Source organism: bacterium, from assembly GCA_028820935.1.
GTDB lineage: Bacteria > Actinomycetota > Acidimicrobiia > Spongiisociales > Spongiisociaceae > Spongiisocius.
The window spans coordinates 114,395-172,065 of record JAPPHZ010000009.1; the positions used below are offsets into that span (position 1 = coordinate 114,395).

54 protein-coding genes (2 of these 54 running past the window's edge) are annotated in these 57,671 nt (G+C 65.8%); 24 read left to right on the forward strand and 30 right to left on the reverse strand.

The genetic code is table 11. The features are described from left to right. From OXM57_01340 to OXM57_01370, 7 genes are all read left to right on the forward strand, one after another. Window positions 1–65: the 3' portion of an ABC transporter ATP-binding protein gene (locus tag OXM57_01340; protein ID MDE0351324.1), read on the forward strand. The gene continues 931 nt to the left of window position 1, outside the view; only the last 65 of its 996 coding nucleotides appear in the window; its start codon lies off the left edge, out of view; the stop codon is at window positions 63–65. Window positions 66–67: 2 nt separating this feature from the next. After that, entirely contained in the window at window positions 68–1,093 is a 1,026-nt protein-coding gene (locus OXM57_01345) for an ABC transporter ATP-binding protein (GenBank protein ID MDE0351325.1), read from the forward strand. Between the two features lie 79 nt (window positions 1,094–1,172). Further along, complete coding sequence (locus tag OXM57_01350; protein MDE0351326.1) at window positions 1,173–2,033, forward strand: xanthine dehydrogenase family protein subunit M; 861 nt, start codon at window positions 1,173–1,175, stop codon at window positions 2,031–2,033. Next, window positions 2,030–2,497: a (2Fe-2S)-binding protein gene (locus OXM57_01355; GenBank protein MDE0351327.1), complete on the forward strand. Its 468-nt coding sequence runs from the start codon at window positions 2,030–2,032 to the stop codon at window positions 2,495–2,497. The genes OXM57_01350 and OXM57_01355 overlap by 4 nt, the downstream gene beginning before the upstream one ends. Next, on the forward strand, window positions 2,494–4,809 hold the full coding sequence (locus tag OXM57_01360; GenBank protein ID MDE0351328.1) for a xanthine dehydrogenase family protein molybdopterin-binding subunit: 2,316 nt from the start codon (window positions 2,494–2,496) through the stop codon (window positions 4,807–4,809). The genes OXM57_01355 and OXM57_01360 overlap by 4 nt, the downstream gene beginning before the upstream one ends. 97 nt (window positions 4,810–4,906) lie before the next feature. After that, window positions 4,907–6,262 carry an aspartate aminotransferase family protein gene (locus OXM57_01365; protein MDE0351329.1) on the forward strand — a complete coding sequence of 452 codons (1,356 nt, stop codon included), beginning with the start codon at window positions 4,907–4,909 and terminating at the stop codon, window positions 6,260–6,262. A gap of 312 nt (window positions 6,263–6,574) precedes the next feature. Further along, on the forward strand, window positions 6,575–7,147 hold the full coding sequence (locus tag OXM57_01370) for an FxLYD domain-containing protein (GenBank protein MDE0351330.1): 573 nt from the start codon (window positions 6,575–6,577) through the stop codon (window positions 7,145–7,147). 64 nt (window positions 7,148–7,211) lie between these two features. Here the strand turns inward: OXM57_01370 and OXM57_01375 are convergent, their stop codons facing one another. Both OXM57_01375 and OXM57_01380 read right to left on the reverse strand, forming a co-directional pair. Further along, entirely contained in the window at window positions 7,212–8,540 is a 1,329-nt protein-coding gene (locus tag OXM57_01375; protein MDE0351331.1) for a fuconate dehydratase, read from the reverse strand. A gap of 14 nt (window positions 8,541–8,554) precedes the next feature. Beyond that, the gene (locus tag OXM57_01380; GenBank protein ID MDE0351332.1) at window positions 8,555–9,394 is read right to left on the reverse strand and encodes an SDR family oxidoreductase; all 840 of its coding nucleotides are present in this window, start codon (window positions 9,392–9,394) and stop codon (window positions 8,555–8,557) included. Window positions 9,395–9,614: 220 nt separating this feature from the next. Here OXM57_01380 and OXM57_01385 point away from each other — a divergent pair, with 220 nt between their 5' ends. The 3 genes from OXM57_01385 (at window position 9,615) to OXM57_01395 (ending at window position 13,830) form a co-directional block, all read left to right on the forward strand. Next, window positions 9,615–10,502: a 2-hydroxy-3-oxopropionate reductase gene (locus tag OXM57_01385; protein MDE0351333.1), complete on the forward strand. Its 888-nt coding sequence runs from the start codon at window positions 9,615–9,617 to the stop codon at window positions 10,500–10,502. A 277-nt stretch (window positions 10,503–10,779) separates the two neighbouring features. Further along, window positions 10,780–11,484, forward strand: coding sequence for a hypothetical protein (locus tag OXM57_01390; protein MDE0351334.1), 705 nt, complete (start codon window positions 10,780–10,782; stop codon window positions 11,482–11,484). Window positions 11,485–11,487: 3 nt separating this feature from the next. Beyond that, window positions 11,488–13,830 carry a pyruvate dehydrogenase gene (locus OXM57_01395; GenBank protein MDE0351335.1) on the forward strand — a complete coding sequence of 781 codons (2,343 nt, stop codon included), beginning with the start codon at window positions 11,488–11,490 and terminating at the stop codon, window positions 13,828–13,830. Between the two features lie 127 nt (window positions 13,831–13,957). Here OXM57_01395 and OXM57_01400 read toward each other — a convergent pair whose 3' ends face one another. Both OXM57_01400 and glnT read right to left on the reverse strand, forming a co-directional pair. Next, on the reverse strand, window positions 13,958–14,434 hold the full coding sequence (locus OXM57_01400; GenBank protein ID MDE0351336.1) for a pyridoxamine 5'-phosphate oxidase family protein: 477 nt from the start codon (window positions 14,432–14,434) through the stop codon (window positions 13,958–13,960). Window positions 14,435–14,522: 88 nt separating this feature from the next. Next, window positions 14,523–15,881 carry a type III glutamate--ammonia ligase gene (gene glnT / locus OXM57_01405; GenBank protein MDE0351337.1) on the reverse strand — a complete coding sequence of 453 codons (1,359 nt, stop codon included), beginning with the start codon at window positions 15,879–15,881 and terminating at the stop codon, window positions 14,523–14,525. A gap of 139 nt (window positions 15,882–16,020) precedes the next feature. Between glnT and OXM57_01410 the strand changes: the two genes are divergently transcribed. Genes OXM57_01410 through OXM57_01420 form a run of 3 tightly spaced genes read left to right on the forward strand, consistent with a single transcriptional unit; the run spans window position 16,021 to window position 18,955 of the window. Then, entirely contained in the window at window positions 16,021–16,920 is a 900-nt protein-coding gene (locus OXM57_01410) for a glutamine amidotransferase family protein (GenBank protein ID MDE0351338.1), read from the forward strand. After that, complete coding sequence (locus OXM57_01415; protein ID MDE0351339.1) at window positions 16,917–17,624, forward strand: glutamate synthase; 708 nt, start codon at window positions 16,917–16,919, stop codon at window positions 17,622–17,624. The genes OXM57_01410 and OXM57_01415 overlap by 4 nt, the downstream gene beginning before the upstream one ends. Next, window positions 17,621–18,955 (forward strand): FMN-binding glutamate synthase family protein, encoded by a 1,335-nt coding sequence (locus tag OXM57_01420; GenBank protein MDE0351340.1) that lies wholly within the window; start codon window positions 17,621–17,623, stop codon window positions 18,953–18,955. The genes OXM57_01415 and OXM57_01420 overlap by 4 nt, the downstream gene beginning before the upstream one ends. Before the next feature lie 178 nt (window positions 18,956–19,133). On the opposite strand, the gene OXM57_01425 is transcribed toward OXM57_01420, so the two are convergent. The 7 genes from OXM57_01425 to OXM57_01455 all read right to left on the reverse strand — a co-directional run bounded on the left by OXM57_01425 (window position 19,134) and on the right by OXM57_01455 (window position 26,985). After that, a complete protein-coding gene (locus OXM57_01425; GenBank protein MDE0351341.1) occupies window positions 19,134–19,928 on the reverse strand; it encodes an S-layer homology domain-containing protein in 795 nt (264 codons plus the stop codon). A gap of 630 nt (window positions 19,929–20,558) precedes the next feature. Then, complete coding sequence (locus OXM57_01430) at window positions 20,559–21,158, reverse strand: hypothetical protein (protein ID MDE0351342.1); 600 nt, start codon at window positions 21,156–21,158, stop codon at window positions 20,559–20,561. After that, a complete protein-coding gene (locus OXM57_01435) occupies window positions 21,151–23,997 on the reverse strand; it encodes a 2Fe-2S iron-sulfur cluster-binding protein (GenBank protein MDE0351343.1) in 2,847 nt (948 codons plus the stop codon). Before OXM57_01435 ends, OXM57_01430 begins: the two co-directional genes overlap by 8 nt. Continuing rightward, a complete protein-coding gene (locus tag OXM57_01440) occupies window positions 23,994–24,266 on the reverse strand; it encodes a sarcosine oxidase subunit delta (protein MDE0351344.1) in 273 nt (90 codons plus the stop codon). Before OXM57_01440 ends, OXM57_01435 begins: the two co-directional genes overlap by 4 nt. A gap of 17 nt (window positions 24,267–24,283) precedes the next feature. Continuing rightward, window positions 24,284–25,573 (reverse strand): FAD-dependent oxidoreductase, encoded by a 1,290-nt coding sequence (locus OXM57_01445; protein MDE0351345.1) that lies wholly within the window; start codon window positions 25,571–25,573, stop codon window positions 24,284–24,286. An 82-nt stretch (window positions 25,574–25,655) separates the two neighbouring features. Beyond that, on the reverse strand, window positions 25,656–26,012 hold the full coding sequence (locus tag OXM57_01450) for a metalloregulator ArsR/SmtB family transcription factor (protein MDE0351346.1): 357 nt from the start codon (window positions 26,010–26,012) through the stop codon (window positions 25,656–25,658). 19 nt (window positions 26,013–26,031) lie between these two features. Next, entirely contained in the window at window positions 26,032–26,985 is a 954-nt protein-coding gene (locus tag OXM57_01455) for a permease (GenBank protein MDE0351347.1), read from the reverse strand. Window positions 26,986–27,226: 241 nt separating this feature from the next. Here OXM57_01455 and OXM57_01460 point away from each other — a divergent pair, with 241 nt between their 5' ends. Continuing rightward, window positions 27,227–27,619, forward strand: a complete 393-nt coding sequence (locus tag OXM57_01460) for a DUF3224 domain-containing protein (GenBank protein ID MDE0351348.1) — start codon at window positions 27,227–27,229, stop codon at window positions 27,617–27,619. Between the two features lie 211 nt (window positions 27,620–27,830). Further along, complete coding sequence (locus OXM57_01465) at window positions 27,831–28,706, forward strand: amidohydrolase family protein (protein ID MDE0351349.1); 876 nt, start codon at window positions 27,831–27,833, stop codon at window positions 28,704–28,706. Window positions 28,707–28,740: 34 nt separating this feature from the next. On the opposite strand, the gene OXM57_01470 is transcribed toward OXM57_01465, so the two are convergent. The 3 genes from OXM57_01470 to OXM57_01480 form a co-directional block, all read right to left on the reverse strand. Beyond that, entirely contained in the window at window positions 28,741–29,880 is a 1,140-nt protein-coding gene (locus OXM57_01470; protein ID MDE0351350.1) for a mandelate racemase/muconate lactonizing enzyme family protein, read from the reverse strand. Between the two features lie 119 nt (window positions 29,881–29,999). Next, window positions 30,000–30,812, reverse strand: coding sequence for an SDR family NAD(P)-dependent oxidoreductase (locus tag OXM57_01475; GenBank protein ID MDE0351351.1), 813 nt, complete (start codon window positions 30,810–30,812; stop codon window positions 30,000–30,002). Window positions 30,813–30,821: 9 nt separating this feature from the next. Then, entirely contained in the window at window positions 30,822–31,619 is a 798-nt protein-coding gene (locus OXM57_01480; protein ID MDE0351352.1) for an SDR family NAD(P)-dependent oxidoreductase, read from the reverse strand. Window positions 31,620–31,959: 340 nt separating this feature from the next. Between OXM57_01480 and OXM57_01485 the strand changes: the two genes are divergently transcribed. The 4 genes from OXM57_01485 (at window position 31,960) to OXM57_01500 (ending at window position 35,650) form a co-directional block, all read left to right on the forward strand. Beyond that, entirely contained in the window at window positions 31,960–32,880 is a 921-nt protein-coding gene (locus OXM57_01485; protein ID MDE0351353.1) for a sugar ABC transporter permease, read from the forward strand. After that, entirely contained in the window at window positions 32,877–33,725 is an 849-nt protein-coding gene (locus OXM57_01490) for a carbohydrate ABC transporter permease (GenBank protein MDE0351354.1), read from the forward strand. Before OXM57_01485 ends, OXM57_01490 begins: the two co-directional genes overlap by 4 nt. An 85-nt stretch (window positions 33,726–33,810) precedes the next feature. Beyond that, window positions 33,811–35,226: an extracellular solute-binding protein gene (locus OXM57_01495; GenBank protein ID MDE0351355.1), complete on the forward strand. Its 1,416-nt coding sequence runs from the start codon at window positions 33,811–33,813 to the stop codon at window positions 35,224–35,226. Between the two features lie 163 nt (window positions 35,227–35,389). Next, complete coding sequence (locus OXM57_01500; protein ID MDE0351356.1) at window positions 35,390–35,650, forward strand: hypothetical protein; 261 nt, start codon at window positions 35,390–35,392, stop codon at window positions 35,648–35,650. 241 nt (window positions 35,651–35,891) lie between these two features. Here OXM57_01500 and OXM57_01505 read toward each other — a convergent pair whose 3' ends face one another. The 4 genes from OXM57_01505 to OXM57_01520 are packed head-to-tail and all read right to left on the reverse strand — an operon-like array spanning window position 35,892 to window position 39,050. Continuing rightward, window positions 35,892–36,659 carry an SDR family NAD(P)-dependent oxidoreductase gene (locus tag OXM57_01505; protein ID MDE0351357.1) on the reverse strand — a complete coding sequence of 256 codons (768 nt, stop codon included), beginning with the start codon at window positions 36,657–36,659 and terminating at the stop codon, window positions 35,892–35,894. 16 nt (window positions 36,660–36,675) lie between these two features. Continuing rightward, complete coding sequence (locus OXM57_01510; GenBank protein MDE0351358.1) at window positions 36,676–37,812, reverse strand: mandelate racemase/muconate lactonizing enzyme family protein; 1,137 nt, start codon at window positions 37,810–37,812, stop codon at window positions 36,676–36,678. Between the two features lie 39 nt (window positions 37,813–37,851). After that, complete coding sequence (locus OXM57_01515; GenBank protein MDE0351359.1) at window positions 37,852–38,316, reverse strand: VOC family protein; 465 nt, start codon at window positions 38,314–38,316, stop codon at window positions 37,852–37,854. Further along, window positions 38,310–39,050, reverse strand: coding sequence for an SDR family NAD(P)-dependent oxidoreductase (locus OXM57_01520; GenBank protein MDE0351360.1), 741 nt, complete (start codon window positions 39,048–39,050; stop codon window positions 38,310–38,312). The genes OXM57_01515 and OXM57_01520 overlap by 7 nt, the downstream gene beginning before the upstream one ends. 78 nt (window positions 39,051–39,128) lie before the next feature. On the opposite strand from OXM57_01520, the gene OXM57_01525 reads away from it, so the two are divergent. Together OXM57_01525 and OXM57_01530 are read left to right on the forward strand one after the other, a co-directional pair. After that, window positions 39,129–40,223, forward strand: a complete 1,095-nt coding sequence (locus OXM57_01525) for a creatininase family protein (protein ID MDE0351361.1) — start codon at window positions 39,129–39,131, stop codon at window positions 40,221–40,223. A gap of 1 nt (window position 40,224) precedes the next feature. Continuing rightward, window positions 40,225–40,953 (forward strand): 4'-phosphopantetheinyl transferase superfamily protein, encoded by a 729-nt coding sequence (locus OXM57_01530; protein ID MDE0351362.1) that lies wholly within the window; start codon window positions 40,225–40,227, stop codon window positions 40,951–40,953. A 259-nt stretch (window positions 40,954–41,212) separates the two neighbouring features. On the opposite strand, the gene OXM57_01535 is transcribed toward OXM57_01530, so the two are convergent. Continuing rightward, the gene (locus OXM57_01535; protein MDE0351363.1) at window positions 41,213–42,841 is read right to left on the reverse strand and encodes a hypothetical protein; all 1,629 of its coding nucleotides are present in this window, start codon (window positions 42,839–42,841) and stop codon (window positions 41,213–41,215) included. 435 nt (window positions 42,842–43,276) lie between these two features. Between OXM57_01535 and OXM57_01540 the strand changes: the two genes are divergently transcribed. After that, complete coding sequence (locus tag OXM57_01540; protein MDE0351364.1) at window positions 43,277–44,437, forward strand: MFS transporter; 1,161 nt, start codon at window positions 43,277–43,279, stop codon at window positions 44,435–44,437. Window positions 44,438–44,604: 167 nt separating this feature from the next. Here OXM57_01540 and OXM57_01545 read toward each other — a convergent pair whose 3' ends face one another. The 8 genes from OXM57_01545 to OXM57_01580 form a co-directional block, all read right to left on the reverse strand. Beyond that, entirely contained in the window at window positions 44,605–45,312 is a 708-nt protein-coding gene (locus tag OXM57_01545) for an SDR family NAD(P)-dependent oxidoreductase (GenBank protein MDE0351365.1), read from the reverse strand. Next, on the reverse strand, window positions 45,309–46,379 hold the full coding sequence (locus OXM57_01550; GenBank protein ID MDE0351366.1) for a Gfo/Idh/MocA family oxidoreductase: 1,071 nt from the start codon (window positions 46,377–46,379) through the stop codon (window positions 45,309–45,311). The genes OXM57_01545 and OXM57_01550 overlap by 4 nt, the downstream gene beginning before the upstream one ends. 8 nt (window positions 46,380–46,387) lie before the next feature. Continuing rightward, a complete protein-coding gene (locus tag OXM57_01555; protein MDE0351367.1) occupies window positions 46,388–47,470 on the reverse strand; it encodes an aryldialkylphosphatase in 1,083 nt (360 codons plus the stop codon). Between the two features lie 124 nt (window positions 47,471–47,594). Next, window positions 47,595–48,470, reverse strand: a complete 876-nt coding sequence (locus OXM57_01560) for an NAD(P)-dependent oxidoreductase (protein MDE0351368.1) — start codon at window positions 48,468–48,470, stop codon at window positions 47,595–47,597. A gap of 46 nt (window positions 48,471–48,516) precedes the next feature. Next, entirely contained in the window at window positions 48,517–49,002 is a 486-nt protein-coding gene (locus OXM57_01565; protein ID MDE0351369.1) for a GNAT family N-acetyltransferase, read from the reverse strand. A 149-nt stretch (window positions 49,003–49,151) separates the two neighbouring features. Continuing rightward, window positions 49,152–50,702, reverse strand: coding sequence for a sugar ABC transporter ATP-binding protein (locus tag OXM57_01570; protein MDE0351370.1), 1,551 nt, complete (start codon window positions 50,700–50,702; stop codon window positions 49,152–49,154). Beyond that, window positions 50,699–51,715: an ABC transporter permease gene (locus OXM57_01575; GenBank protein ID MDE0351371.1), complete on the reverse strand. Its 1,017-nt coding sequence runs from the start codon at window positions 51,713–51,715 to the stop codon at window positions 50,699–50,701. The genes OXM57_01570 and OXM57_01575 overlap by 4 nt, the downstream gene beginning before the upstream one ends. Before the next feature lie 80 nt (window positions 51,716–51,795). Further along, window positions 51,796–53,880 (reverse strand): substrate-binding domain-containing protein, encoded by a 2,085-nt coding sequence (locus OXM57_01580; protein ID MDE0351372.1) that lies wholly within the window; start codon window positions 53,878–53,880, stop codon window positions 51,796–51,798. A 359-nt stretch (window positions 53,881–54,239) separates the two neighbouring features. Here OXM57_01580 and OXM57_01585 point away from each other — a divergent pair, with 359 nt between their 5' ends. After that, window positions 54,240–55,124, forward strand: a complete 885-nt coding sequence (locus tag OXM57_01585; protein ID MDE0351373.1) for an amidohydrolase family protein — start codon at window positions 54,240–54,242, stop codon at window positions 55,122–55,124. A gap of 144 nt (window positions 55,125–55,268) precedes the next feature. After that, window positions 55,269–55,964, forward strand: a complete 696-nt coding sequence (locus OXM57_01590) for an SDR family NAD(P)-dependent oxidoreductase (protein ID MDE0351374.1) — start codon at window positions 55,269–55,271, stop codon at window positions 55,962–55,964. Window positions 55,965–56,047: 83 nt separating this feature from the next. On the opposite strand, the gene OXM57_01595 is transcribed toward OXM57_01590, so the two are convergent. The 3 genes from OXM57_01595 to OXM57_01605 form a co-directional block, all read right to left on the reverse strand. Beyond that, window positions 56,048–56,266: a hypothetical protein gene (locus OXM57_01595; protein ID MDE0351375.1), complete on the reverse strand. Its 219-nt coding sequence runs from the start codon at window positions 56,264–56,266 to the stop codon at window positions 56,048–56,050. 111 nt (window positions 56,267–56,377) lie between these two features. Next, on the reverse strand, window positions 56,378–57,370 hold the full coding sequence (locus OXM57_01600; protein MDE0351376.1) for a thiamine pyrophosphate-dependent dehydrogenase E1 component subunit alpha: 993 nt from the start codon (window positions 57,368–57,370) through the stop codon (window positions 56,378–56,380). Then, on the reverse strand, window positions 57,367–57,671 hold the 3' portion of the coding sequence (locus OXM57_01605) for an alpha-ketoacid dehydrogenase subunit beta (GenBank protein MDE0351377.1). The gene runs 697 nt beyond the window's last position; 305 of the gene's 1,002 nt are visible here — the last part of the coding sequence; the start codon falls outside the window, past its right edge — the gene reads right to left on this strand; it ends in the stop codon at window positions 57,367–57,369. Before OXM57_01605 ends, OXM57_01600 begins: the two co-directional genes overlap by 4 nt.

Here is a 57,671-nt window from a genome sequence, read left to right on the forward strand (position 1 = left end):
GCCCGTTCGTGACGTGGCGCGATCGCCAGGCCGGGGCACCGGACCGGGGAGACGCGCTGCCGTGACCATGACGCGTCCACCGGAGGACCCGAGCCGGGACGTTCTGCTCCAGGTCGAAGGCCTCACCAAGGGCTACCCGGTGCGCCGTACCTTGGTCGAGCGGATGAGGAGAGCCCCGGTCCGGCGTCTCGTCGCCGTGGAGGATGTCTCCTTCCGGGTGCGCCGCCAGGAGGTGATGGGCATAGTCGGCGAGTCGGGAAGCGGCAAGACCACCCTCGGCCGATGCCTGATCCGCCTGGTCGACCCCGATGACGGAAGCGTCAGGTTCGACGGCATCGACGTGCGGTCCATCGAGGGAACCGAACTGCGCCGGCTGCGCCGCCGGGTGCAGATGGTCTTCCAGGATCCATTCACGTCGCTGAATCCCCGCCTCACGGTGGGAGCGTCGATCCTCGAAGCCGGCAAGGTGCATGGCCTCGTCGACGCCGGCCAGGACGATGCGTTCGTGGCCGGGCATCTCGAGAGCGTCGGGCTCTCGGCCACGCTCGCCGACCGGCGTCCCAGGCAACTGAGCGGCGGGCAGCGGCAGCGGGTCGCCATCGCCCGGGCTCTGGCGGTCGGCCCGGACATGCTGGTCGCGGACGAGCCGGTGAGCGCACTCGACGTCTCCATCCAGGCCCAGATCATCAACCTCTTCCGGGATCTGCAGGCCCGCCTGGGGCTCACGATGATCTTCATCGCCCACCAGCTCTCCGTCGTCTCCCAGGTGGCCGACACGGTGGCGGTCATGTACATGGGGCGGATCGTGGAGCGGGGACCGATCGAGAAGGTGTTCGGGCGGCCCGAGCACCCCTACACGCAGGCTCTCCTGGCTTCGCGTCCCGACCCGGATCCGCGCCACAAGGCCGAACCACCGCTGCGTGGAGACGTCCCGTCACCCCTTGACATGCCCCCCGGGTGCAAGTTCTCCACCAGGTGTCCCTTCGTCCAGGACATGTGCCGCGAGGCCGAACCCGCTCTCGAGCACACCGGGTCGCGGCACCTGGTAGCTTGCTACGTGAAGCCCCCGGCCCGGGAGGGCGGTTACGCATGAACTCGCATCTTCGCCAGACGGGGAGCGCTCTCTCGGACCGCGCCGGCGCAGTATTCGGTTCGCCGTTCGGGAGCGGTTGATGCGGCCGGCCGACTTCGAATTCCGCTCAGCCGGCACCGTCGACGAAGCCATCGCAGCCCTGAGCGGCGAGAACGGCACCATGGCGCTGGCAGGAGGGCAGAGCCTCATCCCCATGATGCGCTTCCGGCTGATCCGGCCGTCGGTCGTGGTCGACATCGGCAGGATCGAGGGCTTAGGTTCCATCGGGTCATCGGACGGGCTCCTGGAGGTAGGCGCCCTCGTGACCACCGCCCGGCTGGCCCGCAGCGCGACCGTCCGCTCGCTCTCACCCTTGTGGGCCGAGACCGCCTCGGCCATCGCGGACCCGCTCGTCCGGAATCTCGGCACAGTGGGCGGCAACCTGGCTCATGCGGATCCGCTCAACGACCTGCCCGCCGCCCTGGTGGCGGCCCGGGGACAAGTGATCGTCGTGGGGCCGAGCGGAGCGAGGACCGTCAGCAGTGACGATCTCTTCGTCGGGCCTTTCGAGACCTCGCTCCGACGAGGCGAACTGATCACCGGAATCCGGCTACCCCGTGGATCGGGAGGCGCTTACGAGAAGATGAAGAGGGCGGCGGCCGATTACGGAGTGGCTGCGGTTGCGGTCCAACTCGCCATGGACGACGGGGGACGTATCACGCAGGCCGGCATCGCGGTGACCGGCGGGGCAGATGTAGCCGCTCGCGCTGCCGAAGCCGAAGATCTGCTGGTCGGGTCCGATCCGCGGCCGTCGACAATCGCCCGTGCTGCGTCGGCCACCGCTGCGTCGGCCCTCATGGTCACCGACGACCGAGGCAGCGCCCGGTACAAGCGAGAACTCGTGAAGGCGCTCGCCGGGCGCGCCATCGAGCGCGCCACCAACCGGGGTGATGGCACATGAGGGTCACGGTCGCGGTCAACGGCGTCACCCGCCGCGTCGACTGCCACCCCTCAACGCTGCTCGTGCACCTGCTGCGGGAGGAACTGGAGTTGACCGGCACGCACGTGGGATGCGACACGAGCAGCTGCGGCGCCTGCACGGTCATACTCGACGGGGCGGCGGTCAAGTCCTGTACCGTGCTTGCCGGCCAGGCCGACGGCCGCGAGATCGAGACGGTCGAGGGACTCGCCGACGGCCACCGGCTCTCACCCCTGCAGCAGGCCTTCGCCGATCACTTCGCTCTCCAGTGCGGATTCTGCACCTCCGGCTTCCTGATGGCCGCCACCGCTTTCCTACGCCAGAATCCCGAGCCCACGGAGGCGGAGGTCAGAAAGGCCCTCGAAGGAAACCTCTGCCGTTGTACCGGCTACCAGCACATCGTCGACGCGATCCTCTCCAGCGACACACCGGGAGACCAACGATGACGGCCATCGGCGCCCGCCTGCCCCGCAAGGAGGATGCCCGGATCCTGTCGGGCGGGGGCCGCTACGTGGACGACATCACGGTCCCCCATACGGTCCATGCCAGCTTCATGCGGAGCCCCTTCGCCCACGCCGACATCGCGTCGGTCGACTTGGAGCAGGCCCGCCGGGCGCCGGGGGTCGTCGCCGCCTACTCCGGAGCCGAGTCGGCCGGGTCGATGCCCCTCATTCCCAGCGCGGCCGCCGACGATTCGCCGCCCCGGACCCCCCTCACCGGAGACCGCGTCCATTACGTGGGAGAGCCGGTGGCGATGGTTCTGGCGACCGACCCGAGGAGCGCACTCAACGCCGCCGAGCGAGCGGACATCGACTACGAACCCCTCCCCCACGTCCTGGATCCGTGGGAGGCGCTGTTACCGGACGCACCGCTGGTGCATCCAGACCGGGGAACCAACAAGATCGGCGAGATACACAAGGTGCTCGGGGATCCCGACAGTGCGTTCGCCCGGGCCGACCACGTGGTGTCCCGGCGGCTGGCGGTGCAGCGCATCTCCGCCTCTCCCATGGAACCGCGGGCCATCCTGGCGGTGCCGGAGCCGGCCTCCGGCCACCTCACGGTGTGGCTCTCGTGCCAGGCCCCCCACACCCTGCGGACGTGGTTGGGTCACATCTTCGACCTGGACGAGTCCAAGCTGAGGATCGTCGCCCCCGATGTGGGCGGCGGGTTCGGCAGCAAGCTCAACCTGTACTCCGACGAACTTGCGGTCATCTGGGCCGCACTGGAGTTGGGTGTCCCGGTGAAGTGGGTCGAGACCAGGACCGAGAACTTCACGGCCGGCGTGCACGCCCGGGACCAGATCCACAACGCCGAGCTCGCCCTCGATGCCGGGGGGAAGATACTGGCCCTCCGCAGCCACTTCGTCGGTGATCTCGGCGCGTACTTCCACTTCTTCACACCGGTCGTCCCGGACCTGACAATCGACACGCTCACCGGTAACTACGACATACCCAGCGTCGACATCAAGCTGGAGAAGGTGTTCACCAACAAGATGTCGATCGAGGCGTTAAGAGGTTCGGGAAGGGCCGAGGCGACCTTCGTGCTGGAGCGGATGATCGAGGAAGCCGCCCGGGAGCTCGACCTGGACCCCGTGGAGATCCGGCTTCGCAACCTCGTCGCACCGGATCAACTGCCGTACGAGACCCCGTTCGGGCTCATGTATACCGGAGGTGACTACCCCGCTCTTCTGAGGCGAGCGGTGGAGTTGGTGGGATACGACTCGGTGCGGGCTCGTCAGGCGGAGGCGCGCCGGAACGGGCGGTACATCGGGGTGGGATTCGCTACCTACAACCTGCTGTGCGGCTTCTCCCCGTCGGGCCACGCCTGGAACCCGATGAAGTTCTTCCCCGGCCACGAGTCGACGCTGGTCCGGGTGGACCCCCAGGGCAAGGCGGTCGCCTACTCGGGTCTCTGCCCACAGGGGCAGGGTTCGGACACGATGGTCGCCCAGATCGTCGCGGACCAGCTCCAGATCCCCTTCGACCACATCACGGTCGTCCACGGCGACACCGAGACCATCCCGTTCGGGGGCGGCACCCACGGCAGCCGGGGCGCAGTGGTAGGCGGCCATGCCGCGCTGGTGGCGGCTCAACGCGTGGTCGAGAAGGCACGGCAGGTGGCGGCGGCCATGCTCGAGGCGGCTTCGGAGGACATCGTGTTCGCGGACGGCTCGTTCACCGTCGCCGGTAGCCCCGCGTCCACGGTCTCGTGGCAGGAGGTGGCCGACGAGGCACACTTCCTCAAACGCTGCGGGCCAATGTTCGAGCCGGGCCTCGAAGCCACCGCCTTCTACGACCCGCCCGACGTCAACTTCGCCTTCGGCGCCAACGCAGCGGTCGTCGAGGTGGACACCGAGACCGGAAAGGTGAAGATCCTCGAGTTCGTGTCTGTGGACGACTATGGCGTGGGGATCAACCCCGGGATAGTCGACGGCCAGATACACGGCGGGATCGCCCAGGGAATCGGCCAGGCCCTCTACGAGCAGGTCAGCCATGACGAGGCGGGGCAGCTGCCGTCGGCCAGTTTCGCCTCCTACCTGCTCCCCTCCGCGATGGAGATGCCCCCGCTGAAGATGGACAACATCGTCTCCCCCTCTGACACGCCGCTCGGCGTGCGCGGTGTCGGCGAGTCCGGGACGCTGGCCTCGCCTCCCGCCATCGCGAACGCGGTCGCCGACGCCCTCGCTCCGTTCGGCGTGCGGATCGACCGGACCCCGCTCCGTCCGGACGTGGTCTGGGAGTTGATACACCCTGAATGATCGAAGGCATCGGCCGGGACGAAGGGTGGGATCGACCCTACGACCCCACCCCTACCGGCTCGATATTCTCTCTGCCGTCTCCTGAGGAGCCTGCCATATGGGCGATCCCACCGATGAGCGTGATCTGACGCAGAGCCGGGCCGTAGCGGCCCGCGACGAGGCGGTCATCACGCCGTCGATGAAGTACCGGCTGTATCCGTTCGTGGTCGCCAGGTCGGACGGCGTCCGTATGTGGGACAAGGACGGCAACGAGTACCTCGACTGGATGGCGACCGGAGGTACTGCCGCCGCGGGATACGGCCACCCGAAGGTGCGGCAGGCGGCAATGGACGCCATCAACAACGAGTACAGCGGTCCGCTCGTCTGTTACATCCACGAACCGGCCGTCGAGCTGGCGGAGCGCCTGATCGACATCTTCCCCGGAGACTTCGCCAAGCAGGCCTGGTTCGGCGTCTCCGGCTCCGACGCGATGGACGTGCTCGCCAAGGTGGCGCCTATCGCATCGGGAAGGCCGCGCCTGATCTCCTACATCGGCGCCTTCCACGGTATGACGATCGGCTCCGGCGCCATCTCGGGCCACGGAGCGCTGACGCGCCCGATACCCGGCGGCCACATCACCAAGGCTCCGTATCCCAACCCCTACCGGTGCGCCTGGGGCCCGTGCGATAAGAGCGAGTGCTCCCTCAGATGCCTCGACTACCTGAAGAACGACCTGCTGGTCAACGTGTCGCCCTCGGACGAGACGGCGGCGATCTTCGCCGAGAGCATCCAGTCGGACAGCGGCGAGATCGTCCCGCCGGACAACTACTTCCCTGCCCTGCGGGACCTGTGCGACGAGCGGGGGATCTGGTTGATATTCGACGAGGTCAAGGTAGGCCTGGGGCGGACGGGACGCATGTTCGGCTTCGAGCACTTCGGGATCGAGGCGGACGCGGTCGGGCTCGCCAAGCCGTTGGGAGGAGGCTTCCCGCTGTCGGCGGTGGTAGGCCGCCAGGAGATCCTCGATGTCGACCTCTACACGGCCTACACGCTGGGCGGCTCGCCGTTGTCCTGCTCCGCGGCGGTGGCCGTACTCGACGTGATCGAGGAGGAGGACCTGGTCCGCAACGCTGAGGAGATGGGCAGGTACCTGCGCGACAAGCTCGACGAGATGAGAGCCGACCACCCGCTCATCGGGGACGTGCGCGGCAAGGGCCTCCTGATCGGGGTCGAGTTGGTGAAGGACCACCGGACACGCGAGCCTGCCGAAACCGATGCGTACCGGCTCGCCTACCGCTGCTTCGAGCTCGGCCTGATACTGCTGGCGTTCGGCAACGTGATGGAGATCACCCCGCCGCTGACCATCACCCGGAGCGACGCCGATGAAGCATTGGACATCTTCGACCGCGCCCTGGCCGACATAGAGGCCGGCCGGTTCGACGACAGCAAGCTGCCCGATTTCCTGGGGCACTGATCGCTGGACATCGGCGCGTCCGGCCAGGGTCACCCACTAGCCCGACACAACATTTCGGCCCTCGGTAACGGCTCTCGAGCCCTTCCCACGAGCTGACCTCCTTCCGGTTCGCCGGGACTCGCATTCCGATCATCTGAGCCAATCCGTCGGCCCGTATACACCTCCCTCGTACCTCCTAGCCCGCATCGGCACGCCGCCGCGCCGGTCCGATGGATTCTCAGATGTTTCCCACCTGGTCTTCAGGTGATTCACAGGTTGGGGTCGAAAGATGCTGATCAGTAATCGAGCCCTCAGTGATGAAAGGAGAAAATCATGAGGAAGAAGATCATGGCTCTGGGGCTGGCGGGAGCGCTGGTCCTGGGGACAGGCGCCATCGTGTGGAGCGAAGGCGGCGATCAGCAGACACAACAGACCATCCATGCGGAGGTCGGGGAAGCCGGCGGCGCTGAAGGGGCCGGCGAGGGTACGGAGACCGGTACCGGCGGCGGTGAGGAAAACACCACCCAGTACGGCCTCAACGACACCTTCGACCAGGTCCGGGCCGGGTCACGGCTCATCATGAACTACGACCCGGCGGCCAACGCCTTCATCGGGACGGTGGAGAACACCACCAACACCACGCTGAAGAACGTCCGGATCGAGATCCACCTCTCCAACGGGGTGGAACTCGGACCCACAACCCCCATCGACCTAGCACCCGGAGAGATCGTGGACGTCCGCCTGGACGCCACCACCCAACCCTTCGACACCTGGGTCGCCCACGCCGAAGTGGGCACCCAAGGCACCGACCAGGGAACCGGAGGCGAAGGGACCGGCGAGGGTTCCGAAGGATCAGGCGGTGAAGGAAGCGGAGAGGGTCACGGCTCCGAGGGCGGCGGTTCGTAGAACCTCACCCCACCGTCCTCCCGACTCGACCCCGGCTCAGCCGGGGTCGAGGCATTTGCAGCTCTCATCGCGCAGTCGTCCCGCGCCAGGCAGGACCTGTCGGGTAGCGGAACTCGTCGAGTGACGCCCCCCGGATCTGGGAACTGAATCCTGGCCGGCTCGGGGCGACATAGGACCCATCGGCTACGACCACCGGATCCACGAAGTGTTCATGCAGGTGATCGACGAACTCGATGGATCGTCCCTCCATCTCGGCGCCGATGGCGATGAAGTCGAGCATCGCCAGGTGCTGGACCAGCTCGCACAGCCCCACCCCTCCCGCATGCGGCACTACCGGGACCCCGAACTTGGCGGCCAGCAGGAGGTTGGCGATGTTCTCGTTCACCCCGGCCACCCTCGTGGCGTCGATCTGCATGATGTCGATCGCTCCGGCCTGGAGCAGCTGCTTGAACACGACCCGGTTCTGGACCGCCTCCCCCGTGGCAACCTTTATCGGAGCGACCGCTCGCCGGATGGCGGCGTGGCCGAGGATGTCGTCCGGGCTGGTGGGTTCCTCGATCCAGTACGGAGAGTGCGACGCCAACTCGCCCATCCACTCGATGGCCTCTCCCACGTCCCACTTCTGGTTCGCGTCCACGGCGATCAGCACGTCGGGCCCCACCGCCTCGCGGGCCAGCCGCAGGCGGCGCTGATCGTCCTCGATGGAACCGCCGACCTTGAGCTTGATGAGCGTGAAGCCGTCGTCGACCGCTTCCCGGCACAGGCGTACCAGCTTGGAGTCCGAGTAACCCAGCCACCCCGGACTCGTCGCGTAGGCCGGATACCCGTGCTCCAGCAACAGGCGCTCCCTCTCGGCCCTGCCGCTCTCGGCACGGCGCAACAGCTCGACCGCCTCTTCCTCGGTCAGCACGTCCGACAGGTACTGGTAATCGACCATCGCCGCCAGTTCCTCCGGCGAGAGATCGGCCAGGTACTTCCAAAGCGGTTTGCCTGCCGCCTTGCTCGCGAGGTCCCAGACGGCCGTGATGACGGCCGCCGCGGCCATGTGGACGACTCCCTTCTCGGGACCGAGCCAACGCATCTGAGAATCCTGGGTGAGGAGGCGGGAGAAGGACCGTGAGTCGGCCACGATCTCGGCCAGGTCGAGACCGACAACCAGCGGGGCGAGAGCTTCGAGCGCTGCCACCTCGATCTCGTTTCCCCTACCGAGGGTGAAGCAGAACCCGTGGCCCTCGACGCCATCACCGGCATCGGTCCGAAGGATCACGTACGCGGCCGAGTAGTCGGGATCGGTGTGGACCGCATCCGACCCGTCCAGGTGCTCGGACGTTGGAAACCTGATGTCAAACGCCTCTGCGGCGGTGATCCGTCTGCCCGCTAACACCCGCTTCATGATCGGTGCCCCGGTCAGTGACCAGACGCGGGAACGTAGCCCTCGAGAGGTTGGACCAGGATGCCGCCGTCGACGACGAGGAAGGCCCCGGTCACGAAGGCGGCCATGTCGGAGGCGAGAAACAGCACCGCCCTTGCAACGTCGTCAGGATCGCAGAGGCGGCCGAGCGGAGTCCTCTCCTTGATGCCGTCCCACTGCGCCTCTACGTCGATCCCCTCCGGTGCGCCTGCGGTCACCAGGGCGATCGCCCCCTCGGTCATGGCCGCGCCCGGGCACACGGCGTTGACCCGGATGTTGTGGCCCGCCAGCTCGACCGCCATGGACTTGGTCATCCCCCCGATGGCGTGTTTCGAGGTCGTGTAGTGCGACAGGCCCTCCGCAGAGGTGTTGAACGCGTCGACCGAAGCGATGTTGACGATGGAACCACCGCGGCCGTCGGCGATCATCCGCTGGGTGACCGCCTGGGCCATCTGGAACGTGCCGACCACGTTGACCGAAACCGTGTCGGCGAACTCATGGGGTGGCATGTTCGAGAAGTAATAGTTCGAGAAGATACCGGCGTTGTTGACCAGTATGTCCACCCGGCCGGACCGCTCGGCCGCAGCCTCGACCAGCGCGTCCACTTTGTCCCTGTCGGCAATGTCGACGCTTTGTGCGACAACGTCGCATCCGAGACCTCTCAACCGCTGCGCCGACTGCTCGGCGCCCTCCACATTCCTATCAGCGACGAAAACCGTCGCGCCGGCTTCGCCGAGACGGCGCGATATGGCAGCGCCGAAACCTTGGGCTGCTCCCGTGACGATGGCGCACTTCCCCTCGAGGCTCACAAGCTCGCTGATACTGGGCAGTGCCATATCGCATCCTTCGGTCGTCGCTTCCCGGTGCCGGACGATCTTACCGCCGGGACTGCGCGCCAACGCCCCCGGCCGGTCCGGTTACTGTTCGCTGGCGGGCGTCAGGCGTTTGCCCGAATGCGGCGCCCGCTTGCGATAGTGGCCATGGCAGCGAGGTCCGTGGTGCCGGCTCCGGTCACGAGGGCCCGCTCAACCGCCAGATTCGAGACGAGGGGTCGCGATGAGAGTCGGGTTTGTAGGTACAGGGATCATGGGTCGGCCGATGGCCGGCCGTCTCCAGGAGGCCGGCCATCCGTTGTTCATCGTCCGGCACCGGTCCGAGCCACCAAGGGAACTCCTTGATGCCGAGGCCCTACTCGTGGAGTCGGCCATGGCGGTCGCCGAGGCGTCCGACGTGATCTTCACGATGGTTCCCGACACAGCCGCTGTGGAAGACGCTCTCTTCCGGGACCGCGGCGTAGCGACAGGGTTGAGCCCGGGGAAGGTCGTGGTCGATATGAGCTCGATCTCCCCGTCCGCCACGCAGGTGTTCGCGGAACGTGTCCGAGAGCTGGGCTGCGAGTACCTCGACGCGCCGGTGTCGGGGGGTGACGTGGGCGCCAGGGACGGCACCCTGTCCATCATGGTGGGCGGGCCTCAAGAGGCTTTCGAGAGGGTCAGACCCCTCTTCGACGTGATGGGCCGGACGGTCACGCTGGTGGGTGGATCCGGCGCGGGCCAGCTGTGCAAGGTCGCCAACCAGATGATCGTGGGCATCAACATCGCCGCGGTGAGCGAGGCGCTGGTGATGGCGTCCAAAGCGGGCCTGGATCCGGTACCGGTCAGGGAGGCACTGTTGGGCGGCTTCGCATCCTCCCGAATCCTGGAGGTGCACGGTCAACGCATGATCGACCGTGCTTTCGAGCCCGGGGGCCGGATCGAGCTTCACCAGAAGGATCTGGGCTTGGCCCTCGCTGAGGCAGAGCAGTTGGGGGTTGCAACACCGATGACTTCGGTATGCCGGGATCTGATGGATGCCTGTGCATCTCAGGGCGGGGCCGGATGGGATCACTCCGCGCTGATCCGCGCCTACGAGCTGCTGGCCGATCACGAATTGGGCACCCTCTAGCTCCTTGTGCGCCCACTCGGGCGCCATCCCGGTCAAAGAGAGACCGGGAAATGGGTGTGGATATAACCGAAGTTCGGGGAGGGAAACTTCGGGGAAAGCCGCTCGGGAACGACCGTGTGGATCGGCGTCTAAGTAGGCGCCACAAACCGGACCTGCGGCAGGATCTCCGGCAACCGGCCCGAGAAGCGCCGAAGGCCCCGCACCAGTGGCTCCTGACGCTGAGCCGACAACGAGCGCTTAGTGCTCCGTTGACCTGATGAGTAACGTGGGATCCACCATGCGTTTTGCTGAAAGGCAGCTCGGCGGCTGGTCACTCTTGCTCGGGACCGCGGCAGTGGCGATGGGTTATGCGCTCTCGCCTGGCCGCGGCGCGGTGGACACCGTGCCCAGCACCAGCCTCACAGACCTCACGCTGGCGATGGCGCGCAACCAGGAGCTTTCCTACACCGTCCCTCTTGTGATCCTCTTTGGCGGCCTGCTCATGTTTCATGGCCTCCTGACCCTGCGACGGCATGCCGACCCCCTGGCACAGCTCGGCCTTCTGGGGATGGTCTTCGGCCTGGTGCTGCAGATGGTGATGCGAGGCCTCGACTACATGATCACCGGTTTGGGAGTGGCGGCGCTGGATACCAGCGGGGAGCGGGCGCAGGAGTGGCTCCAATCGGCCCACGAGATGCAGCGGCTGGTGTTCGGGCTGCAATTCACCTCGATAGTTGTGGGCTTTACAGGAGCGGCGATCATGGCGCTGGGACTGGCCCTCAGGCCGGAGCCCTTACGCATTCCCCCCGTGCTGAACATGATCGTCGCGGTGCTGGCCGTGGCGGCGCTGGGGCTCTTCATCGCCGCGTGGCATTCGAACGCGCTGGAGTTGGCGCTGGCGCCCGCCTTCGCAGGAATGTCGCTGGGCGGGATCGTCTACATGAGTTTCTTGGGGTGGAGGTTGATCAGGGCAGACCCGAACCGGGAGCGAGGCAACCAGTAGCCCATGGTTGGCGAGGGGACTCTAAAACAGATCGAGCAGCGGGTACTGTGGCTGGCCGTGCGGATGGTCGACTACGTCAACCGGGACCGCAGCACCGAGATCAAGGTGGGGGGCCACCAGGCATCGTCCGCCTCGCTCGTTTCGGTCATGACCGCCCTGTGGTTCAACCACATCGGTGGCGACGACAAGGTGGCGGTCAAACCCCACGCGTCGCCCGTGTACCACGCTATCAAGTACCTGACCGGCGAGTTGGACCGCTCCTACCTCACCCGGCTGCGCCGGCTGGGCGGCCTGCAGGCCTACCCGTCCCGCACCAAGGACCCCGACGTGGCCGACTTCTCGACCGGTTCGGTCGGCTTGGGGGCGGTGGCGCCGCTGTTCTCGGCGGCCGCCCGGCGATACCTGGACACCAAGTTCGGCCCGCGGGACCCGGCCCGTTTCATAGCGCTGGTGGGCGACGCCGAACTCGACGAGGGCAACGTGTGGGAGGCGATAGCGGAGCCTGCCCTGGCCGGCCTGGGCAACGTCATGCTGGTGGTGGACGCCAACCGCCAGAGCCTCGACCGGGTGGTGCCGGACATTGCGGTGGGGCGGATGGCCAATGCCTTCGCCGCGGCCGGATGGCACGTCACCCAGGCCAAATACGGGAGGCGCCTCCAGCAGATTTTCGACTTGCCCGGCGGCGTGGCATTGCGCCGGCACATAGACGGGATGTCCAACGAGCATTACCAGAGCCTGTTCCGGTTGCGCGGCTCCGACCTCCGCGAGCAGTTCCTCGAGGGCGCCGCCCGAGGCGTAGCAGAGTCGATCGCCGGGGTCAGCGACGAGAACCTTCCCTCGGTCGTGCACGATCTCGGTGGCCATGACCTCGTGGAACTGGTCAGGTGCTTCCGGGAGTGTGACTCGGAGCGGGGCCGGCCGAGCATCGTATTCGCCTACACGGTCAAGGGCTATGACCTCCCGTTCGCCGGCGACCCGCTCAATCATGCGGCCCTACTCAGCCCGTCCCAGATCGACGATCTACGGTCCAGGGTGGGGTTGACCCCCGAGACCGAGTGGAACCGGTTCGATATGGCCAGTCCCGCCGGCAGGGTGTGCGCGGGAGTGGGCGGGGAGATCAACAACCTGCCTACGCCACCCCGCCCCGTCCTGCCCCTCCCGGCCGGCATCGGGACGTTCGCCCGTACGGCCGCGACGGCCCGGCCCGTCTCCACCCAGGATGCCTTCGGCAGGGTGCTGGCGAGGCTTGCCGATGTCGAAGGGGTAGCCGAACGACTGGTGACCACGTCGCCGGACGTGGCGATTTCTACGAACCTCGGAGGGTGGATCAACAAGGCCGGGGTCTTCTCCCCCGAGCACCGGCCCGACTACTCGGCGACCGAGACACTGTTGCGCTGGAAGCCGGGTCCGGATGGGCACCACATCGAGTTGGGGATCTCCGAGATGAACCTGTTCATGCTGTTGGGCCAGTTGGGGCTCTCCCACGATCACCACGGCGAGATGCTGCTGCCCATAGGCACCGTGTACGACCCGTTCGTCCTCCGGGGTCTCGATGCCTTCATTTACGGCACCTACAGCGGCAGCCGGTTCGTGGTGGTGGGCACTCCATCCGGGATCAGCCTCGCCCCCGAGGGCGGCGCCCACCAGTCGACCATCACACCGTCCGTGGGGATAGAGCTGCCGGGCGTCGACTTCGTGGAACCCGCCTACGCCCAGAGCCTGGAATGGCTGCTGATCGATGCCCTACATCGGCTGTCGGATCCCGACGGCGCCATCTCGTACCTCCGCCTTAGCACCCGGCCCATCGACCAGAACCCCTTCCGGAAGGTACTGGATTCGATGGGAGAGGACCGCGTCCGCGCCGACGTGGTGGCGGGCGGTTACCTGCTACGGGGCCCATCGGACACTTCCCTCGTCCCGGTGGTTCTGGCCGGGAGCGGCTCGGTGATGCCGGAACTCGTGGCGGCGGCCGAGGAACTGGAGGAAGAGGGAGTCGGCGCCTCTGTGCTCTCGATCACGAGCCCGGACCGCCTCTACGCCGGCTGGATCCGCACGCTGCGTCGATCACAGTCCCGCTTCACCCGGCCGGCGGACGACCATCACCTCGCCACCCTCATCCCGCCTCGGCTCCGGCGCGCGCCGATCGTCACCGTACACGACGCAGCCTCACACACCATGGCCTGGCTGGGCTCCGTGTACGGGCAACTCGTGGTCCCTGTGGGGGTCGACGACTTCGGCGAGTCGGGGACGATCCCGGAGTTGTACGAGCGCTTCGGCCTGCGGGCGGAGCAGGTGGTCAACAGCGCACTGGTCGCCCTGGCCGCAAACGGGGACCTCGATCGGTAGTCCGTAGTCGATCCAGGACCACAGCGGAGGCACTCGCGGCGCCGCCCAGGGTGGGGCGGGGTGGGACCAGTCCGAGTTGGTCCAGGCTACGCACTCGTGGCCAACCACGAGTCGGGGACCGAGTAGGTCAGGGCAAGCGGGTTTCGGTTAGCCCGTCCTCCGGCGTCCAGGCACTCACAACCAAGGAGCGATCCTCCACTCGAGCCAGGACCACGCGGCTGATGTCGGCTGTGAACAACGCCATGGTCGAGGGATCATCGATGGAAAAGCGATGGCCTTCGATGAAGAGGGCCATGTCCTCGTCCGAAGCCGCCAGCGCCTGTCCTTCGACCCTGGCATCTCCCGACAACAGTTCTTCGCCGTCGAGCGCACTGTGTATCGAGAACCGCGGGTCTCGTCGGAGATCGGACGTTTTGCGCGAGATGGCATCCATGGCCAGCCACAGGTGTCCATCCCGGATGGGGGTCTCCATACCCGAGAGCCGTGGCGCGCCGTCGCTCCTCAGGGTGGCCATCACCGCATGACGGTGGCTCTCGAATCGCTCCTGGACAGAGCCCGCCAGACCCGGCTCGGCGTGCCGAAAGTCCGCCCATGTCACCGCCATCTTGGTGTCACCCCTACACCGCATGCCCGGAGTGGAGTCGTCTGGTTGATCCCTGGTGACAACACCCGGGCAGACCGCGTTGAGCCGGTTAGAACAGCGTCAGGTACTGGTCCACCTCAGATCGGGTCACCTTATGGTGGTGGGCGAGGAACTCCTGCCGCTTGACCGCTGCGAAGTAGTCGCTGTAGGGCCCGTCGGCTGTCATACCCAGGCCGGCGCGCAGCACGTCACTGCCCGTCAGGTTGTCGGCCGCGTGCAACAGCGTCGGCGGTAGCGTCTTGATGCCCCGGGCCGCTACCTCCTCGCTCGAGAGGGTGAAGAGGTTGTCGGTATTCGGGTCCCCCGGGTCCATCCCGTTGTCAATGCCATCCAGACCGCAGGCCAGGATGGCGGCGAACAGCAGGTAGGGGTTGGCGGCGCCGTCGGGAAGCCGGATCTCGATCCGGTCCGGCTCCGGGACACGGATCATGTGGGTGCGATTGTTGCCGCCGTAGGCGGCGTAGGCCGGCGCCCAGGTCGCTCCGGAGGTGGGCGCGCCCACGCCCATCCGCTTGTACGAGTTGACGATCGGGCACGCCACCGCCACCAGCGACTCGGCATTCGCCAGTAGACCGGCAGTGAACTGGTAGGCCAACTCGCTGAGACCCAGGCCCTTGCTGTCCGTATCACCGGCGGGGAAGAGAGGCTCGTCCGTGTCCCCGGTCCACAGGCTCATGTGGGCATGGAGTCCGTTCCCGGTCCGGTCGGCGAACGGCTTGGGCATGAACGTGGCGAAGCGCCCGTCCCGCTGGGCCAGCGTATGGATCATGAACCGGAACAGGATGAGCCGGTCGGCGGTGGTGAGGGCATCCGAGTACTTCCAGTTCTGCTCGAACTGGCCGTTGGCGTCCTCGTGGTCGTTGGCGTAGTTCTCCCAACCCATGGCGTTCATGTGCTTCGACACCTCGGTCAGGTGGGGCAACATCCGGGTGAGCAGGCGAGCGTCATAACAGGGTCGCGGATCGGTGTCGAGCGGGTCGGCAACCCGAATCGTCCCGTCATCGCCACGAGCCACCATGGAGTACTCCGCTTCGAAACCGGCTTTGAGGACCAGGTTGCGTTCCGCCAGCGAGTCCAGGGCATTGCGCAGGATGACCCGGGGCGCGTAGGGCCACAACTCGCCCTCCACGGTGGGATCGCACTGCATTACGGCGACGTTCGGTTGCCAGGGCAGTTGGGTGTAGGAGGCCGGGTCCGGTATCGCCAGGATGTCCGGGGCGGAAGGGTCCTGGCCCATGGGACCGGCCGCGAATCCTGCGAACCCGGCGCCGTCGGCCATCAGACCGTCGAGGGCTTCGACGGGCACCAGCTTGGCGCACGGCTTGCCGTGCATCTCCACGAACATGGCGTAGATGAACTCCACGCCATCCGCTTCGATCCTCGACCGGATGTCCTCCACTGAGCCCACGTCAACCTCCTCAGACAGCTTCCCGGCAATCGAGACGGCGCCGGTTCCCCGGCGTCGGCTGCTGGGAAGGGGACCTCTCTAGTAGTGTGCGAGGCTACATTAGCCCCGCCGTGCTGGGGCGATCTGATCGGAGGGCACCATGTGCGGCATCGTCGGCCTCTTCCTGAAGACCGACCGCTTCCAGCCAAGGCTGGGGGAGCTCACTGCCAGCATGTTGCACGAGATGCGCGACCGCGGTCCGGACAGCGCCGGGTTTGCCATCTACGACCAGGGCCGAGCCGGGACAACCCGCATAACTGTGCTGGCGGAAGGGCAGAGGCCCGACTGGAGCAGGACCGCCGCCGACCTGGAAGGCGCTCTGGGCGCCGGCGTGTCGGTCCGGCCGATCCGGGATCACGCCGTTCTCGAGACCGCGGGCGACGGCGGCCGGGCCCGCCAGTGGTTGATCGACAACTTCCCCGACCTCGATGTCCTCAGCTACGGATCCCAGATCGAGATATACAAGGCGGTCGGCGATCCCGATCTGGTGGCTATCAACTACGACCTCCGCTCCCGGACCGGAACCCACGCCCTCGCCCACACGCGGATGGCGACCGAGTCGGCGGTCACGACCAACGGATCCCACCCCTTCGCCACGGGCGCCGACACCTGCCTCGTCCACAATGGATCCCTGTCGAACTACAACTGGCTCCGGACCCGGCTCGAGCGGCAGGGCGAGATCTTCCAGACCGAGAACGACTCCGAGGTGGCGGCCGGTTACCTGGCGTGGCGGCTCCGGGAGGGCGACAGCCTCAAGAAGGCTCTCGAGCGCGCCCTGGTGGCGCTCGACGGGTTCTTCACGTTCGCAATCGGCATCGAGGACGGCTTCGCCATCTTGCGTGACCCCATCGCCTGCAAGCCCGCGATCGTCGCCGAGACCGACGACTGGGTGGCCATGTCCTCGGAGTACCGGGCCATCACCCACCTTCCGGATTCCGACCACGCCACCCTATGGGAGCCGGCGCCGGGCGTCATCTACACGTGGACGCGGGCCGCGTGAGCCCACCGCATCCGGTCACCACCATCGACCTGGCAGAGACATCACTGCGCGAACTCAACCAGACACTCCACCGTGCCGGGCAGGGCTCGTTCCGGGTGCTTAACCCGCGCGGCACCCACGCGGTGGCGTGCGGCATCGACGCCGACATCCGGGTGGAGATCGATGGTTCGGTCGGCTACTACTGCGCCGGCATGCACCAGGAAGGGTCGGTGCACGTTGACGGGAACGCCAGTACCGGGCTGGCCGAGAACATCATGTCGGGAACCGTACGCATCACCGGCAGCGCCACCATGTCGGCCGGCGCCAGCGGCGGCGGAGGGCTGGTGGTGATCGAGGGAAACGCCGGCGCCCGGTGCGGCATCTCGATGAAGGGAGTCGATATCGTCGTGGGGGGCAACGTCGGCCACATGAGCGCGTTCATGGCCCAGGCCGGGAACCTGGTGGTGATGGGCGACGCGGGCGCCTATCTCGGAGACTCCCTCTACGAGGCCGACATCTACGTGCGCGGCGCCGTAGAGAGTCTCGGCGCGGATGCGGTCCGCAAGGAGATGCGGCCCGAACACGTCCGGATCCTGTCCGACCTGCTGGCGAAGGCCGGCATGGAGGCCGATCCCGCCGACTTCCAGCGCTACGGATCGGCCCGCAACCTGTACAACTTCCACATCGACGACGTGGACGCCGAGCTGGCGGGAACGGCCTCGTGAACCGCCCTCCCAACGACTGGCGCCTGCGGGAGTCGTACACGTTCGACCGCAACGTCATCGCCGAGATCCACCGGGCGGCCAACACCGGTGTCTACCGGATCCGGGGATGGGGCGCCAAGCGGAGGATGCCCACGCTCGACGACCTGGTGTTCCTGGGGGCCTCGATGTCCCGCTACCCCCTGGAGGGTTACCGGGAGTCGTGCGGTACCGATCTGGTGATCGGGGAGGAGCGGGCGGCCCGACCGCTGAAGATCGACATACCCGTGACCATCGCCGGCATGAGCTTCGGCTCGTTGTCCGCCGAGGCGAAGGAGGCACTAGGCCGGGGCGCCAGCATCATGGGAACCTCGACCACCAGCGGGGACGGCGGGATGCTCCCCGAGGAGCGGGCGCATTCCACGAAGCTGGTCTACCAGGTCCTCCCGTCGCGCTACGGCCAGAATCCCGACGATCTCCGTTCGGGTGACGCCATCGAGGTGGTGGTCGGCCAGGGGGCCAAGCCCGGCGGGGGCGGGATGCTCCTCGGGCAGAAGGTCAGCGAGCGGGTGGCGGGAATGCGAGCCCTCCCCGCCGGCATCGACCAGCGGTCGGCCTGCCGCCATCCCGACTGGACCGGTCCCGACGATCTCCAGATCAAGATCCTCGAACTCCGCGAGATCGTCGACTGGCAGGTTCCGATCTACGTGAAGGTCGGGGCGGCCCGACCCTTCTACGACACGGCCCTGGCCGTCAAGGCCGGCGCCGATGCGGTGGTGGTCGACGGGATGCAGGGAGGAACCGCCGCCACCCAGGACGTGTTCATCGAGCACGCCGGGATTCCCACCATCGCCGCCATCCCGGAGGCCGTCCGGGCCCTCCAGGATCTCGATGTGCACCGTAAGTCGGTCAAGCTCTTCGCTTCGGGCGGGATCCGGTCCGGCGCCGATGTGGCCAAGGCCCTGGCGCTGGGGGCTGACGCCGTTTCCATCGGCACCGCCGCCCTGATCGCCATCGGGGACAACCATCCCGACTACGACGAGGAGTACCGGGAGCTGGGCTCGGCGGCCGGCTTCTGGGAGGACCTCCAGGACGGGACGGACCCGGCCGGTATCAGCACCCAGGATCCCCGGCTGAGAGCGCGCCTCGATCCGGTGATCGCCGGGCGCCGCCTGGCCAACTACCTCCAGGTGCTCACGCTGGAGACCCAGACCCTTGCCCGGGCCTGCGGGAAGTCGCACATCACCAACCTCGAACCCGAGGACCTGGCCGCCCTCACGGTGGAAGCAGCCGCCATGGCACAGGTACCGGTGGCCGGCACCGACTGGATCCCCGGCGCGAGGCGGAAGCGGTAGCTTCCACCCACTCTGATCTGGCGAGCGGCCGCCGCCACCATCCAACCATGAGATGCAACCGGCTAGCTTCGTTCGGTGTTTCCATGACGCAAACCGACCGAGAGTATCGCCCTCTCCGAAGATTCCTACCTTCGTTAGGCTGCCACGCGGGGCCTCGCCTTATGGTCCAAGAGGAAGATCAGTCCGCTGGGTTGCAGTTGGTTTCTGTTGCAGTCCAACCCAATGACCTAACGTTGTCACATGTAGTTCTTAGTGGGATTGGATCTTCTGATCTCCAGACCTCCGGCGGGAAATAGTCGAACACGAGCGGGAAACAGGAACCAGACATAAAGTCCTTTTTGTCCCTATACCCCCTAGGACCGTGCTCCCATCCTAGGCTATGGCCTATTTCATGAATAACGGTGCACACTGCAGAACTAAAGACCTGATCAGATTGTATTGTAATATGCCCGGTGTCATAGAAGTATCCCATGCTACCATCAATAACAATAAGGTCTCTCCATCTGTTCTCCTGTTCGCAAGTTCCTCCGATGATGAACCCAGGAACATACTTGCCCCCACTAAGCCACGAGTAGTATTTGGTAACCTGTTGAAAAACTTCGTCCGTTGTTCCTTGATAATCCCTTCCAGGATGGAGGAATTCATCACAGATGTAGACATTCCATACCTCGCTATAGTCTATTGATTCCAGCTCCTCAAAACCCACTCTAAGGATTGTCGCCATGTCTGCTCTGGAGACACCATCTGGGAAGGCTCGATTAAAAACTGTCAGGGCCTGTTTAGGCGTAATCTCTTGGTCAGGTCTAAAGGTCCCATCTCCATAACCAACAAACCATCCTCTGTCTACAGCAAACCGTATATCATCATACTGGAAGTGATTCTCATCTATATCCACAAAGTTCATTTGGGCATAGACTATGCCCGCCCCAACTAGAACCATGACTGTTGCCAGCACAAAGGCTTTTGATCTCACTCCTTCTCCTCTGTAACAACGATCCGGCTCGCCATGAAAGAGTACCAAAAGGGGTATAGGGGCCTGCCCCGCCCGGGTGGCTCACCGAGTACGTGGCACAGCATAGTGCAGTGTTCTTCACATTGAGTGACGCACCGCAGCCACAGGTCTACAATCCTGAACACATGGACCAGTACGGCAACTGCACAGACCGGCACACCGGTAGGTCAAACCGAGCGAATCGGGAACCGCTGGAGTACGTGATGAGAGAGTTACCGCGCGCGCAAACCGGGGCGGGAAAGCATAGGTGTCCTTACTGTGCGTACGAGAGGGGCCGGGCCGACGCTCTCGTGCAGGTAAGGGACTACCTTGACGGTCTAACGAAAACACATGGGTAAACGTCGGCGTGCTCGGAAAGCAGCCCGCAAGAGGCGGAAGGCCGCGAAGCGGGCGGCGGGTGCGCAGGCTCTCAGTGAAATGGCTCACGTGTCCCGTAGGCTCGGTCGGGGATGCGGGTGTGCGTTGCCGGTTCTGCTGATAGTCGTATTGGGTGTTGCCGGGTCCTGTGTGGGCTAGGTCCGGATCGACGTCTCATCGAAAGCAACAGACAACACGCCTAGCTCGGCCACTCCGACGCATAGCGATTCGTAATCAAACGACAGCACCCAACAGCGGGCCGATGCCGAATTCGTGGCGGGCGTCGAGTATGGCGTCGAACAGGTACTGGCCGTACGACCGGTCGCAGGAGATCAGGTAGGAGCGGGTGCCGTCGACATCGTTGCGGACGATGTCGCAGGTCACCTTCGCCACCGAGGCCGAGACGGCGGCGCCGTCGGGCGTCATGTGGTCGTTCCAGTCGAGGCTGCACAGCTTCTCCAGCACCGAAGCCGCCTCGGGTCCGGTCAGCCGGAACAGGGCCCGGCTGTGGGTGTGATCGATCACGCTGACATGGCCGGAACGGTCAAGCCTGTCGACCAAGGTTCGGCTCGCAGCGGCCGAACCCAGGATGATCCACTCGTCCGGGCGCTGGCCGATGACGAGCACGCCCTCCTCGGTCCGGCTGGTGCCGAAGGAGGCGTCCAACTGGTGGCAGGCAACCGTTCCGGGTCCGGCTCTCACGATGATCTTGGTGGTAGCGGAGACATCATGGAGGGTCAGGGCCGCACCGGACCAGCGGGGCTCCGTCGATGCGCCCTCATGGGACACGAAGCTCCTGCTGACAGGACTCTCGAAGGCAGGGAGTTCAGCCACGGACCCGCATCCCATCCGGGTCGAAGTGAGCATGGTGTTCCATCACGCGAGCGGTGATGCGACGGCCGTCGAGCATGACCACAGTGAGTTCCGTACCGGGGTCCGAGACCTCGGGCAGCACCTGGCCCAGGCAGACCGCGCGGTGCAAGGACGGGGACATGCGCGAGGAGGTGATCCGACCGATGATCTCGTCGGTGCCCGGCCGCACGATCTGGGCAGCCTCGTCAGGCACGACCCGGCCGTGGCGGGTGGGCTGGATGGCCACCAGCACCGGCGCCGATGGGTCCTCCAGGGCCCAGGCCAGCTCGGGCTTGCCGGCGAAGTCGTGCTTGTCAAGCTTGATGAGGTGCCGTAGCCCCACGGCCGGCGCCTTGGTGAGCCCGTCCGTGTCCTGGCCCACGATGAAGTGGCCCTTCTCCAGCCGCATGATGCGTTGGGCCTCCACGCCGAACGGCCTGATACCGAGATCCTCGCCGGCTTCCAATAAAGCCTCCCACACGGCCAGGCCGTAGCCGGCGGGAACGTGGAGTTCGAAGGAAAGCTCCCCGGTGAAGCCGATGCGCCACATGAAGCAGTCCGGGATGCCGGCCACCGTCGCGGTGCGCACCTGCATGTACCTGAAGGCCTCTGGATCGAGGTCGACATCCTCCGCCAGGCGCCGCACGAGCGTCCGCGACCGGGGACCGGCCACGTTGATACTGGTGTACCCGGACGTGACCGGGGTGACGTGTACCTGCCACTCGGGATGCTCGGTCTGGAGCCAGTTCTCGGCCCACTCCCACACCGTCCCGGCGCCGGAGCTGGTGGTGGTCATCATGTAGTGCTGATCGCCGAGCCGTCCGGTGATCCCGTCGTCGAGGACTACGCCGTCCTCGGCGCACATGATCCCGTAACGCACCGAACCGACCGCCAGTTTCATCCACTTGTTGGTGTACAGATGGCTCAGCAGCTTCGGAACGTCGGGCCCGCGGAGGTCGAGCTTTCCGAGCGGGGTGACGTCCATGATGCCGACGCTCTGCCGCGTGTTGCGCACCTCGCCGGCCGGGTCTCCGTAGTGATCCGGACGGATCCATTGGCCGGCCAGCATGAACGTGGCGCCGTTGGCCTCATGCCAGGGATGGACCGACGACACCCGAACCGGCTCGAACAAGCGCCCGCCCAAGGCCCCCATGGTGACCGGCGCGTACGGTGGCCGCCACACGGTGGTCCCGACCTCGGCGATCGTCTGTCCCCTGGCCTCGGCCAGCACCGCCACCGTGTTGACGGTCTCCAGCTTGCCCTGGCTCGGACCCATCGTGGCGGTCGTGTAGCGCTTGAGCAGTTCGACGGAGTCGTATCCCTCGGCCGCGGCTCCCATCATGTCCTTGGAACTCACGTCCTCGGAGAAGTCGACCACACCGTGCGTGGACGACCGGAAGAGGGCCGGATGAGAGTCCCGGGGCAGGGCCGGGCGAATGTCCGGCGGCCACTCGGGTTCTTCACCACTTGCCGGCCGGGCGCGGGCCGTAGCGGCCTGCAGCCGATGGCTCACCGCCCTCGCCCTGGCGGCCGCCAGCCGGCCGGTGGCCCTGGCGTGCGCGATGAGTTCATCCGGGCTGCCGTCGCCCGCCAGACCGCCGGTGGCCAGGACGTTGTCTAACGGGACCGACGGGAAGAAGCGGGCCGCTGCGTCGTCGTAGACCGGCCGGTCCCCGGACATGTTCAGTAGGGACGTGGGAGCGGTCCAGCCGGCAGCAGTGACCAGCAGATCGCAGTCCAGGGTCCTGCCATCGGCCAGTTGCACACCTCTGACGCTCTTCGACCCCCCTAGGGCTCGCAGGATGTCTTCGCCCCGGCGTGCGTCGACCACCGTCACCTCCGCACCTGCTCGCTCCAGGTCGATGGCGGCGGCATCCCCGTCAGGGTTGGCCGTGAACACCACGGCAGTGCTGCCGGGTCTCACCGCGTACATGTTCACGAACCGTCGGACCGCGCCCGACAGCATGACGCCGGGCTTGTCGTTGCCGTCGAACACGTAGGGACGCTCGATCAGACCGGGCGCGACGATCAGGGCCTTGGCCCGGGCCTTTACCAAGCGCTCGACCGCGACGGGGTGGTTGCGCTGGACGATGGCGGTCCAATTGTCCTCATAGCGGCCCGTGACGGTCGAGTCGGCCAAGACCTCGACCCCGGCTGCTTCGACCGCGGCGACGAGTTCCGCGGCCAGAGCCCGGTCCTGGTCATCTCCCCAGAGGAGGTGGCCGCCCAAGCGGTGGCCATCCTCCACCAGGAGTACCCTCGCTCCGGCCTCGGCCGCCGCGAGGGCAGCAGCCATCCCGGCCGGGCCTCCCCCGGCCACAACCACGTCGGGGTGGGTGTAGCGCTTGTCGTGGTACCGGTGCGGGGTGTCGAGGTCAATCCTCCCTCCGGGGGAGAAGGTGGCCAGCACCTTCTCGTAGGTCGGCCAGAGCCACATGGGCCGCATGAAGGTCTTGTAGTAGAAGCCGGCGGTCAGGAACCGCGAGGCCAGCCCGGTGATCGCTCTCAGGTCGCGTTCGAGCGACGGCCACACGTTCTGGGCCTCCACCGCCATGCCCGGCTCGATGAGGCGGTGGGCCGAGCGGACGTTCGGATCGTCACCTGCCTGCACCAGCCCGTTGGGATCCCAGTAGTCGTTGCTCATGTAACCCCGCGGTCGCCGGTACTTCATCGACCGTGACACGACCCGGACGCCTCCTGCGGTGAGCGCCGAGGCGATGGTGTCGCCCGCGAAGCCCGACATCGCCCGCCCGTTCCAGGTGAAGTCGACGGTACGGGACCGGTCGATCACCTCGCCGGGCTGGGGAGGGAGGCGCGTCATGGCCTCTTCCCGAGCTTGGCCACGGGTGTCGGCGGGTTGGTGAACTCGTTGCTGACGGTGTCCCGTTCGAGTGTGAAGTACCGGCGGCAGCCGGAGCGGCAGTACCACGTCTCGCGCAACAATCCGGCCGGGTTCGCCCTCTCGTACAGGTAGGCGCGCCACTCCTTGGCCGAGGCCGAGTTGGGATCGGGTCTGGGCCGGGACTCGCCCACGTACCGCAAGTCGGCCGCGTTCCGCGGACCGCAGTTGGGGCACGGGACGATCAGCATGACTCTCCGTCCACCAACTAGTGGCCTACCGCCGCGGCACCCTTCTCGCCGACGAGGGCGTCTCTCTCGAAACGAGAGAGCGCGAAGGGTGCGATCAGATCGGGGGTCTTCTGCGTGGCGATCGCCTCGGCTATCTGTTCGCCGGACACGGGTCCGGCCTTGAAGCCGTAGGTGCCCCATCCGACATCGCACAGGAAGCCTTCCACGGGGGTGAAGCCCATCACCGGCGAGTAGTCGGGGGTCATGTCGCACAGACCGGCCCACTGCCGCAGCAGGCGCATGCGGGAGATACCGGGCATGAGCTCGAGCAGGTGACCCGCCGTCCCCTCGGCGAAGTCGAGGGAGCCCCGGATGTCGTAGGTGTTGTAGGGATCGACCGAGGCGCCGAACACCAGCTCTCCCCTGGCGGTCTGGCTGACGTAGACATGCAGGGTCCCGGATACCACCACCACGGGCAGGAACACCTTGACCGGCTCGGTGACCGCGGCCTGCAGGGGGCGCGTGCTGATGGGAAGCCCGACGCCGGCCATATCTGAGATCAGGGTGGCCCATCCCGCCGTACAGTTCACGACCACCGGGGCCGAGATGTCGCCGTGGTTGGTGCGGACGCCGGTGACCCGGCCGCCGGAACCCTTGCCACCGGGGCCTTCGCCGCCGGTGACCATGATGTCCACGACCTCCGTCTTCTGGTGCATCTCCACACCCAGAGCGTCGGCCCCCCGCGCGTAGCCCCACACCACGGCGTCATGGCGGATGATGCCGCCGGGCGGGTGGTAGAGGGCGCCCAGGATCGGGTAGCGGGGGTGGCTCGACGTGTCGAGCGCCGGTGCCAGCTTCTTGATCTCGGCCGGCCCGATGACGCTCGAGTCGACCCCCTGGAGCTTGTTGACCTCGGCCCTCCAGTGCATCGTCCGGAGCGAGGCGTCGCTGTGCGCCAGCGTTATGTGACCGCGCCTGGAGAACATCACGTTGATGTTCAGGTCGATGGCCATGGTCCTGTACAGCTGAAGCGAGCGGTCGTAGAAGACGACTCCCTCCGGCGTGAGGTAGTTGGACCGCAGGATGGCCGTGTTGCGCCCGGAGCCCCCGCTTCCCAGATACGACTTCTCGAGCACGGCCACATTGGTTATGCCGTGGTTGGCGGCCAGGTAGTAGGCCGTGGCCAACCCGTGAACGCCTCCGCCGATGACGACCACGTCGTAGCTATCCCGCAGCGGTACCTCCCGCCACACCCGCGGCCATGCCCTCTTGCGGGCGCCCCGGCTGATGAGCCGGACCGCGGAGTATCGAGGGGGGCGTCGTCTCATCGGTCGCGCATGGTAACGGTGTTCCCGCACCATCTGGGGTAGCTGCCACGGCGTGAAACGGTCGGCCCGCCACGGCCTCGGGTCAGGCTTGGAGGATCCGGCTGAGGGTTGCCAACCGCTGCGCCACTGTCCGGTAATAGACCCAGCGACCGCGCTTCTCGGACTCCACCAGGCCGGCCCGACGTAGGACCTTCAGGTGATGGCTGACCGTGGGCTGGGATACGCCGAGCGGCTCGACCATCTCGCACGCTGCGCAAGCCTCTCCCTTGGCCCCTATGAGGCTGAGCAGCCGGAGCCTGGTGGGATCCGACAGCACTCCGAACCACCCGGCCAGTCGTTCGGCCCGCTCCACCGTCAGGGGTTCGTCGACAATCGGGGCGCAGCAGACGGCAGGGGATCCATCTCCGGCCGGAGTACAACAATCGGTCACGGTATCCATCTTCCATTACCTCCTTTTCTCATAGGATCATCTCGCCGGCCCAGCCCAGCAGCATCCCCCCTACCAGGAGGATGCCCACGACCAGACCTACGACTCGCCGCCGGGCGATGACCAGCAGACCGGCCACCGACCCGACGCTGGCCCCGGCGCCGGTCACCACGAACGACAGCGCGGCACCGGTGCCCATCCCGCCATCCACCAGCGCGGCGACCAGCGGTAGCGATGCCTCCGTGTTCACGTAGGCCGGGACGCCCACCAGGGCGGCCAGCGGGATCGCTCCCGTCGCACCCCCTCCGAGGAGGCCGGTGACCCAGCCGGTGGGGATGGCCCTGATCACCATGTACCCGACCGTGGTGAACACCAGGAAGAATGCCAGGAGCCGGCGCCCGGTCAACAGAAGCTCGCGGCCGAAATCCCTCAGCCTGGCGCTCCTGCTCGGTAACTCGTGCACCGAGGCGGTGCCCGGCCCGGTGGCCACTCGGGTTGTGCACGCGTCCTCGCATCGGGAGTCGGATGCACGCACGCGGGCTTGCCCGCGGAGCCAGCCGGTCCGCTCGATGGTTGCGGCCAGGCCTCCGGCCGCCAGGCCGATGATGATCGTTCCGATGAAGAAGGTGAGGGCGAAGGGCCATCCCATCAGTCCGGCCGACAGCAGCAGTTCCGCCGGACTGGTCAGGGGCGAGGACACCATGAACGCCACCAGGGGCGCCCACGGAGTCGAGGACGCCATCCCGGCGATGAGCACCGCGGTGGTCCCGCACGAGCAGAAGGGTGTCAGGGCGGCCAGGGCCACTGCGCCGACGATCCCCACCCATATGCGCCGGCGCAACCATCCCTCCAAACGGTCCGTGCCGAGGTAGGTGGTGAGGGCGGCCGCAGCCACGATGGAGATGATCAGGAAGGGCCATGTCAACCGGAGAGTGGCTAAGACGTCGGTGCTCACCTGAACCAGCAATCCTGCGAGCCAACTCATGAGGTCGCCCGTCCAGATAGCCCGAGGATGGTTCGAAGCGGCATAATATATAGACTACAGCCTATATAGATTTTTGTCTATTTATTGGCCGCCGGTTTCGAGAGCGGTGGTTCCACGTCGGTCAGCAAGCAGGCCCGGGAGTTAGAGTCGGTCGCCGGAGGCGAGCCGGCAGCACGATCTTCCGAGCACGGGCACCGGTCGCTTCGGCGAGAACCTATGGACACGACAGGGAGAGGTTGTCATGCCCACCGCCCGCGGACCCATGGACGTGAACATGGAGGCCGAGCCCCCGTTCCTGGAGCAGGACGGGATGAAGCTGAACCGGAACGTGGTGCACAAGGTGTTTTCCGGCGACATGGTCGGCGCTTCGGAAGCGCAGATGATCGCAGCCTTCACCGCTACTCCCGGTTCGGCCGGCTACGTGGCCATCGAGCACTTCACGGGTTCGGTGGGCGGGAGGTCGGGTTCGTTCGTACTCCAGCACAGCGGGGTGATGAACAGGGGCGACGCCCGGCTCGAGGTGACGATCGTGCCCGACTCGGGCACCGGTGAACTGGCCGGGATCTCGGGAACGCTCGAGATCCACAACGACGAGGGACAGCACTCCTACGTCCTCGACTACAGGATCGCCTGACGGTCCGTTACCTGGCGACGCCCCGCGGCACCAGTGGCGAGACACGTGAGCTAATGATACTCCTCATCGGTTACAAAATACAGGCCAATGATCTATTGTGAGAAAAATGCGCTGGACCGTGACCTATCCGGCTCGGTCAGCGGCATCGTTCGCGTCGGCGCCGTTGGCCGGCCTAGGCTCGCCGGCCATCCAAGCGCTACTCTCTCCTGACATGGAACAGCCGACCCCGGCTTTCGTGGACACCCACCACCATCTGTGGGACTTGGACTCGCTTCCCTACGCCTGGCTGACCGGAGACGGTACCCCCGGGGAGACGGACTACCTGGGTGATTACTCGGCCATCCGCGAGAACTACCTGATCGAGAACCTGTTGGCCGACTACGCACCCCAGAACGTCGTCAAGTCCGTGCATGTACAGGCCGACTTCAGCGGACCGGACCCGACGGTCGAGACCCGATGGCTCCAGGGGATCGCCGATGTCCATGGCTTCCCGCACGGGATCGTGGCCCACACGGACTTCCGGAGTCCCGATGCGGGTAGGGAACTCGACCGTCACTGCGAGAGCCCGAACATGCGGGGGGTCAGGATGATGGGCCACGATGAGATGCTCGACGAGCCGGACTTCCGGCGTGGGGTGGCGGAGCTGGCCAAGCGTGGGCTCTCGTTCGATCTCACCGGCGAGTGGGAGAGGGCCGAAGCCGGGGTGCGGTTGGCCCGATCGTTTCCGGATATCTGGATAGTCGTCACCCACACCGGCCTGCCCTACGATCGCACCGTCGAGTGCTTCCGGCACTGGCGGTCCGGTATGAAGACGTTCGCCCTGGCGCCCAACATGGTCGTGAAGATCTCGGGTCTCGGGATGCGGGACCGGAACTGGACGGTCGACAGCATCCGTCCGTGGATCCTTGAAACTATCGAGATCTTCGGGGTGGGGCGGTGCATGTTCGGCACCAACTGGCCGGTGGACCGGCTGTACAGCGACTTCGACACCCTGCTGGCCGCCTACCGCCGGATCGTCGCCGACTTCTCATACGATGAGCAAGAGCAGCTCTTCTCCAGGAATGCGGAGCGTTACTACCGCATTTGACGGTTCGCAACGCAATCCTGATCCCGGATGTTGGTTACTTGCGGAACACCGACCCGTCGTTGCGCATGCGGACATCCTCCGGATACTTCCATCGCGCATACGGCAGTTCTGTGATCGCCGGGTCCAGGTCGACCCCCAACCCGGGACCTTCCGGCACCACCATGTAGCCGCCCTCACGCGTCAGGGGTGTCTTGAGCATCCCCGTACGCGGCGGCTCTTCTTCCCACGGAAGGAGTTCCAAGGTTCCGCAGTTCGGAATGGAGGCGTACAGCTGCAGAGTGGCTGCGGTGAGAAGGGGAGAGAAGGCGTTGTGGGCGATGACCTCGGCGTGGTAAGACTCGGCCAGCGCGGCGATCTTGCGGCAGTGCGTCAGGCCACCGGCCAGCCCGATGTCGGGCCGGACGACCTGTACCCCGCGGGTCAACAGTTCCCGGAACTCCCAGATCGTGTTCGAGCGCTCACCGGCGCCGATCGGGACCGTCATCTTGTTGATGACATCACCATGCGAGTCGACGCTGTGGGGTGGGATCGGATCCTCAATGTAGTAGAGGCGGAAGGGCTCGAGTTCCCTGGTCAGCGCTACTACTTCTCCGGGGTTCAGGTCCCGGTGTATCTCAAGAATCAGGTCGCGATCCCACCCGATGGCCTCCCGGACAGCAGCCACTCGATCCACCACCACTTGGAGCATCCCACTGTACGTCTCCTGTTTCTCGACCACGTCATCAGGAAGGGCATCGATCTTTACCGCCGTGTAGCCCTGCGCGATGGCATCGCTAGCCACCTCTACGAGCTCGTCTACCGTCGAGTTGGGACCGTCGAACAGCAGCAGGTGCAGCCGTGCCCTGTCACGCTGTTTGCCGCCCATCAACTGGTAGGCGGGTACGCCGAAGTGGCGGCCCGCTATGTCCCAGAGCGCGATGTCGACCGCCGCGATCGCCGCGGTGAGCACACCGTCACGGAAGGGCTTCCAGTGGAAGTGCCTGTCCCAATGCTGCTCGATCCGCAGCGGATCGCTCCCGACCAGCTTGTCCCGAAAGGAGTTGACGATCCGCTCCACGGATTCCGGGAAGCCCCAATGGGCCGCAGGCCCGTAGCCGACGATTCCGCTGTCGGTCTCGATACGGACCACCAACCATTGGTAGAACAGGAGCGGCTCTACGGACTCGATTCTCACGGCTTGTTCCCTATCTCCCTAGTGGTCTATCTGTGAAACAGCGGCGTGATATGCGCCGGCAGCGAAGGGGCGTCGGCGGCAAGCAGGGCACGCCGAGTTGTCGCAGGCAGACCACCACATCACCACTCCAGATGCGCTTCCGACCAGAGGACACGGCCGTTGGTCAACATCCCCGGGGTTGCGACCGCGTAGAGGACCATCCGCGCCAGGTCATCGGGATCCTGGAAGCTACCGGTGGGAGTCTCCGCAAGGTCCCGCCGGACGACCTCGTCGAGGTCATACCCCCACAACTGGCTTCGCCGCCTGTTCACCCATTTCCACATACCGTCGTAGACCATACCGGGATAGACGATCGTGGTGGCGATGGAGCGCCGCTCCAGGGCAGTTGCCAGTGTTCTCGAGAGATAGTTGAGCGCCACCTTGCTGACCCCGTATGCAGTGGAGGTCGGGATCGGCAACTCGGCGCCCTGGGAGCTGATGTTGACGATGATTCCCCTCCTCTGCGTATCAGGATCGACATCCTGCGCAGACATGAGCCGGGCCGCCTGCTGGGCGGCGACCAGTGGACCCTCTAGGTTGACCGCCATAACGTGGCGCCATGTATCCAGTGAGATCTCCAAGATGTCATCCACGTGGGTGATCCCGGCGACGTTGACCAACGCGTCCAGCCGGCCGTAAACCTCCGGCGCCATCCCCACCAACCTGCGCACATCGTCCGGCCGGCTCACGTCGGCGGGGCAGGCAACGGCAACGGAACGACCGCCGAGTTCGACCGCCAACCGATCCAAGTCCGCAACCCTCACATCCCCCAGCACCACCCGGATACCTGCGTCCACGAACGCGCGGGCGATTGCCGCGCCGATCACTCCGGCTGCGCCCGTGATGGCCGCGACCTGGCCTGCCACCGGCGAACCCGCGCCGGGCGAGACCACTCCCACCACCTAGCGCTCGGGTAGGAGCGCGGTAAGACCTCCGTCGACCACGAAGCTGGAGCCGGTGATGTTCGCCGCCCGTGACGAGGACAGGAACAGGACCAGACCGGCTACCTCCTTCGGATACGAGAAGCGACCAGTGGGGTACTGCTCCTCCCAATCGGCCCGCGTCTCGGCAGGCGTACGTCCCGTGTCCGTCGCGGTCAGCACGACCGCCAAGTCGACCAGCGGGGTGTACACCGAGCCGGGACATACCGCGTTCGCCCTGATGTTGTGCCTGGCTAGATCGATTGCCTCGCTCTTCGTGAGAGAGACCATGCCCGCCTTTGACACCGAGTAGGCCATTGCGCCGAGTTGGTTGCCGAAGGCCGACACCGAGGCGATGTTGACTATCGACCCGCCACCGGCGGAGATCATATGGGGTACGGCGTGCTTCGCCATGATGAACGCGGAGGTGAGGTTCGTCGCCAGGCACTTGTTCCACGACTCGAGCGACAGCTGGACCACATCGCCTACATGGTCGACAACGCCGACGGTGTTGACCAGATGATCGATCGAACCCAGCTCACCCGCAACCGCCGAGCAGAACCTCTCGGCTTCGTCGCTGTCCGTGACGTCCAGTACCCGGCTCTTTACGACCGTGCCGCCACTTCGCAACTGCTCGGTTAGCTCATTGAGCTCGGCTCCCCGCGTGTCGCACAACGCGACGCTCGCTCCGGCAGAGGCAAACGACCTGACGATCGCTTCACCTATCCCGCCACACGCCCCGGTGATGATCACGACCTGCCCTGAAAAGTCCTCTCTCATCTCAACCCTCTCCCCGTAACGTCACCGGTCTCCAACCGGGAGTAATCGGTATCGCTCCCCGAAGGCTGGACTCGGAGCCTAGTGGCCGCCTCCAAGAGCAACTTGCCGTGCCGCTATCCATCACCGCAGAGACCCACACATCCCCACCCATGTCCCGGAGTTCGAAGCGTTCACCCATACCGGTTGACCCGTAGCCTGTTAACGTCGCCGCCAGACGACGATCCATGCGATCGCCACCAAGCTCAGGGATATCCTTGCAATCGCATAGACGGGCGGGATGTCTCGGTAGGCGAGGAACTTGGCCTCTTCACCAACGCGCCTCTCAGCGACCCGTAGCCCGGTGTCAAATACCGGACAGCGGAACGCCGGGCGGTCTGGCAAACGGAGCCTGCGTGACTTCACCATCCGCGACCTGGTGGTACTTGTCGGTCCGGCGTCCCTGCTGGTCGTAGGCCTCTATCTCCTGCCCTTCTTCATCAACGCTGTCCTGTCTCTCTTCTCCTGGACGGCGTTCAGGTCGGACCTTGAGTGGATCGGGCTGGAGAACTACCGGCGACTCGACCAGAACGGCCTCCTCTGGCCGACTATCTTCCGCACCTTGCAGTTCACCGTCATCTGCGCGGGGGCAATGGTCGTGGGCTCACTCCTCCTTGCCCTGGGTCTCGAGCGCAACACCAGGAGCAACCGGATCCTACGCACGGTATTCCTGGTACCGCTGGTGCTGTCCCCCCTGGCCGCCGGATTCGTGTTCCGCGCCCTGCTCGGGCTCAAGGGAACGGTGAACACCGTCCTTTCGGCAATGACCGGGAGCGACATACAGATTGCGTGGCTCGGCAGCGGAACCCTCACCCTCGCCGTAGTCGGACTCGCCACGGCATGGCGCTGGTTCCCGATGATCCTGATCGTGTTCCTGGCGGGACTCATCTCGATTCCGGCGGATGCGATCGACGCGGCGAGGATCGACGGCGCCGGGCCCATAGCCCTGGTCCGGTACGTCAAGTTGCCGCTTCTGGCGCCGGCCATGACCTTCGCGGTCGTCGTGTCTCTGATCGTCTCCCTGAACGTCTTCGAGACCATCGTCGTACTGACCGACGGCGGGCCCGGACGGACCACCGAGGTGCTCAACTTCCTCATCATCCAGGAGTTCGGGGAGGGTCGGTTCGCATCCGCCGCGGCACTCAGCACCGTCCTGTACGGCGCGATCTTCCTCATGATCATCGGCGTCGTGGCCCGGCTCCGGCGGAGCGAGGTGACTCTATGACCGCCGCCGGGATCCCGCTGCGCCGGCTTGCGGGTGGCACGAGGGTAGGAGTGCTCACCCTGGTGGCGCTGGTGGTCGTCGGTGCGCCGATCTGGGTCGTGATCGTCAACTCGCTCAAGCCGTACCGGGAGACCGTGTCACCCAGCCTCCGCTTCCCCGAGACCTGGATGGCCGTGGAGAACTACGGCGTGGTCTTCGCGGAGGGAGAACTGGTACGCGGTTTTCTGAACAACGCGATCGTCCTGGCGATCGCACTTCCGCTGATCCTCGTGCTGTCGGCTGCCGCGTCGTGGGCGATGGTGCGGAGTTCGTCCCGCCTGCTCACGCCGCTGCGGTACGCGATGCTGGTCGGCCTCGTCGTCCCGCCGGCGATAGTCGCCACGATCTTCACGCTCAAGCGCCTAGGAATCTACGGAGGACTTCTCGGGCTGGCGCTCTTCTATTCGGCCCTGTTCATCCCGCTCGGCGTCTTCCTGATGATCGGGTTCATCCGCACCATCCCGCGCCACCTGGAGGAGGCGGCACGGATCGACGGAGCCTCCAACCTCGACATTCTCGTCCGCATCATCATCCCGCTACTGCGGCCCGCGCTGATAACCACCACCGTGATCGTGATGGTGGCGGTGTGGAACGACTTCCTGAACCCCTTCATGCTGCTGAACGATCCGGACAACAACACCCTCATCCTGTCACTGTTCAGGTTCGCCACCGGATCGACCGCCGCCGCCTCGTACAAATGGAATCTCGTCTTCGCGGACGTTGTGGTGACGAGCGTGCCGATGATCGCCATCTTCTACTTCGTCCAGAAGTACATGGTCCACGGACTCAGCGGCACCGAACGATGAGGGAGATCCTGACACCGCTCACAACAGATCCATGCATCACTGGTATGCCTACAGACCACATACCCACTAGTCGAGAGGAGGAACAGTGGGACAGAAACCAACTACACGCCTGATCATCCTGGGAGTAGCGCTGGCCCTGGTAGGGCTCGCGTGCGGCGAAGAGGCGGCCGAGGAAGCCACGACGCAAGCCACAGTCGCCGCCACCGAAGCAACCGTGGCCGCCACGGAGGCAACGGACGCACCGACCACGACCGCGGCCCCGGAGACCACGGCTATGGCCGAATCCGAGCCGGCCCTGCCGTTCGAGGGTGTGGAGCTCCAACTCTGGCGTCCCAACTGGGACCAGGCAGGCATCGACGCCATAACCGAGGGATTCCAGGAGCTGACAGGCGCCGTGATCGAGGTCACGATGATCCCGCCGACCGCGTCGGACAACGTCCTGCCGCGATGGGCGGCTGGTGAGCGGCCGGACATTCTCTACCTCGAGGGGTTCTCGAGCGTGATAGCCACGCTCAATCCGGCCGAGAACCTGTTATCGCTGGACGGTATGGACTTCACGGCCAATATCACACCCGCTCTCTCCCCGTTCGGCGTGATCGATGGTGTCCGCTACTGGGCGCCGCTGACCGCACCGACGGTGAACGGGTTGCTGTACAACAAGAAGGTGGTTGCTGACCTGGGGCTCGAGCTTCCGGGCACCCTGGACGAGATGCTCTCCTTCTGCGCGACGGCCCGCGACGCCGGCACCACACCCGTGATCATCGGCGAGGCCTCCACCTTCATGGGATGGGTCGTCCAGCAGGCGATGATCGCCGACTACCTGGTGGCCAATCCCGACCTAGTCGAGCGGCTCCAGAGCGGCCAGGCGAGCTTCACGGATCCCGAGTTCGTAAAGCGACTGCAGGCGCTCCGGGACATGAAGGACGCCGACTGCTTCCAGGAGAACGCGGAGGCGGTCGACTTCTCGACGTCGATGACCAGCTTTATGGAGGACGAAGGCGCCATCTGGGCCTGCGCATCCTTCTGCATCCCGGACCTGCTGGGGGCCTTCGGCCCCGAGGCGGTGGAGGAGAAGGTCGGATTCCTGCCGATCTCCTACGCCGAGACGGCCGTCTGGCTGTACGGAGCGGACCATTGGGGAGTGCTCCTGGCCAAGACCGGTGATGCGGAACGTGAAGCCGCGGCACGTGCATACGTGGACTACATCACGGGCGAGGGCTATCCGCTGTACCTCGAGAAGGCTCGCGAGCCGTCCCGGTACCCCAACCACCCGGTACCGGATCCCGACGCGTTACCGACGCCCGTGAAAACGGGCCAGGCAGCCGCCAGCGAGTATCCCGCAGCAGCAGCGCTCGACCCGAGGCTGCTCTGCTCGTTCGGTGACCTGTTTACCTTCCTGTCGGAACTGTTCGTGGGCCAGAAGACAGCGATAGAAATCGCCGAGGCCATGGACAGCGCCTTCGCCCAGTCCTGTGCCGATCTCGGAGTGCCGGGCTTCTAGCCGGCATCGGATGTGACAGCCATTTAGCAGACAACCCGACGAACTATCCGGCCCCCGCGTTCCGACGGCGCGGGGGCCGGCACGCCCGAGTCGCCAATGCATCCAGCCGGAACATCCCCCTGTCAAAAGAGGGCGAACTATCGTCGCCCCACCAGCTTCGACCGTGGTTCTCACCGGCATCGGTCTGGAGGCTCGACTGGCCGCCAACACCATCGACGTGGTGGTTCGCGAGCTGACCATCAGGGGTGCTGCCGCATCTCGCGGGCAGTTCGGAAGATCCCTGGAGTTGATCGCGAGCGGCCAGGCATCCGTCAGCCCGCTGGTAACGCACCGATTGCCCTGGACGCACGCAAACTCCGCCATGCGGACCGTTCAGAGCGACCGAACCATCGGGAAGGGTCTCCTCGACCATACGAATGAGTGAGCGCCCGTTGACACACTCGCTGGTCCGGTTGACGAGGTCCCTCACCCACGTAAGTATGCAAGGACTGCGCGGTCAGGGTGGGCCTATGACCTCGAACTCGGTATGGCGATGACCGAGACGGATCCGATAGAAGGAGAAGTCGTTACGGTCCATTGTGAAGATTCTTCGGAGATCTAGTTTTTCGGCAATCGCGACGAGGGAGGCATCGGCCAGATCTTGTAGTCCTGTGCCCCCCGGCCGATCAGTACATCAGGAAGCCGCCGCTCACGTTTAGGGTTGCGCCGCTCACGTAGGAGGCGTGATCGCTGGCCAGGAACACCACCACACCCCCGAGTTCCGATGGATCGGCGACCCGCTTCAGCGGGGTCGCTTCCTTGAGAGCTTCGAACACCTCGGGCGCCAGGTCGTCCATGAGCATGGGGGTATCGACCAGGCCGGGGGCGATGGCGTTGACCCGGATCTGGTGGGGACCGTAGGTACGCGCCAGGCCTCTGGTCATCGAGACGATCCCTCCCTTGGATGCGCAGTAGACGACCGAACCGCCGAAGCCGCCGGTCCACCACCCTTGGGACGAGAACAGGGTGATGCTCCCGCCCTCGCCTGCTTCGATCATCGCGTCTGCGGCGGCCCGGCAGAGGAAGAAGCTGGCCTTGAGGTTGGTGTCCAACTGGAAGTCCCAGTCGGCTTCGGTCACGTCGTCAACAGAGTCCTGGCGGGCCAGGACCGCCGCCAGGTGGGCCAGCGCCTTGAGGCCGCCCAACTCGTCGTAGGCCCGGGCGATCAAGGCGCGGTGGGCATCGAGGTCCCTCAGGTCCTGGCCCACCGCGATGTGCCCATCGCCTTGCATCCCCGCCACCACCTCGTCAGCGGCCGCCTGGTGGAGGTCGACCGCCATCACACGCGCCCCGGCGGTAGCGAAGGCCTCGGCCGTGGCCCGACCGATCCCTCCGGCGGCTCCGGTGACTATCACCCCTTGCCCTTCGAGTCCGGAAGCCACGCTCCAAGCCATGCTCTCTCCTCCGTACTCAGCCCAGCACCCGTTCGGTGCGGTAGCGATCCACGACCCTCTCATCGACTGCGATGCCGAGCCCCGGGCCCGACGGCGGGTATACCCATCCGTTCTCGTGGTCGAACGGCTCGGCCACCAGATCGTGCTGCATCGGGTTCTCGAGCGGTTTGAACTCGAACAGCTTGCAGGCGCTGCTGCTGAAGCTCACCGCCAGGCTGGCGGCGGTGACGATGGACGACGACCAGGCATGGGCGTTGGCTTGCCGCCGGTGTTGTTCGACCCGGTCGGCCATCTTCTTGAACCCGGTTATGCCTTCCGCCCGGCCCGGATCGCACCCGACCACGTCAACCGTCCCGGTTGCCAGCACCCGCTCGAAGCCCCGTAGCGTCCACTCCTTCTCGCCGTAGGCGATCAGGGTCTTGGTCTTGGAACGGAGGTTGGCATAGCCCTCGGGGTCCCAGTCACCCAGGGGTTCCTCGATCCAGTCGATGTCGTACTCGTCGAAGGCCTGGGTCCGCTTGATGGCGGTCATCACGTCCCATTTGATGACCCATCCCAGGTCGATCATGAGGCTCCTGTCCGGCCCGATGGCCTCTCTCATCTGGCGCACGTACTCGACGTCCCGGTCATGCTCAAATCCCAGATGGGCGTTGCCCCGCTTGCCGAAGCCCACCTTCACCCCCTGCAGACCGGTGGACAGCCACTCGACAGCCTCCTCGGCCATCTCGGGGATCGACTCGTAGTGGGCGTGGGACGACGCGATGCCGGGCAATCGTTCGTGGACGGGGCCGCCGAGCAGGTCGAGAACGCTCGCCCCGAGGGCCTTGCCCTTCAGGTCCCAGAGGGCGATGTCGAGCGCCGCGATCGCGAAGCTGGCAATACCCCCCTCGTAGCCGTACCACCAGGCCCGGTCCTTCAGGGAGCGGAAGATCACGTCGTTGTGAACCGGGTTCTTGCCGATCACCAGGTCCGCCATGCCGTCGATGATCGACGCCGTGGCGAAGCTCGACTCGGGCCACATGGTGACCGACTCGCCCCATCCCACCGTCCCGTCGTCGGTGGTCAGTTTCACCAGGCAGAGATGGCGGATGGCGTTGAAGTCGTTCGGTTCGGGGTAGCTGACCGGGATGGCTTCGACTCTTGCAACCTTCATGGGTCTCCTGCGGATTCGCCTGCTCGTAGTCGTGCGATGCTACCGGCCGGCCCCCACCGGCTTGAGCAGCTCCAGCGTGATGCCGTCAGGATCCCGCAGGTAGCAGGCCTTCACCCCGGTGTTGGGACCGGCGGTCACCTCCACCGGGCCCGGGCTGATCGGGGTGGCGCCGCTCCGGATGGCCCGATCCCACATCTCCTCGATGTCGTCCACCTCGATGCATATGTGGACGTTGCCGGGATTGGCGGTCTCCGGAGGGTTGGGGTTCTTGCCATCGACCTGGTAGTCGAGGATCTCGAGCACGGCGCCGCCGGGGAGGTCGATGATGGCGATGTCGATACTGACACCGGGATAGCCGGTCACCCGGCCGAGGTAGGGGGCGCCGAGGACTTGGCGCCAACGCTCCTCGATGCCCAGGAAGGAGCGCCAGAACTCCACTGACCGGCCCACGTCTTGAACGGTTATGCCGATGTGGTGTATCCGCCGCAGGTTCTCGATCACCATGTGACGTAGCCTCCTCCGTAGTTCACCGACTGGCCGGTCATGTATCCGGGTTTCTCGCCGAGCAGGAACCATATCAGCCCGGCAAGTTCCTCCGGCGAGGCCGTTCTTCCCAGCGGCACGGAGGCGTTGCGGGCAACGGTCAGCTCCTCGACGGTCATGCCCCGGAGAGGCGCCACCTGCTCGAGAACCCTGTCCTGCATCGGGGTGTCGATGATGGCGGGGCACACCGCGTTGACCCGGACCGGGATCTTGGCGAGCCCGTAGGCGAAGGAGCGGGTGATCGACAGGATGGTGGTCTTCGAGGCCGCGTAGATGGCGGCTTCGACCGTGTTGGACAGCTTGGCGGAGCTCGAGGACAGGTTGACTATGGCGCTCCCCGGGGGCATGGTCGGTCCGATTCCCTGGCACAGGAAGAAGATGGCCTCGGCGTTGATGGTGAAGATGTCGCGCCAGTCGTCGATCGTGAACTCGGACAGGGCCTTGAGGCGGATGATCCCCGCCGCGTTGACCAAGTAGTCGATACCTTGGCCCGCGGCGATGACTCTCGCCCGATCCTCGAGGTCGGCTAGGTCGGCTACCATCGGCTCGGCGCCGGCGGCATTGATCTGCTCGAGGCCCGACTCGTTGATGTCTACGGCGATGACCGAGCACCCTTCGTCAAGTAGGCGCCGGGCGACGGCCTCCCCGATCCCGCTGGCCGCACCGGTGACCATCGCCCTCGGTCGTGACACCATTCTTCCTTCCTCCTGTTGCTGTTACATGCGCGGTGGGAGACAGCAGCCGACCCGCCGAGCCGCTTCTAGGATACGCCCGTGGCCGATCCGTCTCGCGACCCCACCGCCTACGAGTTCGTGCGCCCTGCCCGGATGCGGCAGGTGCTGGAGGAGACCCCCATCGCCTTCCTCCCGATCGGGTGCGTCGAGTATCACGGACCGCACCTCCCGCTGGGCGTGGACATGCTGACCGCCGACAACATCTGCCACAGGGCGGCCGCTGTCACCGGCGGCGTGGTCCTCCCTCCCCTCTGGCTGGCGGCGGGCGTCCTGCCCCTGCCGCACGGAATAGTGGTCGATGTCGACGTGCTCCGGTCGGTGGTCCGGCCCATCCTGCGCCAGTTGGCCCATGGCGGCTTCAAGGTGATCGTGGTCTTCTCGGGGCACGGGGCCCTCGACCATCTCCACGTGCTCCGGGAGGAGACCGACCGGCTGATGGACGAGTTCCCGGACGTGAACGCCCTCACCACGGTGTGGAACGAGCTCAACGCCGGCATGGAGGGCGATATCCACGACCACGGCGCCAAGGTGGAGACCTCGTACCTGATGGAATTCCATCCCCACACCGTCGACCTTGCCACCCTCGAGGACGATCCGGAGGCCGAACATGTCGGTGTCTACGCCGCCAACCCCCGCTTCACCGCCAGCCGGGAGTGGGGCAGGATCATGGCGGACCACGCGGTCGGGCGTCTTGCCCGGATCATCGAGGGGTTCTCGGCGGGCGAGCGAGCCGACAGCTGGATAATGCTACGGCAACTCGTGGAGCGGCTGCAGGCGGGTGATCTGGTGGTCGTGGAGGACTCGGGCCGGGTCCGTAACGGATCGGTCAGCTTCGAGCTGCGCAACCCGAACCCGCAGTCCAAGTACATCACGGCGATCGACTCGCTGACGATCGACGGACAGCGGGTCGATCTGACCGGCGCGACCCTGGCCAATCCATCGATCGGCGAGGGCCACACCAATACCCATGTCGACCGGCTCGGTCCGCTCACCGGCTTCTACATACGCCGGGACCAGAGGATGGTCATCACCCTCCCGCATGCCCGCGCCGGATCAGGGGACCACGAGGTGGAGGCCCGTTTCGTTCTCGCCGACGTCCTGAAGATCGGCGCTCGAGGCTCCCTCAGAGCGTGATGTGACCCATTCCGGGACCGGATCCTGGTGGCGGCCCTACAGAAGGCTCGGCGACGCCACCGTCTTCCATGTCGACCTGAGGCCCCATGCCGATCACGAGGCGGAAGCGCTCGCCTGGCTGGACGAGGCGGAGCGGATCAGGCTGCAGCAGTTCCGGATCCCCGGCCCCGCGCGGAGGTTTGCCCTGTGCCGGGCGGCACTGCGAGAAGTGCTGGCGAACCGGCTGGCGTGCCGTAGCGAACGGATAACGTTCGGCGCCGGCGATCACAGGAAGCCCTTCGCCGTGGTCGATGACGTCCCGGCTGCGATCAGCTTCAATATCAGCCACAGCGGTGATCACGGGTTGATAGCGGTCAGACCCCGGGGACGTCTAGGGGTAGACGTCGAGCAGCGCCAACCCCGGCGGCACATGGACCTGCTGATCGAGACGGTCTTCACCGAGACGGAACAGGAGGCCTTCACGACTGCGGAGGGTCGAGATCGAACGAATCTGTTCCTCGACTTCTGGACCATGAAGGAGGCGCTCATCAAGGCTCTCGGCACCGGTCTGTACACCGACCCCGCCACGTTCGAGATTCCACCGGCGATGCAACGCGGGATGAAGCGAGGCACCTTCCGGTTTCCAGACCTCCCGACGGTGACCTGGCAACTGGACAACATCGGGAACGAGACGTACGCGGCTGCTGTTGCTCGCGAAGAGACACCGGAGCCTGCGCCGACCAGCGGCTAGTGGTCTGTCTGTGTAATGGCGGTGTGGTATGGCGAGGCAGCGGTGTTCCTCGCAAGGCCCGCTGACGAAGGCGTACCCGCAGGGTACGTTGAGGAAGCGGAACGCAGCGACGGGACGCCGATGGCCGCCAGAGCACCCGGTTGTTTCGCAGACAGACCACTAGGGCTCGACTCGGACAGTGACGATCTCCGCGCCGTAGTACTTCCGGTGACGTATGGAGGAGGCGTAGTGCCGTAGCAGGCGGAATGAAACCTCCCGCTCATCCGGGAGATCGCTCCGTTCGTCGAGATAGGAGAGCCGGTCCTCCAGGTTGTCCTCCACATATACCGTGATGTAGTCCAACTCGACAGCCCCGCGATCGGGAACGCGCCACTATGACCAGGCGGGGTGGAGCATCATCGGCCGGTTGCGGGTCCACGGGTTGTAACAGGCTCGACAGCGTCTCCTCGCCGGCAGCCCGCAGCAGATCGGTCGACGCCGCGTTCCACCCCATCCCGGTGGCCAATTCGGTGAGGTAGTCATCTATCTCGGGCAGGGCGGACATGTCCATCCGGACCTCGAGCCGAGCCCGGCGGCGACCGGTGGCTTCGATGAACAGGGTGAGAATGAGGGCGATCAGCGCTCCCAACATCATCCCGGAGTCCAGCGAGGCGCCCCAAGTCCCACCCAGCAGGTCACTGAACACACCCCGACCGTCCATGCCGACTCCGATCGAGAACGCCAGCGCTACCACGAGGGCTTTCCGGTGATCGAGACCGTCGCGGAGCACCGTCCTCATGCCCTCCACGAACAGCATTCCCATCAAGACGAGCAGGTAGGCCCCCATGACGGGTCTGGGAATGGTCAGCAGGAAGGCCACCAGCTTGGGCAGGAACGCCAGTGCCACCAGGAATGCCCCCATCAGATACCCGACCCGGCGGGAGGCCACTCCGGTGAAACCGGCAAGGGCCGCGCTCATTGACGAGACTCCGGTCATAGGGGGGATACCGGCGGCCGCTGACAGCAACGAGCCCGCCCCGTTGGCGTTCATCAGTCCCTGGACCATCCGGAAGTCACTGGTCCCGGGTTGCCGTCGCGACACCTGCTGGATGACCAAGCCGTCACCGATGTTCTTGATACCGACCATCAGGCTGATGATCACGAAGACCGGTACGAGCGCCCAGAACTCCTCACCGGGTGTCAGATCGAGTCCGGGCAGATGGATCCGGGGGATACCCAGCCAGGGCGCGTCGAGAACGGGCCCGATGTCGTAGCTCCCCATCAGCGCCCCCGCCACGCAACCGACCACTATCCCGATGAGCGAGGTCCAGAGCCGCCAGATACCCACACCGCGCAGGACCAGCCCGGCGGTCACCGCCAGCGTCACGGCGGCGATAACCACCCCGGCCCCGGCCGGCGCGCCGGGCGGGACTTCATCCATCCTGTCGAACGCGACCGGAAGGACGGTGGCCGCGATCAGCATCAGCACCGTACCGGTTACCACCGGCGTGATCAGGACCCGCAGCAAGGAGAGCCATCTTGCCAGCGCGAACTGGATCAAGGCTGATATGACGAACAGGCCGGCCAGCAATTCCGGACCGCCGCTGGACAGCGCCAGGAGGGAGACCGCTATGTAGCTCGGTGAGACGACCGCTATGACGAGATGTCCGGCGCCCAACCGTCCTATCCGGCCCGCCTGGAGAGCCGTAGTCATACCGCCCACCACCAAGGCCGCGAACACCGCCCATTCCACGTAGCTTCCGGGCTGGCCGGATGCCTGGGCGATGACCGCCACGATGACCACCGTCGTGGGCAGGATGAGCATGACACCCTGGATCGCAACACCGGCCGTTAACGGAAGCGGGCTCCAGTCATCGGGCTCGTACCGGATGTTCTCGTTGACTCGCACCCTTCCGTACCCCATCCGCCATGTCGCCGCCGCGGACCACCGCTCGGGATCGTACGCGGACGACGTTAGCCCCCTCGCCCTTAATGCCGGATAGCCGGTGGACCGATTCCAGCCTCAAGGTCCGATCCGGTGCCTTGACCAGCGATGGTCCACCGGTTATCGGGAAGGGGTACCTTGCCCGTCCGTCCGCCGGCGAGCGCAACAGCGGTATCCGTATCCGCAGCCGGGCATGTTCGTCGTTGGCGAGAGACGGTCGTGTCGATACCAAGGACAGGTTGTGGAATCGGCGACACCTTCCATCCGTCGGTAGAAGAGCGCCTTCATCCAGGCGTCTACTCTCCGCCTGGTGAACTCATCCACTTGGCCGGGTTGATGGTCGGTCCTGATCCGAACACGGAGCACCGTCAAACGGTTCGTGCGTTCCCCGGACGGTGGATGATTCCGGGGCTAGTGGTCGGGCACTCGGTCTTCCACTGGATCACGCAAAGCTTCGTGGTGGTGCTTCCCGAGATCCAGCAGGCCTTCAGCCTCAGCAGCCTCGCCGTGGGCGGCGTCCTTTCCGCTCGGGAACTGGCCAGCGGCCTGGTGAAGATACCGGCAGGGGTGGCGTCCGATGCCCTGGCAAGATACTGGCGCTGGCTACTCGTCGCATGCCTGGTAGCGGGCGGGTCGGGAGCTCTCGTCATCGGAGTCTCGACCAGCTACGCCCTGGTCGTGGCCGGAATGATCACCGTGACCGTGGCCCACTCCGTATGGCACCTGCCCGCGTCCGCATCGTTGTCGCACCACTTCCGGCTCCGGCGGGGGATGGCGTTGTCATTCCACGGCATCGGGGGCGGTGTGGGGGACGCCCTTGGTCCTATCGCCACCGGAGCCCTCCTGCTCATTATGACCTGGCGGGAGTTGCTGACCACCTACTCCTTGGCGGCCTTCGCTCTGGGGGCGATCGCCATCTGGGCCTTGAGCCACATCGGGCGCGCACCCACCGCGCCCGGGCCGGCGGTCGGGCAGCGGATGGAACTCACCAGCCGGTTGGTGAAAAACCCCGTCCTCTGGCGGCTGGCCCTCGTCTACGGCCTGCGGGCCATGGCGGTGGTCGCCCTCGTCACCATCCTGCCTCTCTATCTCGACAACGAACTGGCGCTGAGCCCGGCGTCCCGGGGGTTCCACATCGGACTGCTCATCGTCATAGGGCTCTTGACCAAACCGGTGGCCGGTTTCCTGTCTGACCGGTTGGGACGCAAGCAGGTGATGGTTCCGGGACTGGTCTGGTCCGCCGCGATGGCACTCTCCCTGACCGTATTCGACACAGGAGTACCCTTCACCGCCGCTGTCGCCCTGCTTGGACTGTTCCTATATCCCGACCAGCCTGTGCTGACCGCTTCGGTCTTCGATCTCGTGGGACCGGGCGTGGGTAGCACCGCCCTGGGCCTTGTCTCCTTCTCGGGTGGTCTGATGGCTGCGGTCTCCCCGCTCATCGCCGGCGCGCTCTACCAGGCACGGGGATTCGGCACGGTAGCCACCTACGTCGCAATCCTCTTCGCGGCATCGGCGCTCGCGTTTGGGACGATCCCGGTCGCCGAACCCACCGGTTGAACTGTTTCGCTGCGCACCACCAAAGCCCGACACTGCGACAGCGCGCCAGCCTGCGCCTATCGACTCCCGCTTCCTCCAGATCGGGTCAAGAACTGATCTCGGCCCCCGAGCCGAGACTTACAAAGACCGATTCGCAGCGCACAACGCCGAGGCAAGGCTAGAAAGTATCAGGTCATGACCCAGCCGCCGTTGACGTCGATGGTGGCGCCGTTGACGTAGGCGGCTTGGTCCGAGGCTAGGAAGGCCACCACCGTGGCCACCTCGGCAGGCCGGGCGAACCGGCGCAGTGGGATGTCGGCGGTGATCCTGGCTTCGATGGAAGGGTCACGCTCGAAGATGCCGGCTGCCATCGGGGTGAGGATCGCCCCCGGCGTGATGGCGTTGGCCGTGACACCCCTGGGTCCGAGGTTACGAGCGAAGTTCTTCGTGAAGGCAACGAGGCCGGCCTTGGCAGCCGAGTAGACCGCCGAGTCCGCCAGACCGCCCGTGCGGGCGCCGATGCTCGAGATGTTGACGATCCGGCCCCATCCCCGGGCCGCCATCAGCGGGCCCAGTTCGCGACCCAGCAGGAACGGCGCTCGCAGGTTCACGGCCATCACGTGCTCGTAATCGCCCATGTCGAACGTCTCCAGCGGTTCCTGGACGAGGACCGCCGCGTTGTTGACCAGGACATCGACCTCGCCGGCCTCGGAGACCACCCGCAGGCACTCGTCGATGCGGCTCAGGTCAGCCACGATCACGTCGGTGGGTGCGGCATCCGAGTGAGGATTGATGTCGACCCCCACCACCCGGAGGCCGGAGGCGGCCAGCTCCCCGGCGATGGCCCGCCCGATCCCCTGGGCGGTTCCGGTGACCAGCGCCGTGCGGGACGTCACCGGCCGGCCACCCGGGCCACCTCGCCGGTCCGGGCGCTGCGGTAGGCCGCCTCGGTGACCTCGACAGCCCGCGCTCCCACATGGCCCGGCGAGCAGTTCGGCACATCCCTGCCGAGGGCCAGGTCGATCAGCGTGTGCACGGGCCCGTCGCAGTCATAGGCCCCGGCCTGGTCATCCAGATCGAGCCGGACCGCCTCACCGCTACCCCGGTACCAGTACACCAGCTCGCGGCCCACGTCCACTGACAGCATCGCCTCCGACCCGATGATCCGGACCGACAGTACGTGCTTGTTGCCGCCGTAGCCCAGGTGGCAGGAGCTTCCCGAGACGGTGGCGAGCCCCCCGTTCAAGAAACGGACGCTGATGGCGTCGTGCAGTTCCACCGGCGCCTGGAGGGGCGCCGACATGAAGGCGAACGCTTCGGAGGCGCGCACGTCCTCAGCCAGCCAGAACGCCAGCCCGAGAGCGTGCGAGAGCTGGGCCTGCGCGTAGCCGCCGCCCGACACGGCGGGGTCCATGTAGGTCTCCGGCCGGGCGGTCGCCACCGACGACCCGGCCTCGTACGGTGCGCCGACGGCCAGCAGATCCCGGGCCGCCGAGGACATATCGATCATGATGTGCTCCACGTCGCCGAAGCCGTCCCCATCCTCGACCAGTTCCTTCGCCCGGCGGACCATAGGCCGGTAGTTCCAGCCCAGGGCCAGCAGCAGATGCCTGTCCAGACGTTCGGCCGTCTCCACCAGATCCCACGCCTCCACCGGGTCGAGCGTGAACGGCTTCTCGACCAGGACGTGGGCGCCGGCGAGCATAGCCGCCATGGCGTGCTCGTAGTGGAACCGGTTGGGGCTTGAGACGATGCAGATGTCGAGTTGCTGATCGAGCAACTCGCGGTAGTCGGTGGCGGCCACCCGAAATCCGAACTCGCTCGCCACCCAGTCGAGCAACTCGCGGTCGGGACGGGCCACCCCTACGAGTTCGACCTCATCCGATCGTTGCGCGAGGTTGGGGATGTGCGAGGCGACAGCCCAGGAGCCCGCCCCGATCACACCCGCCCTGAGCTTCGCCATGTCCCGCGTCAGTCGCCGTTCATGGGGAACACCCGCCGGGGGTTCTCCACCAAGAGCGTCTGCAGGACCTCCTCGCCGGTGCCCCGCCGCCTCATCCAAGGGACGATGTTCTCGAGGATGTGGTCGTAGCCATGCCCGCCGTAGCGATGGAGCCGGTGCTTGGTGCATATGTCCATGGAGATCAGGAGCCTCTCCGCGTATCCGTGCCCGACCAGCAGGTCCAGCCGGTCGAGCCGCTGGGCGTCGCTGATGAAGGAAAGTCCGGCTGGCCGGCTGGGAACGAGACCGGCCGGCGTCCTCTCCGCCACGGTGGGGTACATGGAGGTCTCCACGCCGAACAGGTCGTACTCCAGGTAGCAGCCGCTCTCCGCGAACCGGAGCACCGCGTCGGCCTCCAGGATGGTGCGGTCCATGTGGGCCATGATGATCTTGTCCGTCGCCATCCCGACCTCGGTGAGGACGGACACGACCTCGGCAGGGGCGTCGGGATGGCGGCCCGGATGGACCATCACGGCCGCCCCGGTCTCGATGGAGGCCAGCGCGGCGCCACGGAGGACCTTCCGCTCGTCGTCGCGCAGCGGCCAGAAGCAACCGATCTCGCCGATGAAACCGGCCCGCACCCCGGTGTAATCGATACCCTCCGTGAGTTCCCCGATCATCTCGGCCGCCAGGTCCTCCGCCGAGCGGTTACCCATGTCCGGGGGATGGGTCTCGGCGACGTAGAAGCCGGTGCCGGCCACGATCCGCACCCCGCTCCCCCGCGAGATCCGCACCAGGGCGCGCGGGTCGCGGGCGATGTAGCGGGTGGTGGGATCGATCAGCGTGTCACCCCCGGCCCGGTAGTACCAGGCGGCCTCCTCCCGGGCGGTTTCCTCGTCGTAGAGCTCCAGGTTGTCCACGCTGGAAGTCCAGTACTGGCGCACCCACTCGATGTTCCGTTCCGACACCGGCTCGCGGGCCCGATGGCGCTCCGAAGCCTCCAACGGTTCCACGAAGGAGGGATTGAGCAGCAACAGGTGCTCGTGCGGCATCGTCACCCCGAGCTCTTCCGGAGCGATGGGCCCGGTGACGGTCTGGACAATGGCGGTCACTCGGAGACCTCCATGCGGTTCTTGATTGCGGCTTGATGCCGATGGCCGCCTGATCGTAACGAATGGCTCCGTAGGGACCGTGCCGCCACTCGACCCATGCGGCTTGCCGGACGTGGAAGGCCGATCACCTTTCCAGACCGGCCTCGGTTTCGAGATAGCGGCAGAGGACGGCGGCGTCGAAGTCCCCCAGGCCGGCCGCGCTGGTCCGGCGGTAGACCTCAAGCGCGGTGTCGAGCAGCGGCGTGGGGGCACCTGCCCTTCTCGCGAAGTCCTTGATGATCTCGGCGTCCTTGACGAGGAGGTCGAGGCGACCCGCCGCCGGGTAGTCATCGGTCACCATCATCGGACCCCTGATCTCGAACATCTTCGAGGAGCCGGTACTGTCCTCGGCCAGCCGTTGCACGGTCGCCGGGTCCATGCCGGCTGCCATGCCCAGGACATGCGCCTCCGCCGCAACGAGGGTATGCACCGCCACCAGCAGGTTGGAGATGTACTTCATCCTCGACCCGTTCCCGAACTCCCCCAGGTAGTGGCTCGACTGGCCGATGGCCCGCAACACCGCGCCGGCCCGATCGAAGCCCTCGCGACTCCCGGATGCGAACACCACGAGGGCGCCATCGGTCGCCTGGAGCCCGGTTCCCGAGACCGGGGCATCCATCAACTCGACCCCGGATGCTGCCAGGACATCCCTGGCCGCCGTCTTGGCTGCGAGGGGGAACGTCCCGGTCTCCAGGCAGAGCAGTCCCTCCCGGGCTTGGGCTGCCACCTGGACGGCAACGTCGGCAAGCGCCGACGGGGTGGGCAACGAGAAGATCACGATCTCGGAGATGGCCCCCACGGCTCCCGCCGAGTCCTCGATCCGGACTCCCGCCTCGGCCGCGGAGGATCGTCGCCGGGGGTCGATGTCGAAACCTGCGACCGTGTGACCGGCGGCAACCAGGTTGGCCGCCATGCCTGAGCCCATGGCCCCGAGCCCGATCACTCCGACCACCCCGGTCATCTGTTGCTCCTTCGAGTGGAAGGGCCGCCCGGTCTGCTAGCGCGGGTCAAGGAAGATCATCCCACTGCTCCCGGGTGTACTCCCGGCCCGGATAGGCCACCCGGTCGAACGGCCACTCGTCATCAACCCAACAACGAACCGTCTCGTAGAGTTCCGCATCGAGTCCGGTGTCCGCCTCGCTCGCTCTAACCCACATCGACACCTCCGCGTCAATCCCCTCTTTGGATGGTGGGTCGATGTAGAGACAACCGAGTTGCACGCTCTCGTCGAGGCTCATTACCGCAAAGGCGAAGGATCTACGGAGTTGGCCCTCCTTCTGGTGCCAGGCCAGATCGATCATGTCCTGGATCAGCGTCAGGTCATGGCTCGGCCAACCGGGAGAGCTGAATAGGCAACCCCTGAGGTAATCGACGCTGGTCATCACCGCGTCATAGTCCTTGAAGGTGTCATGGATCGTTATCGGCCGGATCCTGAAGCTCTCGGTCTCGACTCCGTATGGGACCTCCATGTCACGCGGGATGAGCCTCGCCACGTCACCTCCCGAGAGCGGTTTCCATTGCCGCGGGGCACGACCCCGAGAACGGGCCCTTCACAGGCTGGTCACTCCTGTAGCGAGGATAGTGTCGGCTCGGACCCCTCGTCTTCGAGTTGCCGATGAACCACCGCAGCGAGCGGCACCGATTATCCGGCGGCCGCAGCCTCTACGGTGTCCTCGGCGGCCTGGCGGATGAGTTGGGCCCGATCCACCTCGCTCGCCCGGTGGCGGGCAACGACGCGGCCCCGTGACATGACCACGATGGTGTCGGAGATGCGGATGACCTCCTCGATGTCCGACGTGACGATGAGCACCGCGATGCCCTCGTCAGCGAACCTCCGCAGCACGTGATATATCTGCGCTCGGGCGCCCACGTCCACCCCGCGCGTCGGCTCGGCCAGCACCAGCAATCTCGACTCGCGCTCCAGCCAGCGCCCCAGGACCACCTTCTGCTGGTTTCCCCCAGACAGGGTGTCGACGATCTGGGTGGCGCCTCCCTTGCCTCGGATGTCCAGGGTCTCGTACCACCTCTCGAACACCTTGGCGGTGGCCATCGGGGGCAGCAGACCGGCCTTCGTCATCCACGGCCAGGACGCCACGCTCAGGTTCTCGGCGACGTTCAGGACGGTGAGCAACCCGTCGGTCTTGCGGTCGATCGGGACGAACCCGATCCCGAAGCGGGCGATGGCATCCTTGGGCGACCTGGGCTGCCCGCTCTCCTCGCCCACGCGCATGGACCCGGCAACCATCTCCCGGAGGCCGAAGACGGCCTCGGCCAGCTCCAACGCTCCGCAGCCGATCCTCCCGAAGAGGGAGAGGATCTCACCCTCCCGTACCTCCAGGTCAACGTCCTTGAAGACCCCTTCCGACGAGGCCCCTTCGATGGTCAGGACAGGTTCACCGATCTCGTGGCCCTCCCCGCGCAGGGAGGCGACCTCCTCCTCGAGTTCGTGCCCGACCATGGCCTCGACCATCTCCTTGCGACCGAACTCGCTGACCGGTCCCTCTGCAACCGCGTCTCCGTCCCGGAAGACCAGGACGTTGTCGGCGATCCGCTCCACCTCGTCGAGCCGGTGTGTTATGTAGATGATGGCCACGCCTCGGGCCTTCAGACGTTCGATGAAGGCGAAGAGGGCGTCCGTCTCCTCGAGGGTCAGCGCCGAGGTCGGCTCGTCCAGGATCAGGAGGCGGGCGCTTCCAGCCAGGGCGCGGGCGATCTCCAGCACCTGGCGCTCGGCCACGCCGAGGTTGCCCACCAGGGCCCGGATGGGTAGCTCGATGCCGAGCTTGTCGAGGATCTCCCTCGCGTCACGACGTACCCGGGACCAGTCGACCAGGCCGAAACGGTTGCGCGGCAGCCGTCCCAGGGACAGGTTCTCGGCCACCGTGAGATCGGGCGCATCCGAGAACTCCTGGTAGATGACCCGGAGCCCGTAGGCGCCGGCGTCGCGCGGGCTGCGGATGTCCGCCTCCTCGCCGTCGATGACTATCACGCCGGCATCCCGCTTGTAGTCGCCGGCCAGGATCTTGATGGCGGTCGACTTACCGGCACCGTTCTCCCCCAGGAGAGCGAGAACCTCGCCGCCCTCCACAGTGATGTCCACGCCGTGGAGAACCTCGACCCCGCCGAAGCTCTTGCGGAGTCCGGTGGCCCGGAGTTCGAGCCTCTGGTTCAGCGCTCCGTTCTCGGTCGTCATGATCCGCTCAGCCGCAACCTCACCTGGTCGAGCCCGACGGCCGCCACCAGAACGACACCGGTCGCAACGTCCTGCCAGAACGACGAGATGCTCAGCAGGGTGAGTCCGTTCTGCATGATGCCCAGGATGAAGACACCGAGGACCGTGCCCGGTATGGTGCCCCGCCCGCCGGAGAGGCTGGCGCCGCCCAGGATGATGGCGGCCACCACTTCGAGCTCCACACCCGTGGCCGCGTTCCCTGAAGCGGCGTCCAGCTGTGACGCCAGGATCAGCCCGGCCAGGCCGGCCAGGAGACCGCTGACGATGAACATGACGAAGATGGTCGGCTTCTGGCGGATTCCGGACAGCCGGGCCGCCGTCGGGTTGCTACCGATCGCGTACACGGATCGGCCGAAGCGCGTGTAGCGGACCACGAACCACGCCAGCACGGTGATCAGGACGAACATGACGATCTGGGCCGGTACGCCGAGGATGTCGTTGGTGATGAAATCGACCTTGCCGTTCATCCTGATCGTCTGGCCGTTGGAGAAAAGGCGCGCCAGTCCCCTGTATCCCAGCCAGGTACCAAGGGTGACGACGATCGAAGCGATACCCGCGTAGGCGGAGAGCACTCCGTTGAATATCCCGGCCAGAAGACCCACGGCGAGGGCGGCCAGGATGGCCGCCGCGGCGCTGTTCTCCTCGGCCACGACGCCTGCAATGCAGCCGCACAGCGCGGCCCCTGACGCCACCGACAGGTCGAAGTTGCCCGATATGAGAAGCAGCGTGCCCGGTGCGGCGAGGATGCCCAGGACGGAGACCGAGAGCAGCACGTTGCGCATGTTGCGAGTGGTGAGGAAGAACTCGCTGCCCTGCCAGAAGATGAACCCGAGGATCACCAGGACCACGATGAGAACGACTTCGGGTGGCATCGCCACGAATATGCGAGCGATTCGGGCCCGCCCGCTGATGCCTGCTACTGGCGCGGCATCCGGCGAGCCGGCCCCACCATCTTCGACCGGAGTTTCGTCCATAGCTTGCTCTCGCTCCTAACGGAAAGCGGGGGCGGCGACAAGACTTGCTTGCGCCGCCCCCCGTTTGCCTACTGTCGACCTCAGCCCGGGTAGAACTGGTCGATGTTGTCCGCGCTCACAAAGATGTGGTTCACGAACAGCGGATCCGGTACCGGGTCACCGGCGATCATGGCCAGGATGGCCGGGATCACATAGTTCCCGTAAGTCTCGGGGAAGTAACCCGTCGACCCGATGTACTGCGGGTTGGACCTGATCTCCTGATGGATCGTCGCGTCAGCACCCTGGCTGGCGTACACGACCATGTCCTCGATACCCAACTCACGGGCCGCCGCCAGAGCCGCCAAACCCATGTCGTCGTTCAAGGACACCACCGCGATCCGCTTACCCGGATTAGCCGTGAACGTGTCCAACACCTTCGGGAACGCACCATCGGTGGTACCACCACCATCAATACGGGTAACGATCCCCGTCGCGTCCGGCGACCAGTTCTCGAAGTCGCCGTAGTCAAGACCCGTACACACCTGGGAGATACCCCGGACCATGCCGTTGGCCCGATCGATGTTCACCTGGCCGACAACGAAGGTCTCCATCGTCACGACCAAATCGATCCCGCAGCCCCAGTTCTCCTGGGCCCACTGACCCAGCGCCTGGCCGGCCAACTCACCCGCGTAACCGTTATCCGCCCCGAAGAACAGAGCACAAGACGGATGGGCGATATCGATAGCGATCACCGGGAGATTCGGGTCGTTCGCCCGCAACTCGTCACAGAGCGCACCCTCGATCGACGCATCGATCTGGAACTGGATCACACCATCCACCTCAGCCAACGTGAACGTCCGAGCGTTCTCGAGAGCCGTCTCACCGTCCAGGTTGTTATCCGCGTACAACACCTCGACATTGCACGCCTCAGCAACCTCCATCAGATTGTCCAACACCTGAGTCACGAACGGGATACCAGCAGTCAGATCCCCATAACCGATCGTCATACCCGTACCGTCATAACCCTGACACACAGCAGGCATATCAGCCATAGCCGTCGGAGCAGCCATCCCGTCCGCCGGGTAGAACTGGTCGATGTTGTCCGCGCTCACAAAGATGTGGTTCACGAACAGCGGATCCGGTACCGGGTCACCGGCGATCATGGCCAGGATGGCCGGGATCACATAGTTCCCGTAAGTCTCGGGGAAGTAACCCGTCGACCCGATGTACTGCGGGTTGGACCTGATCTCCTGATGGATCGTCGCGTCAGCACCCTGGCTGGCGTACACGACCATGTCCTCGATACCCAACTCACGGGCCGCCGCCAGAGCCGCCAAACCCATGTCGTCGTTCAAGGACACCACCGCGATCCGCTTACCCGGATTAGCCGTGAACGTGTCCAACACCTTCGGGAACGCACCATCGGTGGTACCACCACCATCAATACGGGTAACGATCCCCGTCGCGTCCGGCGACCAGTTCTCGAAGTCGCCGTAGTCAAGACCCGTACACACCTGGGAGATACCCCGGACCATGCCGTTGGCCCGATCGATGTTCACCTGGCCGACAACGAAGGTCTCCATCGTCACGACCAAATCGATCCCGCAGCCCCAGTTCTCCTGGGCCCACTGACCCAGCGCCTGGCCGGCCAACTCACCCGCGTAACCGTTATCCGCCCCGAAGAACAGAGCACAAGACGGATGGGCGATATCGATAGCGATCACCGGGAGATTCGGGTCGTTCGCCCGCAACTCGTCACAGAGCGCACCCTCGATCGACGCATCGATCTGGAACTGGATCACACCATCCACCTCAGCCAACGTGAACGTCCGAGCGTTCTCGAGAGCCGTCTCACCGTCCAGGTTGTTATCCGCGTACAACACCTCGACATTGCACGCCTCAGCAACCTCCATCAGATTGTCCAACACCTGAGTCACGAACGGGATACCAGCAGTCAGATCCCCATAACCGATCGTCATACCCGTACCGTCATAACCCTGACACACAGCAGGCATATCAGCCATAGCCGTCGGAGCAGCCGCGGTGGTAGCCGGAGCAGCAGCCGTGGTGGCCTCGGTAGCGGCAGGGGCGGCAGTGGTCTCCGCCGGTTCGTCATCATCACCCCCGCACGCGGCGGCTACCAGCGATAGGGCCACTACAACCGCCAACAACTTGAGTTTTCTCATCAATCCTCCCTCTGATCGCTGAAAAGCTCCCCGTCTTCGCCGGGGAACCAGCAAGCACGACCGGCATCGCCCCGGACATGAGTACCCGCAGGTTAATCGAAAGAAATCAGTGGTCTGTCAGCGGAATGGCGGTGTGGTGTGGCGTCGGCAGCGGTGTTCCTCGCAAGGCCCGCTGACGAAGGCGTACCCGCAGCGGTACGTTGAGGAAGCGGAACGCAGCGAGGGGCGCCGATGACAGCCAGAACACACCAGGCCGTTTCGCAGGCAAACCACAGCAATCCAGAGCGTCGCGGGTCCCGATTCCGGGTGCCTTGCACGGGCTATTCTTCCGACCCAGACCACTACCTGGGAGGCCCAAGATGAGTGATGTCAGCTTCGTGGACACGCACGTGCACTTCTGGGAGCGTCCCCATCCCACTCTGACCTGGGTCTGGCTGGAAGACGACTTCATCCATCCCCAGTTGGGCGACACGCTTCTCCTCAAGTCGATGAAGAAGTATGCGATCGACGAATTCGCCGCCGAGGTCGAGGGGTCGGGCGTCTCCAAGGCGGTTCACGTGCAGGCGGCCATCGGCAGCGAGGACCCGGTGGAGGAGACCAAGTGGCTCCAGGGGATGATCGACCGCAGCGGCTACCCGCTGGCCATCGTGGGGGACGCCCGCATGCAGAGCCCCGACGTCGAAGGGACCATCGAGCGTCATGTCGAGTACGCCAACTTCCGCGGGCTCCGCGACTTCGCGCAGGGCGACTACCTGGTCGACCCCGACTTCCACCGGGGATACGCCCTGCTGGAGAAGTACAACCTCGTCTACGACCTGGACGTCTTCTGGGAGAGCATGCACAAGGCAGCGGCCATGGCCGCCAAGTTCCCCAACATCATCCTGGTGGTCGACCACGCCGGTTTCCCGCAGGAGCGGACCGCGGAGTACTTCTACAACTGGCAGAAGGGCATCGCCGAGTTCAGGGGCATGGACAACGTCTACATGAAGATCTCCGGCCTGGGCATGGGCGATCACATGGCCGGGCGGAAGTGGACGCTCGAGACCATCAAGCCATGGGTGGAGTGCTGCCTGGAGGTGTTCGGGGTGGAGCAGAGCTTCTTCGGCACCAACTGGCCGGTCGACAAGGATTACTCGACCTACCCCGTGCTGATCGACGCCTACCGCGAGCTGATCTCCGGTTACAGCGAGTCCGAGCAGACGGCGCTCTTCTCCGGCAACGCCGAGAAGGTCTACCGGATCTAGGAGGGTACTGAAAAATGTCCCGTTGGTCCGATAGTCGGCAATGGAACCCCAGGTCAAGACGTCGCGGGCCAACCGATCCCCGTCTTTTTCAGCACCCTCCTAGGCTGGTGGTCGGTAGAGCAACCGCAACAATGTGAAGGCGCCATGAGGAGAACGGCCCTGGTCACCGGCTCGGCGCGCGGGATGGGCGCGGCGATATGCCGAGTCCTCCGCCAGGACGGCCTGCGCGTGATCGGCGCCGACATCATCGAGCACGAACACGATGACTCGGACCGCTACATCGAGATCGACCTTTCCGATCCCGCCCAATGCGAACGCCTCGTCACCGAGGCCGGCGAGGTCGACGTGCTGGTCAACAACGCCGCCATCTTCTTCCACAAGCCGATACCCGAGTTCACCGTAGACGACTTCGACTACACCATCGCGGTGAACCTGCGCGCCAACTTCCTCATCTGCCGGGGCCTGGTGGAGGGCATGAAGGAGCGCGGCTGGGGCCGGATCATCAACATCTCCAGCGTGGGCGCCCGCACGGGCGGCGTATCGGATTCGGCGGTGTACAGCGCCACCAAGGCGGCCATGATCTCGCTGACCAAGAGCTTCGCCCGCAACTACGGCCCGTACGGCGTCACCTCCAACGCGGTGGCGCCCGGATTCGTGGAGGGTTTCATGACCAGCCACGTCACCGATGCCGACCGCGCCCTGTACCTGAGCCAGATACCCGTGGGTCGATCCTGCCAGCCCGAGGAGATCGCCGATCTGGTCTCGTTCCTGGCCGGGGACGGCGCCGCATTCGTCACCGGCGCCACCATCGACATCAACGGCGGCTGGGTGATGACCTAGGAGTCAAGACTCGAGGTCAAGACTCGAGTAGGAGGGCTCAACGTGTGGTCGGCCCCGGGGATCGACGGCCGGCGACCACCGGCTCAGGTCTCGATGGTGCAGACGGGGGTACCGACGGTCACCTCGTCGTCGATCTCGACCAGCAACTCCACGATCGTCCCGGATACCGGGGATGGAAGCTCGGCCTCCACCTTGTCGGTCTCGACCGTCATAAGGGTGTCGCCCTGGGACACGACGTCCCCCACCGCCACCGTCCATTCGAGAACCAGCACCTCGTCGACGGTCTCGCCGAGTTTCGGCATCTTCACGTTGCTACGGATATCGATCCCCTTGTACAGGTACCGGACAATCTACCAGTGGCCGGCTCGACCGATTCGGCGCGCCGGATCCAGACGTCCACACCTCGGTTTCCGTCACGGAGCGTAGATGTGGCGGAACATGTCGTCCACCGTCGCCGGGTCGCCGGCCGCGGCGGTGGCCTCGGCGTCCACCACGCGTTGGGCGGCTCGAGCCTGGATCTCCTCGGCTTCCTCGGCCGTGATTACCCCTTCTCCTACGAGGCGGCTGCGATAGGTGTTGATCGGATCGCGCTCGTACCAACGGTCGAGCTCACCCTCCGGCCGGTAGGGCGCGGTGTCGGCCCTCGAGTGGCCCGAGTAGCGGTAGGTCTTCATCTCGAGCAGGGTCGGCCCGTGGCCCGCCCTCGCCCTAGCCAGGGCCTCCCCCACGGCCGAGGCCACCACGTCCACATCCTGGCCGTCGACCACGTGGCCCGGGATACCGTAGGAGACCGCCCGGTCGGCGATGTTCTCGATCGGGGTCGTCAGGTGGATGGCGGTGTACTCCCCGTACTGGTTGTTCTCGCACACGAACACCGCCGGCAGCTTCCAGATGGCGGCCAGGTTCAGGCCCTCGTGGAAGGCGCCGATGTTGGCGGCCCCATCCCCGAAGATCGCGATCGCCGCGTCGTCCGTGCCCTTCACCTGAGCCGTCAGGGCGGCGCCGGCCGCCACCGGGATTCCGGCGCCGACGATGGCGAACGTCGGGAGCAGCCCGATCGACGTATCGCACAGATGCATGGATCCACCTACGCCCCCGACCGAGCCGGCTCTCCGTCCCATGATCTCCCCCAACACCGTGACCGGGGGCATGCCCAACGCCAGGGCGTGACCGTGGCCGCGGTAGGTACACGTCACCGTGTCGGTGGGCCGGGCGGCTGCCGCGATCCCCACGGCTACCGCCTCCTGACCCTGGCAGGTATGGGTGGTGCCGTGGACGGCGCCCTCGAAGAACATGGCCTTGACCCGATCCTCGAAGGCCCGTATCTCGCACATGGCCTCGTAGCGTCCGGCCCGGCCCGATTGGAGCCGGAGCCGCCGATCCAGTGATACGCCGGCGCCGCTCATGCCACCACCTCCCGGTTCTCCCACCAGTGGGCGGGGCGGGCTCCTGTTTCGAGAAGGGCACCGACCTGCCGGGCTATGTAGTCGGGACCGGGAACGTAGCGCTGCTCCAGTTCCTTCCCAAACGGTACGTGGATATCCGGGCATGTGATGCGGACGGGCGGCGCCTGGAGATCCCCGAACAGTTCGCTCGTGACGAAGGCGGTTATCTCGCCTCCCCACCCGCCGGTAAGCGGGTTCTCCTCCACCGTCACCAGGCGCCCGGTCTTGGAGACCGACCGAGCCAGTGCCTCCTTGTCGTAGG

Coding starts and splice junctions, on each gene's coding strand:
- OXM57_01345 (MDE0351325.1), top strand. CDS start 68: ATGACGCGTCCACCGGAGGACCCGAGCCGGGACGTTCTGCTCCAGGTC.
- OXM57_01350 (MDE0351326.1), top strand. CDS start 1,173: ATGCGGCCGGCCGACTTCGAATTCCGCTCAGCCGGCACCGTCGACGAA.
- OXM57_01355 (MDE0351327.1), top strand. CDS start 2,030: ATGAGGGTCACGGTCGCGGTCAACGGCGTCACCCGCCGCGTCGACTGC.
- OXM57_01360 (MDE0351328.1), top strand. CDS start 2,494: ATGACGGCCATCGGCGCCCGCCTGCCCCGCAAGGAGGATGCCCGGATC.
- OXM57_01365 (MDE0351329.1), top strand. CDS start 4,907: ATGGGCGATCCCACCGATGAGCGTGATCTGACGCAGAGCCGGGCCGTA.
- OXM57_01370 (MDE0351330.1), top strand. CDS start 6,575: ATGAGGAAGAAGATCATGGCTCTGGGGCTGGCGGGAGCGCTGGTCCTG.
- OXM57_01375 (MDE0351331.1), bottom strand. CDS start 8,540: ATGAAGCGGGTGTTAGCGGGCAGACGGATCACCGCCGCAGAGGCGTTT.
- OXM57_01380 (MDE0351332.1), bottom strand. CDS start 9,394: ATGGCACTGCCCAGTATCAGCGAGCTTGTGAGCCTCGAGGGGAAGTGC.
- OXM57_01385 (MDE0351333.1), top strand. CDS start 9,615: ATGAGAGTCGGGTTTGTAGGTACAGGGATCATGGGTCGGCCGATGGCC.
- OXM57_01390 (MDE0351334.1), top strand. CDS start 10,780: ATGCGTTTTGCTGAAAGGCAGCTCGGCGGCTGGTCACTCTTGCTCGGG.
- OXM57_01395 (MDE0351335.1), top strand. CDS start 11,488: ATGGTTGGCGAGGGGACTCTAAAACAGATCGAGCAGCGGGTACTGTGG.
- OXM57_01400 (MDE0351336.1), bottom strand. CDS start 14,434: ATGGCGGTGACATGGGCGGACTTTCGGCACGCCGAGCCGGGTCTGGCG.
- OXM57_01410 (MDE0351338.1), top strand. CDS start 16,021: ATGTGCGGCATCGTCGGCCTCTTCCTGAAGACCGACCGCTTCCAGCCA.
- OXM57_01435 (MDE0351343.1), bottom strand. CDS start 23,997: ATGACGCGCCTCCCTCCCCAGCCCGGCGAGGTGATCGACCGGTCCCGT.
- OXM57_01440 (MDE0351344.1), bottom strand. CDS start 24,266: ATGCTGATCGTCCCGTGCCCCAACTGCGGTCCGCGGAACGCGGCCGAC.
- OXM57_01445 (MDE0351345.1), bottom strand. CDS start 25,573: ATGAGACGACGCCCCCCTCGATACTCCGCGGTCCGGCTCATCAGCCGG.
- OXM57_01450 (MDE0351346.1), bottom strand. CDS start 26,012: ATGGATACCGTGACCGATTGTTGTACTCCGGCCGGAGATGGATCCCCT.
- OXM57_01455 (MDE0351347.1), bottom strand. CDS start 26,985: ATGAGTTGGCTCGCAGGATTGCTGGTTCAGGTGAGCACCGACGTCTTA.
- OXM57_01460 (MDE0351348.1), top strand. CDS start 27,227: ATGCCCACCGCCCGCGGACCCATGGACGTGAACATGGAGGCCGAGCCC.
- OXM57_01465 (MDE0351349.1), top strand. CDS start 27,831: ATGGAACAGCCGACCCCGGCTTTCGTGGACACCCACCACCATCTGTGG.
- OXM57_01480 (MDE0351352.1), bottom strand. CDS start 31,619: ATGAGAGAGGACTTTTCAGGGCAGGTCGTGATCATCACCGGGGCGTGT.
- OXM57_01490 (MDE0351354.1), top strand. CDS start 32,877: ATGACCGCCGCCGGGATCCCGCTGCGCCGGCTTGCGGGTGGCACGAGG.
- OXM57_01505 (MDE0351357.1), bottom strand. CDS start 36,659: ATGGCTTGGAGCGTGGCTTCCGGACTCGAAGGGCAAGGGGTGATAGTC.
- OXM57_01510 (MDE0351358.1), bottom strand. CDS start 37,812: ATGAAGGTTGCAAGAGTCGAAGCCATCCCGGTCAGCTACCCCGAACCG.
- OXM57_01515 (MDE0351359.1), bottom strand. CDS start 38,316: ATGGTGATCGAGAACCTGCGGCGGATACACCACATCGGCATAACCGTT.
- OXM57_01520 (MDE0351360.1), bottom strand. CDS start 39,050: ATGGTGTCACGACCGAGGGCGATGGTCACCGGTGCGGCCAGCGGGATC.
- OXM57_01540 (MDE0351364.1), top strand. CDS start 43,277: ATGATTCCGGGGCTAGTGGTCGGGCACTCGGTCTTCCACTGGATCACG.
- OXM57_01550 (MDE0351366.1), bottom strand. CDS start 46,379: ATGGCGAAGCTCAGGGCGGGTGTGATCGGGGCGGGCTCCTGGGCTGTC.
- OXM57_01560 (MDE0351368.1), bottom strand. CDS start 48,470: ATGACCGGGGTGGTCGGAGTGATCGGGCTCGGGGCCATGGGCTCAGGC.
- OXM57_01570 (MDE0351370.1), bottom strand. CDS start 50,702: ATGACGACCGAGAACGGAGCGCTGAACCAGAGGCTCGAACTCCGGGCC.
- OXM57_01575 (MDE0351371.1), bottom strand. CDS start 51,715: ATGGACGAAACTCCGGTCGAAGATGGTGGGGCCGGCTCGCCGGATGCC.
- OXM57_01580 (MDE0351372.1), bottom strand. CDS start 53,880: ATGAGAAAACTCAAGTTGTTGGCGGTTGTAGTGGCCCTATCGCTGGTA.
- OXM57_01585 (MDE0351373.1), top strand. CDS start 54,240: ATGAGTGATGTCAGCTTCGTGGACACGCACGTGCACTTCTGGGAGCGT.
- OXM57_01590 (MDE0351374.1), top strand. CDS start 55,269: ATGAGGAGAACGGCCCTGGTCACCGGCTCGGCGCGCGGGATGGGCGCG.
- OXM57_01595 (MDE0351375.1), bottom strand. CDS start 56,266: ATGCCGAAACTCGGCGAGACCGTCGACGAGGTGCTGGTTCTCGAATGG.
- OXM57_01600 (MDE0351376.1), bottom strand. CDS start 57,370: ATGAGCGGCGCCGGCGTATCACTGGATCGGCGGCTCCGGCTCCAATCG.